The 46,569-nt window shown below is 72.5% G+C and carries 45 protein-coding genes and 1 pseudogene; 27 read left to right on the top strand and 19 right to left on the bottom strand.

Going from position 1 to position 46,569, the window contains the following annotated elements:
* Window positions 1-198: 198 nt before the first annotated feature.
* The 5 genes from ACWD3D_RS05015 to ACWD3D_RS04995 form a co-directional block, all read right to left on the bottom strand.
* On the bottom strand, window positions 199-1,695 hold the full coding sequence (locus tag ACWD3D_RS05015; RefSeq protein ID WP_451459525.1) for an amidase: 1,497 nt from the start codon (window positions 1,693-1,695) through the stop codon (window positions 199-201).
* A gap of 86 nt (window positions 1,696-1,781) precedes the next feature.
* Window positions 1,782-3,245 (bottom strand): purine-cytosine permease family protein, encoded by a 1,464-nt coding sequence (locus ACWD3D_RS05010; RefSeq protein ID WP_451459524.1) that lies wholly within the window; start codon window positions 3,243-3,245, stop codon window positions 1,782-1,784.
* 134 nt (window positions 3,246-3,379) lie between these two features.
* The gene (locus ACWD3D_RS05005) at window positions 3,380-3,931 is read right to left on the bottom strand and encodes a DUF1097 domain-containing protein (protein ID WP_451459523.1); all 552 of its coding nucleotides are present in this window, start codon (window positions 3,929-3,931) and stop codon (window positions 3,380-3,382) included.
* A 266-nt stretch (window positions 3,932-4,197) separates the two neighbouring features.
* Window positions 4,198-5,508 (bottom strand): amidohydrolase family protein, encoded by a 1,311-nt coding sequence (locus tag ACWD3D_RS05000; RefSeq protein ID WP_451459522.1) that lies wholly within the window; start codon window positions 5,506-5,508, stop codon window positions 4,198-4,200.
* Window positions 5,509-5,688: 180 nt separating this feature from the next.
* Complete coding sequence (locus ACWD3D_RS04995; protein ID WP_451459521.1) at window positions 5,689-6,273, bottom strand: GntR family transcriptional regulator; 585 nt, start codon at window positions 6,271-6,273, stop codon at window positions 5,689-5,691.
* A gap of 146 nt (window positions 6,274-6,419) precedes the next feature.
* Here ACWD3D_RS04995 and ACWD3D_RS04990 point away from each other — a divergent pair, with 146 nt between their 5' ends.
* The 3 genes from ACWD3D_RS04990 to ACWD3D_RS04980 all read left to right on the top strand — a co-directional run bounded on the left by ACWD3D_RS04990 (window position 6,420) and on the right by ACWD3D_RS04980 (window position 10,129).
* Window positions 6,420-7,547, top strand: a complete 1,128-nt coding sequence (locus ACWD3D_RS04990; RefSeq protein WP_451459520.1) for an acetamidase/formamidase family protein — start codon at window positions 6,420-6,422, stop codon at window positions 7,545-7,547.
* Window positions 7,544-8,758, top strand: a complete 1,215-nt coding sequence (locus ACWD3D_RS04985) for an amidase family protein (protein WP_451459519.1) — start codon at window positions 7,544-7,546, stop codon at window positions 8,756-8,758. The genes ACWD3D_RS04990 and ACWD3D_RS04985 overlap by 4 nt, the downstream gene beginning before the upstream one ends.
* 288 nt (window positions 8,759-9,046) lie before the next feature.
* Complete coding sequence (locus ACWD3D_RS04980; RefSeq protein WP_451459518.1) at window positions 9,047-10,129, top strand: beta family protein; 1,083 nt, start codon at window positions 9,047-9,049, stop codon at window positions 10,127-10,129.
* A 25-nt stretch (window positions 10,130-10,154) separates the two neighbouring features.
* On the opposite strand, the gene ACWD3D_RS04975 is transcribed toward ACWD3D_RS04980, so the two are convergent.
* A complete protein-coding gene (locus ACWD3D_RS04975; protein WP_451459517.1) occupies window positions 10,155-10,700 on the bottom strand; it encodes a MarR family winged helix-turn-helix transcriptional regulator in 546 nt (181 codons plus the stop codon).
* Window positions 10,701-10,746: 46 nt separating this feature from the next.
* Here ACWD3D_RS04975 and ACWD3D_RS04970 point away from each other — a divergent pair, with 46 nt between their 5' ends.
* Window positions 10,747-11,697, top strand: coding sequence for a DMT family transporter (locus tag ACWD3D_RS04970; protein WP_451459516.1), 951 nt, complete (start codon window positions 10,747-10,749; stop codon window positions 11,695-11,697).
* Here ACWD3D_RS04970 and ACWD3D_RS04965 read toward each other — a convergent pair.
* Window positions 11,676-12,614, bottom strand: coding sequence for a GlxA family transcriptional regulator (locus ACWD3D_RS04965; protein WP_451459515.1), 939 nt, complete (start codon window positions 12,612-12,614; stop codon window positions 11,676-11,678). The two genes, ACWD3D_RS04970 and ACWD3D_RS04965, sit on opposite strands and share 22 nt — an antisense overlap.
* 211 nt (window positions 12,615-12,825) lie before the next feature.
* Between ACWD3D_RS04965 and ACWD3D_RS04960 the strand changes: the two genes are divergently transcribed.
* The 4 genes from ACWD3D_RS04960 (at window position 12,826) to ACWD3D_RS04945 (ending at window position 14,938) form a co-directional block, all read left to right on the top strand.
* A complete protein-coding gene (locus ACWD3D_RS04960; RefSeq protein ID WP_451459514.1) occupies window positions 12,826-13,614 on the top strand; it encodes a DJ-1/PfpI family protein in 789 nt (262 codons plus the stop codon).
* A 72-nt stretch (window positions 13,615-13,686) separates the two neighbouring features.
* Window positions 13,687-14,016, top strand: a complete 330-nt coding sequence (locus ACWD3D_RS04955) for a hypothetical protein (RefSeq protein WP_451459513.1) — start codon at window positions 13,687-13,689, stop codon at window positions 14,014-14,016.
* Window positions 14,013-14,480, top strand: a complete 468-nt coding sequence (locus tag ACWD3D_RS04950; protein WP_451459512.1) for a hypothetical protein — start codon at window positions 14,013-14,015, stop codon at window positions 14,478-14,480. The genes ACWD3D_RS04955 and ACWD3D_RS04950 overlap by 4 nt, the downstream gene beginning before the upstream one ends.
* A complete protein-coding gene (locus ACWD3D_RS04945) occupies window positions 14,477-14,938 on the top strand; it encodes a hypothetical protein (protein WP_451459511.1) in 462 nt (153 codons plus the stop codon). Before ACWD3D_RS04950 ends, ACWD3D_RS04945 begins: the two co-directional genes overlap by 4 nt.
* On the opposite strand, the gene ACWD3D_RS04940 is transcribed toward ACWD3D_RS04945, so the two are convergent.
* From ACWD3D_RS04940 to ACWD3D_RS04890, 11 genes are read right to left on the bottom strand one after another with little or no spacing between them, the layout of a single operon-like run.
* Window positions 14,896-15,912 carry a Rieske 2Fe-2S domain-containing protein gene (locus ACWD3D_RS04940; RefSeq protein WP_451459510.1) on the bottom strand — a complete coding sequence of 339 codons (1,017 nt, stop codon included), beginning with the start codon at window positions 15,910-15,912 and terminating at the stop codon, window positions 14,896-14,898. The genes ACWD3D_RS04945 and ACWD3D_RS04940 overlap by 43 nt on opposite strands.
* 2 nt (window positions 15,913-15,914) lie before the next feature.
* Window positions 15,915-16,151, bottom strand: coding sequence for a recombinase-like helix-turn-helix domain-containing protein (locus tag ACWD3D_RS04935; protein WP_451459509.1), 237 nt, complete (start codon window positions 16,149-16,151; stop codon window positions 15,915-15,917).
* 29 nt (window positions 16,152-16,180) lie between these two features.
* A complete protein-coding gene (locus ACWD3D_RS04930; RefSeq protein ID WP_451459508.1) occupies window positions 16,181-17,116 on the bottom strand; it encodes a PDR/VanB family oxidoreductase in 936 nt (311 codons plus the stop codon).
* 53 nt (window positions 17,117-17,169) lie between these two features.
* Complete coding sequence (locus ACWD3D_RS04925) at window positions 17,170-18,795, bottom strand: thiamine pyrophosphate-binding protein (protein WP_451459507.1); 1,626 nt, start codon at window positions 18,793-18,795, stop codon at window positions 17,170-17,172.
* 9 nt (window positions 18,796-18,804) lie between these two features.
* The gene (locus tag ACWD3D_RS04920) at window positions 18,805-19,593 is read right to left on the bottom strand and encodes an SDR family oxidoreductase (RefSeq protein ID WP_451459506.1); all 789 of its coding nucleotides are present in this window, start codon (window positions 19,591-19,593) and stop codon (window positions 18,805-18,807) included.
* A gap of 19 nt (window positions 19,594-19,612) precedes the next feature.
* Window positions 19,613-20,368, bottom strand: coding sequence for an SDR family oxidoreductase (locus ACWD3D_RS04915; protein ID WP_451459505.1), 756 nt, complete (start codon window positions 20,366-20,368; stop codon window positions 19,613-19,615).
* Window positions 20,361-20,882 carry a cupin domain-containing protein gene (locus tag ACWD3D_RS04910; RefSeq protein ID WP_451459504.1) on the bottom strand — a complete coding sequence of 174 codons (522 nt, stop codon included), beginning with the start codon at window positions 20,880-20,882 and terminating at the stop codon, window positions 20,361-20,363. Before ACWD3D_RS04910 ends, ACWD3D_RS04915 begins: the two co-directional genes overlap by 8 nt.
* Window positions 20,883-20,893: 11 nt before the next feature.
* A complete protein-coding gene (locus tag ACWD3D_RS04905; protein WP_451459503.1) occupies window positions 20,894-21,715 on the bottom strand; it encodes an alpha/beta fold hydrolase in 822 nt (273 codons plus the stop codon).
* On the bottom strand, window positions 21,712-22,509 hold the full coding sequence (locus tag ACWD3D_RS04900; RefSeq protein WP_451459502.1) for an aspartate dehydrogenase domain-containing protein: 798 nt from the start codon (window positions 22,507-22,509) through the stop codon (window positions 21,712-21,714). Before ACWD3D_RS04900 ends, ACWD3D_RS04905 begins: the two co-directional genes overlap by 4 nt.
* Window positions 22,506-23,477 (bottom strand): VOC family protein, encoded by a 972-nt coding sequence (locus ACWD3D_RS04895; RefSeq protein WP_451459501.1) that lies wholly within the window; start codon window positions 23,475-23,477, stop codon window positions 22,506-22,508. Before ACWD3D_RS04895 ends, ACWD3D_RS04900 begins: the two co-directional genes overlap by 4 nt.
* Before the next feature lie 59 nt (window positions 23,478-23,536).
* Window positions 23,537-25,000 carry an aldehyde dehydrogenase family protein gene (locus ACWD3D_RS04890; RefSeq protein WP_451459526.1) on the bottom strand — a complete coding sequence of 488 codons (1,464 nt, stop codon included), beginning with the start codon at window positions 24,998-25,000 and terminating at the stop codon, window positions 23,537-23,539.
* A 347-nt stretch (window positions 25,001-25,347) separates the two neighbouring features.
* Between ACWD3D_RS04890 and ACWD3D_RS04885 the strand changes: the two genes are divergently transcribed.
* A complete protein-coding gene (locus ACWD3D_RS04885; protein ID WP_451459500.1) occupies window positions 25,348-26,712 on the top strand; it encodes an MFS transporter in 1,365 nt (454 codons plus the stop codon).
* A gap of 110 nt (window positions 26,713-26,822) precedes the next feature.
* On the opposite strand, the gene ACWD3D_RS04880 is transcribed toward ACWD3D_RS04885, so the two are convergent.
* Window positions 26,823-27,656 carry an alpha/beta fold hydrolase gene (locus ACWD3D_RS04880; protein WP_451459499.1) on the bottom strand — a complete coding sequence of 278 codons (834 nt, stop codon included), beginning with the start codon at window positions 27,654-27,656 and terminating at the stop codon, window positions 26,823-26,825.
* 37 nt (window positions 27,657-27,693) lie between these two features.
* Here ACWD3D_RS04880 and ACWD3D_RS04875 point away from each other — a divergent pair, with 37 nt between their 5' ends.
* The 18 genes and pseudogenes from ACWD3D_RS04875 to ACWD3D_RS04790 all read left to right on the top strand — a co-directional run.
* Complete coding sequence (locus tag ACWD3D_RS04875) at window positions 27,694-28,068, top strand: MerR family transcriptional regulator (protein ID WP_451459498.1); 375 nt, start codon at window positions 27,694-27,696, stop codon at window positions 28,066-28,068.
* Between the two features lie 198 nt (window positions 28,069-28,266).
* A complete protein-coding gene (locus ACWD3D_RS04870) occupies window positions 28,267-28,809 on the top strand; it encodes a MarR family winged helix-turn-helix transcriptional regulator (RefSeq protein WP_451459497.1) in 543 nt (180 codons plus the stop codon).
* Window positions 28,810-28,959: 150 nt separating this feature from the next.
* Complete coding sequence (locus ACWD3D_RS04865) at window positions 28,960-29,664, top strand: TetR/AcrR family transcriptional regulator (protein ID WP_451459496.1); 705 nt, start codon at window positions 28,960-28,962, stop codon at window positions 29,662-29,664.
* Window positions 29,665-29,720: 56 nt separating this feature from the next.
* Entirely contained in the window at window positions 29,721-30,491 is a 771-nt protein-coding gene (locus ACWD3D_RS04860; RefSeq protein WP_451459495.1) for an SDR family NAD(P)-dependent oxidoreductase, read from the top strand.
* A gap of 257 nt (window positions 30,492-30,748) precedes the next feature.
* Window positions 30,749-33,514 (top strand): cellulose binding domain-containing protein, encoded by a 2,766-nt coding sequence (locus ACWD3D_RS04855; RefSeq protein ID WP_451459494.1) that lies wholly within the window; start codon window positions 30,749-30,751, stop codon window positions 33,512-33,514.
* 175 nt (window positions 33,515-33,689) lie between these two features.
* Window positions 33,690-34,736, top strand: coding sequence for an iron-siderophore ABC transporter substrate-binding protein (locus tag ACWD3D_RS04850; protein ID WP_451459493.1), 1,047 nt, complete (start codon window positions 33,690-33,692; stop codon window positions 34,734-34,736).
* 24 nt (window positions 34,737-34,760) lie between these two features.
* The gene (locus ACWD3D_RS04845; RefSeq protein WP_451459492.1) at window positions 34,761-35,798 is read left to right on the top strand and encodes a FecCD family ABC transporter permease; all 1,038 of its coding nucleotides are present in this window, start codon (window positions 34,761-34,763) and stop codon (window positions 35,796-35,798) included.
* Window positions 35,795-36,865 (top strand): FecCD family ABC transporter permease, encoded by a 1,071-nt coding sequence (locus ACWD3D_RS04840; protein ID WP_451459491.1) that lies wholly within the window; start codon window positions 35,795-35,797, stop codon window positions 36,863-36,865. The genes ACWD3D_RS04845 and ACWD3D_RS04840 overlap by 4 nt, the downstream gene beginning before the upstream one ends.
* Window positions 36,866-36,923: 58 nt before the next feature.
* Window positions 36,924-37,535 carry a hypothetical protein gene (locus ACWD3D_RS04835; protein WP_451459490.1) on the top strand — a complete coding sequence of 204 codons (612 nt, stop codon included), beginning with the start codon at window positions 36,924-36,926 and terminating at the stop codon, window positions 37,533-37,535.
* Window positions 37,536-37,679: 144 nt separating this feature from the next.
* Window positions 37,680-38,693 carry an MBL fold metallo-hydrolase gene (locus tag ACWD3D_RS04830; RefSeq protein ID WP_451459489.1) on the top strand — a complete coding sequence of 338 codons (1,014 nt, stop codon included), beginning with the start codon at window positions 37,680-37,682 and terminating at the stop codon, window positions 38,691-38,693.
* Between the two features lie 911 nt (window positions 38,694-39,604).
* Complete coding sequence (locus tag ACWD3D_RS04825) at window positions 39,605-40,000, top strand: cell division protein SepF (RefSeq protein ID WP_328718856.1); 396 nt, start codon at window positions 39,605-39,607, stop codon at window positions 39,998-40,000.
* 55 nt (window positions 40,001-40,055) lie between these two features.
* Complete coding sequence (locus ACWD3D_RS04820; RefSeq protein ID WP_451459488.1) at window positions 40,056-41,249, top strand: ATP-binding protein; 1,194 nt, start codon at window positions 40,056-40,058, stop codon at window positions 41,247-41,249.
* On the top strand, window positions 41,246-41,605 hold the full coding sequence (locus ACWD3D_RS04815) for a nucleotide pyrophosphohydrolase (RefSeq protein ID WP_451459487.1): 360 nt from the start codon (window positions 41,246-41,248) through the stop codon (window positions 41,603-41,605). Before ACWD3D_RS04820 ends, ACWD3D_RS04815 begins: the two co-directional genes overlap by 4 nt.
* 123 nt (window positions 41,606-41,728) lie before the next feature.
* Window positions 41,729-42,238: a DUF6099 family protein gene (locus tag ACWD3D_RS04810; RefSeq protein ID WP_451459486.1), complete on the top strand. Its 510-nt coding sequence runs from the start codon at window positions 41,729-41,731 to the stop codon at window positions 42,236-42,238.
* Window positions 42,239-42,365: 127 nt separating this feature from the next.
* Complete coding sequence (locus ACWD3D_RS04805) at window positions 42,366-43,289, top strand: LLM class F420-dependent oxidoreductase (protein ID WP_451459485.1); 924 nt, start codon at window positions 42,366-42,368, stop codon at window positions 43,287-43,289.
* A gap of 28 nt (window positions 43,290-43,317) precedes the next feature.
* Window positions 43,318-44,226, top strand: a pseudogene (mmuM, locus tag ACWD3D_RS04800) (homocysteine S-methyltransferase); the annotation flags it as partial.
* A gap of 240 nt (window positions 44,227-44,466) precedes the next feature.
* Window positions 44,467-45,981 carry a 3' terminal RNA ribose 2'-O-methyltransferase Hen1 gene (locus ACWD3D_RS04795; protein ID WP_451459484.1) on the top strand — a complete coding sequence of 505 codons (1,515 nt, stop codon included), beginning with the start codon at window positions 44,467-44,469 and terminating at the stop codon, window positions 45,979-45,981.
* The coding region (locus ACWD3D_RS04790; RefSeq protein ID WP_451459483.1) for an AAA family ATPase at window positions 45,978-46,569 on the top strand (592 nt) is incomplete at its 3' end. The genes ACWD3D_RS04795 and ACWD3D_RS04790, both read left to right, overlap by 4 nt.

The raw sequence follows: 46,569 nt of genomic DNA, 5'->3' as shown, positions 1-46,569 counted from the left end.
GAAGCCGGTGAAGAAGACGTCGGGGAGGGCCAGCGCCTCGGCGACGGCGTACTGGAGTGGGCCGCCGCTCACGAAGGTGAGGTACTGCTTCGCGGGACGTGGGGCGCGCGGGTGGAACGGGACGTCGACGGGACCCCCGCCGTGCGGCGTCCGACGACGACTCCGCGCCGTAGCGCGGTACCGGGCGTACCGGCGCGTTCAGGTCACCGCGACGCCGGACCTCCGGGCGCCGTCGCCGCTTCCGAGGAGCCGAGGGCGGCGGTGGGCCCAGGGGCGCGCCCTCTCGTAGGCCGCCGCGGCCCGGAGGACGGTCCCGTCGGCGAGGTGGCGCCCGATGAGCTGGAGCCCCACGGGCAGATCGTCCGGAGTGCGACCGGCGGGGACGCTCACCGCGGGCGCACCGGTGAGTGAGGCCGGGTAATTGAAGCCGATCCAGGCGGTGTCGGCGACCGTGCGCCCCGCGATGGTCTCCGGCCCGTGCACACCGACGGCGAAGGGCGGTACGGCCGCCGTGGGGGTGATCAGGAGGTCGTAGTCCGCCATCAGCGCGGCCATCCGGTTGGTCAGCGCCTTGCGCGCGATGTTGGCGTCCGTCAGCTCCCGCGCGGTCCACTCCCGTGTCATCCAGGACACCAGGTGCGGGGACATCGCGGGACCGTGCTCGGCGACGAGGCGGCGCATCCCCGTCAGGTCGGTCTCAGCGGTGATGAGAGCCTGGAACGCCTGGGCGGGGTCGCTCCAGCCCGGATCGACCTCCTCCACGACGCAGCCGAGACCGCGGAAGACGGACACCGCCTCGTCGGTCACGGCACGCACAGCCGGGTCCACCGGCAGGTAGCCGAGATCCGCGCTGTAGGCGACCCGCAGCCCCGCGCACCCCTCCTGGGTGCCGTGGCTGACGGCGGACAGCCAGTCCACGTCGTGGCAGGGGATGGAGTGCCGGTCACGCGGGTCGGGGCCGGCGAGCACGGAAAGCATCAGAGCGGTGTCGGCGACGGTACGGGTCAGGACACCGAGGTGCTCGATGCTCTCCCAGCCCGAGGCGCCCGGCAGGAGTTCGTCGCGGCAGCCGGGCCAGACGGGTACCCGGCCCATCGACGGTTTGAAGCCCACGAGTTCGCTGAAGGCCGCCGGTACCCGCAGTGAGCAGCCGCCGTCGCTGCCGAAAGCCACCGGCCCGAGGCCGGCGGCCACCGCCGCCGCCGACCCGGCACTCGAACCGCCCGGGGTGAGCCCGGTGTTCCACGGATTGCGGCTGGGAGGAAAGATCGGGTTGTGGCCGGCCGGACTGTAGCCGAACTCCGTGGTGTTGGTCTTGCCCAGCACCACCGCTCCGGCACCGGTGGCACGTTCGACGACGATGTCGTCCTGATCCGGCACGTGGTCGCGGTAGAGCGGCGACCCGAAAGTGGTGAGCAGTCCCGCCGTGGAGATCAGATCCTTCACCCCCAGCGGCACCCCGGCCAGCGGGCCGGGCCGCTCACCGCGGACCAGCCGGTCCGCCAGCAGGGCCGCTGCCGCGCGGGCCCGCTCCGGGGCAGGGGTGCAGAACGCACCGACCAGCGGGTTGATCTCCGCCAGGCGGTCCAGCACGGCGTCCACCAGCTCGACGGGCGAGAGCCTGCGGGCGGCGACCGCCGACACGACCTCGGTGGCCGGAAGGAAACAGAGTTCGTCGCGCTCTTCGGGGGTCATGTCGGAGCCTGGGCCTTTCCGGTCCGGTCGGGGAGGTCGGGGAGGTCGGGAGCTGGGAGGTCGGGGGTGGTGGTCCGGTGGCGGTCTCAGACGTGCGCGGGGTCGACCGGCGCCGCCGCGACCTCCGGCTCACCGTGGACGGCTGCACGGTCCGGGGCGCCCGCGGCGGCCCCCGTGCGGCGTCCGGTCCACCCGAGGTGGCCCCCGTACACCAGCGCCGCGACCGTGAAGCCCAGCACGGCGTCCACGGACCCCGGGTACATCCGGTGCAGGACCCACGCGGCAGCCGCTCCGGCCGCCCAGGCGGCCAGGGCGGGCATGGCGAACCCGTTGGCGCGGACCCCGGCACAACCGCCGGCGACCGCGTCCGTGCCCGCCCGCCGCCGGGGCCGGTCCGCCGCCTGCCGCACGATCAGTACGGCGCCGATCGGCGGGACGAGAATCCCGAGGAGCTGGAGCCAGCTGACGATGGAGCTCCACACCCCGGCCAGCGCCACGACCGAACCGAGCGCGCCGAGTACTACCACGAGCGGGCGCATCCGCAGGGGCGTCGCGCCCGCCCAGCCCATCGCGGCGTTGTAGAGGCAGTGGGCCGCGACCGAGCCGAGGTTGGTGAGGGTGAAGAGGACGGCCAGGGCGGTGATCCAGGCGCCGTGCCCGGCGAGCAGCCCGAGGTAGGAGCCGCCGTCGGACTCGGGTGCGGCGGCGCTCCCTGTCGCGACGACCGCGCCGCCGACCAGGTAGGCGACGGTGTTGGTCAGAGGGAACGCCGAGGCGGTGGCCCACACGGCGGAACGGCCGTCCCTGCTCCAACGGGTGAAGTCGGCGGTCATGGTGCCGGAGTCGACGAAGCCCGCGACGACGATGCCCACGGCGGACCAGAAGGTGATCCCGTGGCCGTGGCCCTCGAAGGCGAGCGCCTGGGAGACGCTCGCGCCGTCCTGCGCCGCGTACCAGAAGGCGAGTGCCGCCGTGACGAGGAAGAGCGGGACGCCCAGCAGGCCCACGGCGGACAGGGCGCGGATACCCGCCGCTGTCAGTCCGACGTAGACAGCGGCCCCGAGGAGCGCGCCCCACACGGGAGCCCAGCCGAGCACCTGGTGCAGGGTCGTGCCGGTGAGACCCACCTGGTAGGAGAACCAGCCGATGACGACGGTGGCGAGGAAGCCGGAGACCACCGCCCGGCCGCGCGGGCCGAAGACCGCGGCGGCCTGCTGGGCGAAGCTGCGACCGGTCCTGCCCGCGTGGTGGCTCAGCGCGCCCACGTAGGCGAAGAGGAGGAGGTTCCCGGTGAGGATCGCCCAGAAGCCCTTCTGCAGACCGAGGTTGTAGACGATCAGGCCGCCGAACACGGCGTTGCCCAGGCACATGGGGAACCCGGCCCACACCCCGGCCACGGAGAGCAGGCCCTTCCTCGCGTGTGCCGGAACGGCGCCGTGCTCGTACTCCTCACCGCCGGTGTGGTGTTCACCGCCGGTGTGGTGTTCACGGCCGGTGTGGTGTTCACGGCCGGCCGGGGAAGCGGTGGTGACGGGTGCTCGGGTGGTCATGCGGTGTCCCTTCGGTGGTACGGGGAGAGGTGGCGGCACGTGGCGCGGTGGTGGGCCGGAGCCGGGGCGGTCAGCCCGTCGGGGGGCGGGTGTCGGACACGGAGAGACGCGGGCGGCGGCGGGATGCGCCGCGGTCAGTGGGCCTCGGCCGCCGGGGCGAGCGGTGCGGTGGCGACCGGGGCCGGGGTGCGCGAGAGGGTCGCCCGGTCCGCCAGGAACGCGTAGACGGGGCCGAGCGCGTTCATCGCGACGACGCTGATCCAGGCCGCCCAGACGTTGCCCCGGTCGTAGCCGAAGCCGCCGAAGTAGGTGGCGAAGAAGGAGGCGAAGCCGAGGAACATGCCGGGGACGAGCGAGACCGCACGAAGGCGTCCCGCGTACATCAGTGCGGTGTTGACCACCAGGATGATCGCGCCGAGCAGCGCGTTCTGTGCCGTCCGGCCTCCGCCGACGTGCGGGGCGAGGTGCTGGTCGCAGACGACGATGACCAGGGCGAAGGCGGAACCGACCGGCATGGTCGCCCAGAGGCGGGTGGCGTTGGCGAGGCTCGGTCCGCCCATCAGGTGCAGGCCCGCCCAGGAGATGAAGACGGCCCACGGCGGAAGGTTCAGGGCGGTCCCGCCGACGAAGGCGGTGGTCGCGGCGAGGACGGACGCGGTGATCTCGTGCGGTATGCGTTCACGCATGGCGTGCTCCTGACATGGGGGCGGTGGCATGGGGAGTGCGTGGCCACGTGCGCGGTGAGCGTGGCCACGTGCCCGGCGGAGACCCGCGACCGGATACGGCGGACGGGCCGCGCGGTCGTCGGGGACCGGTGCGGCGGGCGGGCCGCGCGGTCGTCGGGGACCGGTGCGGCGGTCGGGCGGTGGGGTGGCCGGCCGGAGAGAAGCGCGGGCGGACGGGTGTGCGGGGCGACCGGCATGCGGTCCGGTCGGTGTGGGGCGGGCGAGCCTCAGGCCACCTGGACCGTCCGGGAGAGGTCCCGTCCGGCGGGGGCGCCGGAGACGGGCGGGGCGTCGAGGAGCTCCGTCGTCCGGACGGTGCGGGCCACGATCCGGCCGCGCTTGATCACCCAGCGGCGGTCCGGCCGGTCGGTCAGCACGTCCGCGTGGCGCCGCGTGCCGAGGACCACCAGGTCGGCGCGGGCGCCGGGCCGGATTCCGTAACCGTCCAGGACCCCGGTGACGCGAGCGGCCTCCGTGGTCGCCATGCGCAGGATGCGCGCGGTGTCGGCCGCGCCGCCCATGTGGCAGGTCTGGGCGAGCAGCAGACCGATGTCGAGCATGTCGGCGTTCCCGAACGGGGTGAAGGCGTTGCGGACGTTGTTGGAGGAGTACGCGGTGACCACCCCGCCGTCGAGCAGCTCGCGCACCGGGGTCACCCCGCGTCGCACGGCACGGTCGTCGTGGCGCCCTCCCATGTGCAGATCGGTCGCGGGCAGCGCGACGACCGCGACGCCGGCGTCCGCGAGGAGCGCGACCACCTCGGCCCGCTCGGCGGGCGGGCACGAGGCCAGCGAGGTCACATGGCCGAGCGTCACCCGGCCGCCGAGGCCGTGCTGCCGGGTCGCCTCGGCGATCGCCCCGGCCAGCGCGAAGCGACCGTCGGACGTGTCGTCGGCGAAGTCGGCGTGCAGATCCGCCGGAACCCCGAACTCGACGGCGAGGCCGAGCACGGTGTCGATGTGACGACGGCAGGCGTCGATGTCGGCCTCGTTGTATGCACACCCGCCGATCACGTCCGCCCCGCGCTTCAGGGCTTCCCTCAGCAGGGCGTACGTGCCCGGTGCCCGCTCGATTCCCTCCTGCGGAAAGGCGACGACCTGGAGGTCGATCAAGTGGCTTTGACTCTCACGCAGTTCGAGCATCACATCGAGCCCGGTCAGACCTCCGATCGGATCGACGTCCGGATGGGCGCGGACCAGCGTGGTGCCGTGGGCCACGGCCCAGCGGAGCACCTGGAGCGCGCGGGAGCGGACCGACGCGTGCGTGAACCCGCGCTTCAGCCTGCCGGTGACCTCGATGGCACCCGCCAGCGTTCCCTCCGGATTGGAGCTCACGCTGTCCAACAGGGCTTTGTCCAGATGCATATGGGGTTCGATCAGCCCAGGTACGACCACGAGCCCGTCGCAGTCGACGCTCTCCCGGGACGGTGCCGCGGGCAGGGCCACGCCCACCGCGGCGATCGTGCCGCCGGAGACGGTGATGTCCACCGGTGGGCGTCCTTCGGTGATCAGTGCGCGGCGCAGTACGAGGTCGTACACGGGAGTCCCCTTCCGACGGCCCGGATATCCGGAGCGGAGCCGACGTCACGACGACGTCCAGAAGGTGTATACAGACGCGGGGTTACGGCCTTGGGCGTCGCGCGTGACGCCGCTGTTTCCGGCACCTCGCCGCCGGTGCGCCCGTCCGGGACGGTCCGGGGGTGCGCACCGGGGGGCGGCTCAGCGCTTCCCGCGCAGCCGGTACGCGGCCTGAGCCCGCCGGATGTGGTCAGCCACCCGCTCGCGGGCGGCCACCGGATCGCGCTCGCGCAACGCCTCGACGATGGACTCGTGCTCCGCCCAGGAATCCGGTGCCCGCCGCGGGAGTTCGACTGAATACACCCACGAGATCTTGTATCCGAGCTGGGCGACGAGCGCCGCCATGGTCGGGCTGCCCGACGCCTCCGCGAGGACCTGGTGGAAGCGGGTGTTGAGCACCGCGAGCCCGGCCGACGAACCCGCCTCCAGTATCTGCCGGGCCTCGGCCAGCAAGAGTTCGAGCGTGGCGAGATGCACCGCGGTGCGGCGGGTGGCGGCCCGTTCGGCACCGAACGGCTCGATGAGCAGGCGGATGCCCAGCAGGTCCTCGGCCTCCTCATCGCTCAACTCGGCCACGAACGTGCCCCCGTAGGGCCGTGAGTGCACGAACCCCTCGGATTCCAGGGTGCGCAGAGCCTCACGGACGGGGATGCGGGAGACCCGGTAGCGCGCCGCCAGCCGCTCCTCGGTGAGGCGGTCCCCGGGCGTGAACACCCGTGTGATCACGTCGTTCCGGAGGGCGTCGCACACCGCTTGCCCCGTGTCCCGCCTCCGCACCGCGCCGAGTTCGGCCATCGCTCCGCCTCTCAGGATTCGGCCGGCCCACAAGGGGGTTAACCGGCCTGTAACGGTTGTATGCAAAGGTCAGCGGCATGAGCGTACTTCAGCCCCACGACGGCGCGATCGAAGGTTCGGCCTACCTCGCGGCGGAACGCGGCACGACTGCCTGGGGGTTGCTCCCCAACGCCGCGTCGAGTCCCGTGCTCACCGTCGAATCCGGCACCACCGTGTGCCTCGACACGACGAGCCACGAGGGCATCCTGCCGGACCAGGGGCGCGACCCGGTGAAGTTCTTCGCCGAAGCGGGCATCCACGCACGGCACGTACTCCGCGACGCCGTCGAACTCGCCGCGTCCGAAGCTCCGTTCGACGCCGAGGCGCAGGGCCCCCACGTGGTCACCGGACCGGTCGCGATCAGCGGCGCGCTCCCCGGCGACGTACTGGAGGTCGAGGTCCTCCGCCTGCGGCGCCGCACCGACTACGGCGTGATCAGCAACCGGCACGGGCGAGGCGCGCTGCCCGGCGAGTACCCGGTCCCCGGCCCGGGCCACCCGGCGGACCTGCCGGTACCCTCCGTGTCCTTGGTCGCCCACGTCGACCGGGACGGCCGCGGCCGTCTCCCGGTCGGCGACGGGCGCGACATCCGCTTCCCGCTCGCCCCCTTCCTCGGAATCATGGGCGTCGCGCCCGCGACGGAGTCCCCCGTCCACTCGGTCCCGCCCGGCGCGCACGGCGGCAACCTGGACATACGTCTCCTGGGCGAAGGAGCACGCCTCTTCCTGCCGGTCCAGGTGCCCGGGGCGCTGTTCTACGCGGGCGACCCGCACTTCTCCCAGGGCGACGGGGAGGTCGCCCTCACCGCCTTCGAGGCCCCGCTGCGCGCCACCGTCCGGCTGACCCTGCACCGCGACGCCCCCGCCCGGCGGCTCGCGTCGAAGCTCGCCGGCCCGTACGCCGAAACCGCCGAACACTACCTGGTCACCGGCTTGGACGAGGATCTCGACGAGGCCGTGCGCAAGGCCACCAGGTCGGCCCTCACCTACCTCTCGGAACGCTGCGCCCTGCCCGGCGCGGTGGCGCTGGCCTACCTCAGCGCGGCGGTCGACCTCCGCATATCGCAGGTCGTCGACCAAGTGAAGGGCGCCCACGTCTGCCTGCCGAAGGCCGATCTCCACCCCCTGCTGACCGGTACCGCCCACGCGACCCGGAAGACCCGATGACCGCCGTCGGCGCAGTGCCCGCCGCGGGCCCCGCCCCGCTGCCGCTCATCTCCCCGTACGTGCCCTGGCTGCCCGTCCCCGACCTGCCCCGACCCGCCGCGGGCGAGGGCCTGTCCGGTGCCCGGATCGCCGTGAAGGACGTCATCGACCTCGCGGGCGCCCCCACCGGCAACGGACACCCCCTGCTGCTCGCCGAGGCCGCGCCCGCGCCCCGGCACGCCGACTGCCTCGCCCGGCTGGTCGGCGCCGGAGCCGTGGCGGCGGGCAAGGTCCACACCGACGAACTGGCCTACAGCCTCGGCGGCACCAACGCCCACTACGGCGCACCCGCCAACCCGGCCGCGCCGGGGCACCTGTGCGGAGGCTCCTCCAGCGGCTCTGCCGCAGCCGTCGCCGGCGGGCTCGCCGACATCGGACTCGGCACCGACACCGCCGGTTCCATCCGGGTTCCCGCCTCCTACTGCGGCCTGTACGGGCTGCGGCCCACGTACGCCCGCGCCGACCGCACCGGCATCAGCCCGCTCGCCCCCTCGTTCGACACCCCGGGCCTCCTCACCCGCACCCTGCCCCTGCTGCGTGACGCCGCCGCCGTGCTGCTGGCGGGCACCGAAGCCGACACCCGCGCCCCGCGCCGGGTGCTCGCACCGGCCGACCTCTGGTCCCTGGTGGACGCACCGGTCCGCGCGGCGCTGTCCCCCGCGCTGGGCCGCCTCGTCCGCGGACTGGACCTGCCGATCGACCGCGCCCCCCTCTTCGACGACCTCGCGCCGTGTTCCCACGCCGAGGCGAAGGAGGCCTTCACCACGGTGCAGGCCGCGGAGGTCTGGCGGGCACACGGCCCGTGGGTGGGCCGGGCCCGCCCGGAGTTCGGCCCGAACGTCACCGCCCGGCTGCGTCTCGCCAGGGACGTGGACGGCGACCGGGAGGAGGCCGCCCGCGCCCGCGTCGCCGCCGTCGCACAGTGGCTCGGCCACCGCCTGGACGGTGCCGTCCTCGCGCTTCCCGCCACGCCCACCCCCGCCCCGGCCCACGCCGCCACCTCCACGGCGAACCGCGACGCCCTCCTCGCGCTGACCTGCCTGGCGGGGCTGGGCGGCCTGCCCGCGCTCGCCGTCCCCGGCGCCCGCGTGGGCGGACTGCCCGTGGGCCTCTGCCTGCTGGCCGCCCCGGGAGGCGACGAACGCCTGCTCGCGGCGGCCGAGTCGGTCTGACGGCCGGTCCGGGGAGCCGACGGGAGAACCGCAGGCTCCCCGGACCGTGACGAGCCGTCCACGCACCGCACGGCCCGGTACACCCCGCACCGCGCTCCCGTATCTGTTCGATTCGGCCAGAGCGTCCGGTTCGGCCCCCTTTCGCTGCTCCCGGACCGCGAGGACTCTTCCCGCAGGGGAACCACACCGGCGGTGCCCGAGGACTGTCCCGCGGCCCCTCCCTGGCGGGTGCGCCAGGACGGCCGAGGCGTCCCGCCCCACTGTCGGCACGTCCACAGGGGAGCCGTCATGCCGAAGCTTCTGTACGTTCCCGTGCTGCCCGTGCGCAGCCACGCCGCCGCGGCCTACCGCGACCTGCGGGCCACGATCCAGGGGGAGGTCACGCCGCTGTGGAGTCTGCCGCCCAGACCCGGGGCGTCGGGGACGGTACTGGCCGCGGCCGTCCGCAGGGAGATCGCGGAGGTGAGCCGCGCCCAGTCCCGGGTGCCCGCGTGGCTCGACGCCCCGCACGCCGACGGCGCGCAGGTCCCCGTACTGGCCGAAGTGATCGCCGAATACGTCGGGTTCGGCGCGTTCCGGCCGGTGACGGGGCCGCTGCGGCCCGCCGCGCAGCAGTACGCGGCGCTGGCGGCGGCGGTGGAGTGCGGGCGGCCGCTCGGTATCCGGGTGCGGGTCCCCGGCGAGTGGGACCACGAGCTCACCGAGGCGGTCGGCCGGCTGGTGGCGCGGGTGCGCCGGGTCGCGGAGGCCGAGCTGCTGATCGACCTCGGAGCGGTCCTCGCCGACCGGCCCGGCGCCCACAAGGAGGCGCTGCACGCGCTCGACGCCCTGGTCCCGCTGGCCGACTGGCGCTCCGTCGTCACCATCGGCGGGGGATTCCCGCAGGTGACGGCCGAGATGCTGGACCGGGGCGTACGGGAGGAACCCCGCCGGGACTGGGAGGTCTGGCGCGAGATACGGCGGAACCTCGCCGGCCGGCTCCCCGCCCTCGGGTTCGGGGACTACGGAGTCCAGCGGGCCGCCGCCCTGGCCCGCCCGTACCGGCCGGACCAGCGGGGAGGGCCGGACTGGGGGTACCTGCGCTACACCACGGACCGCACCTTCGCGCTGGTGAAGGTGGTGCACAGCGGCCCGGACCGGGCGCGGACCAACCGCGAGGCCGCACGCGAACTCCTCCGGCTGCCCGGCTTCCGGGGCGCGCTGGCCAGTTCGGGGGAGCGTTGGCTGCGCGACTGCGCGCGCTCGCTGACCCACCCCGCAGTGCGCACCGGCTCGGACGGCCCGGGTACGGGCAACGCCGCCACCTGGCTGCGGGTCGGCAACGTCCAGCACATGACCCACGTGGTCCGGAGCCTGGCCCACCAGGAGTGAGGCGCCGCCCCACCCACCCGCTCCCTCAGCTCCGGCCGTCCCCGCGCGGGTCCTCCAGCGCGGCGAGCCACGCGGTCAGATGCCCTTCCAGCGCCTCGGCCCGCGCCGGGGGGAGCGCGGCGAGCAGGCGCCGCTCGTTGTGCATGTGGTCGGTGAAGGCCCGGTCGATGAGTTCACGCCCCGGCACGGTCAGCGCGACGACCCGGCCCCGGCCGTCCCCGTCCCCCCGGCGCCGGGTCACCAGGCCCGACCGCTCCAGCCGATCGATCCGCTTGGTCATCGCGCCGGTGGTCACCATGGTGTGCGCGGCCAGCTCCCCGGGGGCCCGCTCGTAGGGCGCACCGGCCCGGCGCAGCGCCGCGAGGACGTCGAACTCGCCCTCGCTCAGGCCGTACCGCTGGTACACGACGCACAGCTCCCGGGTGAGCAGGGCGGCGAGGCGGTGCAGACGGCCGATGACGGCCTGTGGCCCGACGTCGAGGTCGGGCCGCTCGCGGCGCCAAGCGGCCTGGATGCGGGCCACGTGGTCGGGTGGCGGGTCCTGGTGCTCGTGGGGCTGCGACTGCTGCATGACCCCACCCTAATGATTAGCTTCCCGGGAAGCTAATATGCCTTCCATGGAAGCCAATGTGCGATGGGTCGCCACCGCCGCGGTGGCACCGGTGGCCTGGGGCACCACCTACTACGTCACCCGTCACTACCTCCCCGCCGGAAACCCGCTCTGGGGAGCCGCGCTGCGCGCCCTGCCCGCCGGATGCCTGCTGATGCTCCTCGCCCGGACCCGCCCCCGGGGTTCCTGGTGGTGGCGGTCCGCCGTACTGGGGCTGCTGAACACCAGCGCCTTCTTCGTGCTCGTCTACATCGCCGCACAGCGGCTGGCCACCAGCACCGCGTCGATGGTGATGGCGCTCTCCCCGCTGGTCATGACCGTGGCCGCCTGGGCCCTGCTCGCCCAGCGCCCCCGCCCCGTCCATCTGGCGGCGGGCGCGACCGGGCTCGTCGGGGTGGTGCTGATGATGTGGGGCCGTACGGGCGGCAGCGGTACCGGCGGGCTGATCGCGTCCGTCGCCGCCATGCTGGTCTCCTCCCTCGGATACGTGCTCTCCCAGCGCTGGGACTCCGGCGCCGGAGTCCTCGCCACCACCGCCTGGCAGCTCTGCTTCGGCGGGGTGCTCCTGCTGGTGGCGGCGCTCGCGCACGAGGGGGCACCGCCGGCGCTGGACGCGGGCGCGCTCCTCGCGTTCGGGTACGTCACCGTCGTCGCCACCGCGCTGGCGTTCCTCGCCTGGTTCGCGGCCCTGCGCGCTCTGCCCGCCGCCACGGTCGGCCTCGTCGGCCTCCTCAACCCGGTCACCGGCGTCCTGCTCGGCACGGTCCTGGCGGCGGAGAGCCTCACCGGCCGGCGGCTCGCCGGGATGGCGCTGATCCTCGCCGGCGTCCTGCTCGGGCGGCCGGGGCGGGCGGCCGTCGGACCGGAAGCGCCGACCGCTTCCGGTCCTGCTCCGGGAAAGGGCCGCCCGCGGGCGCGGCTTCGAGGCGGGCCGCGTCAGCTGAAGGCGCGGCGGTAGGCCTGCGGGCTGACGCCGGTGGTCTTCTTGAACCGGTCGCGGAAAGCGGTGGGCGAGCCGAACCCGACCTGAACACCGATGCGTTCGACGGAATGGCGGGTGGTCTCCAGGAGATGCTGGGCCTGGCGGACACGTGCGCGGTGGATCCACTGGAGCGGGGTGGTGCCGGTCTGTTCGCGGAAGCGCCGTATCAGGGTCCGGGTGCTCGTTCCGGCCCTTGCGGCGATGTCGGCGAGGGTGAGATCGGAGCCCAGGTTCTCCCGCAACCAGTCGAGCAGCGGATCGAGCGTCGACCCCTGAGGGGCGGGCACGTGATCGTGGACGATGAACTGCGCCTGCCCGCCCTCGCGTTCCAGAGGCATGACGGACAGTCGGGCCGCGTCGGCGGCGACGGCCGAGCCGTAGTCACGGCGGATCATGTGCAGGCACAGGTCCAGGCCCGCGGCGGCGCCGGCGGAGGTGAGGATCTGACCGTTGTCGACGTACAGGACGTCCGGGTCCACCTCGATGTCCGGGTGGGCAGCGGCCAGGAGACCGGCCGCGGCCCAGTGGGTGGTGGCACGCAGGCCGTCGAGGAGTCCGGTGGCGGCCAGGGGGAACGTGCCCGAACAGATGGAGGCGATGCGCGTGCCGTTCGTGGCGGCCGCGCGCAGCGCGTCGCGGACGGCGGGAGCGAGCGGGGCCGAGAGGTCGGCGGTACCGGGAACGATGATCGTGTCCGCGGCCGCGAGACCTTCCAGCCCCCAGGGCGCGCGCACGGTGAAAGCGCCGGCATCGATCTCCGGCCGTTCGCCGCAGACGCGGATCTGGTAGCCGGGGCGTCCGTCCGGGAGTCGGGTGCGGGAGAAGACCTCGATCGGCGTGGACAGATCGAAGGGGATCACCTGGTCCAGGGCGAGGACGGCAATGACGTGCATGGCGAGAAGATACCTGCCCCTCGGTAGCCATCGCGCGGCCCCAGTGCCCCGAGTCCAGTGGTTTGGCCAGTTCAGGGCCTTACCCAGCGTCATGGCGCTATCCCGTTGAAAGGTGTCACTCACGCCACTGGGGCGCGGGTCGACGCCGGACTAGCGTCGGGAGCGACTCCGGCACTGGCCGGATTCCGACCGCCCGCGAAGGAACTTCTCCATGCATGCCCAGATCGTCCTGTACGACGGCTTCGATCCGCTCGATGTCGTCGCCCCCTACGAAGTGCTGTACGCCGGCGGCACCGCCTCCAACGGCGCGGTGAGCGTGGAACTGGTCTCCGCGGAAGGACCCCGGGACGTGGCCGGCGGCACCGGGGGCCTGGTGCTGCGCGCCACTGCCGCCCTGGATCCCGCACGCGCGGGCCTGATCCTGGTCCCCGGCGCCTCGGGCCGCGTGGGAGAGCCCGGCGAAGTGCCCGACCGCGAGGCTGCGGCCGGGGAAGGGCGGCAGGAACGCGCGACGGAGGCCGGGGAAGGGCGGCAGGAACGCGCGACGGAGGCCGGGGAAGGGCGGCAGGAACGCGCGACGGAGGCCGGGGAAGGGTGGCAGGACGAGTTCATCCCCGTACTGCTGGGCCGCGCCCTGACGACCGAACTGCCGGCACTGCTGAAGGCGGCCAGGGACAACCCCGAGGTGACGCTCGGCGCGGTGTGCGGCGGCTCGCTCGTCCTGGCCATGGCCGGCCTGCTGGAGGGCCGCTGCGCCACCACCCACCACCTGGGCCTGGACCTGCTCGACGCCACCGGCGTCCACGCGGTCGGCGCCCGCGTCGTCGACGACGGTGACCTCGTCACCGGGGCCGGCGTCACCTCGGGCCTCGACCTGGGCCTGTACCTGCTGGAGCGCACGGTGGGCCCCCGGATCGCCCACGCTGTCGAAGAGCTGTTCGCCTACGAGCGCCGCGGCACCGTCTGGCGCAACGAAGGCCTCGCGCCCGCCGGCCTCTGACCGCACGGGCCGTCCCGCACCTCAACCGCACCGCACGTCAACCGCACCGCACGCGTAAGGAAGAACAGCACCATGGCCGCAGAAGGCATCTGGGACCTGTCCGTCTCCACCCCCATCGGCAGGATCGAAGCCGTGGTCGAATTCGCCCGGCAGGAGGGTGTCCTGACCGGGGCAGCCCACGGAGCGGGCGAGATCGTCCCGCTCAGGGACATCACCCTCGAAGGTGACCGGATCACCTGGAAGCAGGCCATCACCAAGCCCCTGCGCCTGAACCTGGCCTTCGCGGTCACGGTGGACGGCGACACGCTGACCGGCACCTCCAGGGCCGGACGCCTTCCGTCCTCGAAGGTCACCGGCCGGCGCCGCCTTGCCGACCCCGCGACCGCGGAGCGTCGAGCATGACGAAACTTCTCCTCTCCCTGCACGTCCTGGCGGCGGTACTGGCCATAGGACCGGTCACGGTCGCCGCGAGCATGTTCCCCGGAGCGCTGCGTCGCGCTCACAGCGCGCCGGGCGACCGTGAGGCGCTCGTGGGCCTGCGCACCCTGCACCGCATCTGCCGCGTCTACGCCGGCGTCGGCATCGCGGTTCCCGTCTTCGGGCTCGCCACGGCCGGCAGCCTCGGCGTCCTCGGTGACGGATGGCTGATCACCTCGATCGTCCTGACCACCGCGGCGGCCGTCGTCCTGGGCCTGCTGATCCTGCCCGCCCAGGACCAGGCCCTGACCGCCACGCAGGCATCGGGACCCGGCCCCGCTCTGCCCCCGGCCGCCCGACTCGCCATGCTCACCGGCGTGTTCAACCTGCTGTGGGCAACCGTCACCGTGCTGATGATCGTCCGCCCCGGCTCCACCACGGGAGCGTGACCGTGCACCGTCGCCCCCTGCGCATCGCGGCGCACACCGAACTCATCTCGTTGATCGTGATGCTGGCCAACCTCGCCACCGCCCACCTCCGGCCCATCTCCTCCCTGATGGGCCCCGCCCATGGCTGTGCCTACCTGTTCGTCGTGATCGCCACCTGGCGGTCGGCGTCGGCCACGACCACCACCAAGGCCGTTGCCCTCATCCCAGGCGTCGGCGGCCTCCTCGCACTGCGCCAACTCCACCGTGCCGACGTCACCGGCCGGCCGAGGGCTCAGCCCCGTCCGAAGGGACCGCCTCCTTCACACCCGCACGGGAGAAGTGATACGCCGAGCGTACGAACGGACCGGGCGACGTCCGTATCCACCAGGGCTCCGGCCGGACCGGAGCCCTGTACCGGCTGCCGGCCGGACAGCCCTCAAGGCGTGGCCGTCGACTGCGCCGCCGCCCCCGCCCGGTAGAGCCGGCGCAGCCGCACCACGCCCAAGTCGTGCTGGTAGAGGTTCTCCCGCTGGTCCGCGTCGGCGGGCATCGCCTCCAGCATCACCCGGTCCTGCTCCAGCACCTCCCAGTGGCGCTTCTCGATCAGCGTCCGGTAGAGGAACCGCCAGGACGCCCGCTGCCAGTCCTCGACGCGCCGGTAGCGCCAGAAGAAGACACCGGAACGCCCCTCGTCGACCGGGCAGACCATGCCGACGATGCCGAACGGACCGCCGGGGCCCGCCGACGGCGGGTACGGGATCGACAGGTCGACCCAGTCCACACCGGTACGGCACAGCTCCACCCAGTCGAAGTTGACGCCCCGCTGGTCCGTCTTCTCGAAGAAGTAACCGCGATCGGTCTCGCGAATGCGGAACTTGGCCGTGGTGTCCCCGTCGAACATGGTGTGCGAGTCGTGGTGGAGGAACGCTCCGTGCATCGGGTCGAGCAGGTTCTCCACGGCGTACCGCCACGGCACGTCCCACTCCGCGTAGCAGAGGAAGGCCGACACCCCGTCGTCGGTGAGCGGCTCGGGCAGCGTCAGCTCCGGCAGCTCCGGGTGCTCCTCGTCGCCGAAGTACGCGAGGACCGCGCCCGCCACCTCCCGTACCGGCAGCGAGGCGACCAGCTTCTTCCCCTCCAGGCCGCACCCGGGCAGACCGGGGACGGACGCCACGGTGCCGTCGCCCGCCACCTCCACCCCGTGGTACCAGCAGGCGACCCGGTCGCCGAGGTGCTTGCCCAGGGACAGCGGTGCGCCCCGGTGCGGGCAGCGGTCGGCCAGCATCGACAGGAGGCCGTCCGAGCGGCGGAACAGCAGCCACTGCTCGCCGAGCGCGGTCACCCGGCGCATCGCGCCCGGGGCGACGAAGTGCGAGGGGACGACGGGGTGCCACTGGTTGCGCAGCCCCGTGGCGTAGATGTGGTCCGCAGTGGCGGAGGACGACAGCGTCATGGTCAGGCTCCCAGTCGGGTGATCTCGGCGCGGAAGGACTCCTCGGTCCACGGTGTGCCGTCGGCGGCATGCACCTGACGGGCATTCAGGCCGCGTATCACGTCGTCGATTTCGTGGCCCTCCTTGGTGAAGACCTCTTCGAGGGTCGCGGCGAGCTTGTACTCGTACGGGGTCGGTTCGTGGGTCCGGGACTGGTGGACGTCCAGGTACGGCCAGGTGTCGGTCGTGGTGTCGGGCACGGGTGCCTCCAGGATTCGCGGGGGGAGTGTCACAGGTCGAGGACGAGGCGGCCGGAGGAGCACCGGGAGACGCAGATCATCATCGTGGCGCTCGCGGCGTGTTCCGCCTCGCTGAGGAGGAAGTCGCGGTGGTCCGGGGTGCCTTCGAGGACGCGGGTCTCGCAGGAGCCGCAGATGCCGTCGCGGCAGGAGCTGTTCACCGACAGCCCGGCCTCCTCGGCGGCTTCGAGGACGGAGGTGCCCGCGCCGACGGTGAGGGTCACCCCCGACGTACGGCACTCCACCTCGAAGGAGGCGTCGTCACCGGTGCGTTCGACGACCGGTGCGGCGAACCGCTCCAGCCGAAGCTGCCCCTCGGGGCAGCGCGCCTCCACGGCGGCGAGCAGCGGCTCGGGCCCGCAGGAGTACACCAGGGCGTCCTCGGGCAGCCCGGCGAGCGCGGCGTCGAGGTCGATGTGGCCCCGCTCGTCCTGCGGGACGAGCGTCACGTCCCCGGCGAGCGCGTCCAGCTCCGAGGTGAACGCCATGGAGGCGCGGCTCCGGCCGCCGTGGACCAGCCGCCACGGCACCCCGCGCCGGGCCACCTCCCGGGCCATCGCCAGCAGCGGGGTGATGCCGATGCCGCCCGCGACGAACACGTAGGAGCCGGCCTCCTCCAGCGCGAAGTGGTTGCGCGGCTCGGAGACGGTGACCAGCTGCCCCGGGCGCAGCTGGGTGTGCACGTACCGCGAACCGCCCCGGGAAGAAGGCTCGTTGAGCACGCCGACCCGGTAGACGTCCGGGACGCCCGGGTCCCCGCACAGGCTGTACTGGCGCACCTGGCCGCCGACATGGACGTCGAGGTGCGCGCCCGGCGTCCAGGCGGGCAGGGGTTTGCCGTGCGGATCGGCGAGTTCGACGGACAGTACGCCCTCGGCCTCCCACGTCATACGGCGGACGATCAGCTCCAGCGACTTCTCGCTCATGGCCAGGTGCCTCCTTACCGGCGGTTTTGGCGGCGGGATCCAGCGGACACGGACTACTGCCCCGGAATCCGCACGGGCGGGGTGAACGGGTTCTTCATCGGGCCGAGGGCCGCCAGGTCGACCTCGACCAGCGTCGGGCCGCCCGAGGCGACGGCGTGGTCGAGCACCGGAGCGGCGTGCTCCTCGGCGGCGATCCGCGCGTACGGCAGCCCACAGGCCCGCGCCAGCAGCTCGAAGTCGGGGGTCACCAGGTCCACCCCGGAGCGCCGGTCGCCGTACCGGTCCTGCATGTTGCGGAGCACCCCGTATCCGCCGTCGTTGAAGACGATCAGGGTGAGGGGCGGGCGTTCCTGGGCGAGGGTGAGGAGTTCACCGAGGTGGACGGCGAGCCCGCCGTCGCCCGCGATCACGACGGTCGGCGCGTCCGGGCGGCCGAGCGCGGCGCCGATGCCCATGCCGAGCCCCTGGCCGATGCCGCCGCCGCGCGGGAAGACGTTGTCGCGCGGGTCGTACATCTCCAGCAGCCGGTTGCCCCAACTGCTCGACGCGATGGTGACATCACGGGCCACCACGGCCTCGCGGGGGAGCGCGGCGCGGATCGCGTCGCAGATCGCCGCCTGCGGGCCGATGGAATCGCGCAGGTTCGCCCGCACCTCGGTGCGGACGGCCGCCACGCGTTCCGTCCAGCCGTCCTCGGCCGGCCGGGCGTGCGCGAGCAGCGCGGTCAGCGCCGCCGAGGCGTCCGCGTGCAGGGCGTGGGCGGCGGGGTACACCCGGCCGTGCGCGGCGGCGTCCACATCGATCTGGACGTGGGACGCGGGCAGTTCCAGGGTGTAGTCGGCGGTCTCGTTCGACCGGAAGTGCGTACCGACGGTGACCAGCAGGTCCGCGTCGGCCAGCAGCGCCCGCACCGCCGGGGTGGTGGCGAAGTTGCCGATGACCTGCGCGTGGTCCTCGGGGACGGCGCCACGGCCGGAATTGGAGGTGAGCAGCCCGGCCCCGGTCGCCTCCAGCAGCCGCGCCAGCTCCTCCCGGGCGCCGTTCGCCCCGCCACCGGCCCAGATCAACGGGCGCCGGGCGGCGGACAGAAGGGCTCCGGCGGCGGCCACGTCGCTCGCCACCAGAGCGGGGAGAACGGGCGCGACCGGCTCGGGCGCCTCGTCGTTCTGCGCCGCGTACTGGAGGTCGATCGGCCACTCCACGCTCGCCGGGCCGCCCGGCGAGGCCAGCGCCGCACGCGCCGCCTCCCGCAGGATCAGGCCGGCCCGTTCGGTGTCCGGCACGCTCGCCGCGTACACCGAGACGGCGTCCAGCATGCCGAGCTGGTCCTTGGTCTCGTGGATGAACCCCCGGCCACTGCCCAGGAACTCGCTCTCCACCTGGCCGGTGACGTGCAGCACCGAACTGCCCGCGCTGAGCGACTCGATCAGCGAACCGGCCGCGTTGCCCGCACCGGTCCCGGTAGAGGTGAGGGCGCAGCCCAGCGAGCCCCGGGCCCGCCCGTAGGCGTCGGCCGCGTTGACGGCGGACGCCTCGTGCCGCACGGGCACGAACCGCAGTTCGCGGTCGACGGCCTCCACCAGCGGCAGATTGTGCACGCTGACGATGCCGAAGACGGTGTCGATACCGAGTTCCCGCAGGACGGTGACGAGGAGATCGCCTCCGTTGTCGTGACGCATGGTGTCTCCTCAGAGGATGGAACGGCCGACGCCGCCACAGACGTCGATGGCGGTGCCGGTGATGTAGGAAGCGCGCGGCGAGAGCAACGCGACCACGGCGTAGGCGACTTCCTCGGCCCGTCCGAGACGGCCGAGCGCCACACCCCGGTCGGCCGCCAGCTCCGCCTGCCAGTCCTCGTAGGACCGGCCGGTGCCGGACGCCGCGTGGCGGCGGGTCCACTGGCCGGTGTCGATGAGCCCGAGACACACGGAGTTGACCCGGATGCCGTCGGCGGCCAGCTCGACGGAGAGCGACTTGGAGAGGTTGAGAATGCCGGCGCGGGCGGCGCTCGTCGTGATCAGCCGGGTCTCCGGCTGCTTGGCGAGCACCGCGTTGATGTTGACGACGCTCGCCGCGTCCGAGGCGGCGAGGTAAGGCCGGGCGGCCCGCAGCGGATGCAGCACCCCGGCGAACTTCAGTTCCAGCTCGTCCCGCCAGTCCTCGGCCGTCGAGTCGTCCAGCCCCTTCATCCGGGACTGACCGGCGTTGTTGACCAGCCCGTCGATGCCGCCGAACTCCTCGGCGGCCCGCCGGACGAAGCCCCGGACCGCCTCGGCGTCCCGTACGTCGCACACGCCCGTCAGCAGTCGGCCGGGCCGGGTACCGAGACCGGCGGCGGCGGTGGCCAGCCGCTCGGCGTCACGGCCGCAGGCCGCCACGTCGGCGCCCTCGTCGAGCAGGGCGCGGACCGTGGCCAGGCCGACGCCCGAGCTGCCGCCGGTGACCAGACACGTGCGCCCCGCGAGACCCAGATCCATGAATCGTGCTCCCACTCGTTCAGTTCATGGTGAAGCCGCCGTTGACGGCGACCACCTGGCCGGTCAGATAGCGGGACTCCTCGGCGAGCAGGAAGGAGACGATCCCGGTGAGGTCGTCGGGCTGCTGCGGCCGGGAGATGGCCCGGTTCAGGCGGTAGAGGTCGTGGCGTTCGGCCGGTACCGTCTCGGTCGCCTCGCACTCGGTCAGCCCCGGGGCCACCGCGTTCACGGTGATGCCCCGCTCGCCCAGCTCCCGCGCCATGGCCCGGGTGAGCGCGATGACCGCGCCCTTGGAGGCGATGTAGTGGGCGAGCCGGGGCGAGCCGTAGAGGGCCGCGTCCGAGGCGAGGTTGACGATCCGGCCCACCGGACCGAAGAGCGGGTACAGCGCCTTGGACACCAGCCACGGGCTGCGGGCGTTGACGGTCATCAGCCGGTCCCACACCTCGACGTCGATGTCCCAGAACTCTCTTCCGCCCACCCCGTTGGCGAGCGCCGCGTTGTTCACCAGGCCGTACAGCGGCCCCAGTTCGCGCACCGCTTCGGCCAGGGATGCCACCGAGGCGGGGTCGGCGACGTCGCAGCGCACGAAGTGCGCGTCGGTCCCCTCCGACCGCAGAGCGGCGACCGCCCGCCCGCCCCGCTCCCCGTCCAGCTCGGCGACGACGACCCGGAAGCCGTCGGTGCCCGCCCGGCGGGCCATCGCCAGTCCCAGCCCACGGCCCGCACCGGTGACGACGACCGTGCGGACGCCGTCGGGGGAACGGTCAGTCACGGGTGACACCGTGCATCGGGGAGTACTCCGGGTACGACGGCACCTGCGGCTTCCGCGTGCCGATGACCACGCAGAACAGCGCGTCCGTGTCGCCCTCGTTCTTCAGCGAGCGGGTCACCCCGGCCGGTACGACGATCATGTCGCGGTAGCCGAGGGTGCGGTACTCCGCCTCGTCCGGACCCCGGTGGATGCCGACCTTGACCTCGCCCTCCAGGACGAAGAAGGCTTCCTCGACGTCGTGGTGGGTGTGGGCCGGGCCCTCGGCACCCGGCGGCAGCAGCATGTTGGAGAAGGTGAAGCCGCCGGACGGGAGGATGCGGCTGTCGCCCTCGTGGTTGCCGGTCGCGCCGGAGCCGACGTAACGGATCTGACCGCGCCGGTACTGCGGGCCGGCCTTCTCCTGGAAGGACAGCGTGTCGAAGTCGGCGACGCGCGACTCCTTCGAGGCGATGAGCGAGTCGGTGTACGCGGAGAGGTCGTCGCCGTTGTCGTACGCGGTGGTGGTGAGAGGCATGGTGAGAGCTCCTACTCGGGGATGGCTGCGGTGATCCGCAGGTGGGCGAGCACCCAGGCGTTGAAGCGCCCGGGCTGCTCCTGGTTGGCCAGGTGACCGGCGTCCTTGACGATCACGTAGGCGGTTCGGTGGACGGCCCCGGCGATGACCTGGCTCGCTTCGACGCCGGTGACGTGGTCCTGGTCGCCGCAGAGCACCAGCGTGGGCGCGGCGACGGAGGGGAGTCCGGCCCGCAGATCGGCCGAGGCCATCGACTCGGCGGCGTAGCCGTAGCCGGGCAACCGGACCGATGCGGCCATGGTGTCCACGACCCGCCGGACCAGCTCGTCCGGTGCGTCGGGGGAGACCAGGCGGGGGCCGCGGGCCTCGGCGAAGGCGCGCGGGCCCAGCTCCGCCAGATCGGCGGCCCTGGCGCGCATCCCTTCGGCCTTCGCCGGATCGGTGCCGGAACCGGCGCTCGAATCGGCGACGATCAGGGACGCCACGAGCTCCGGATGGCGGGTCGCGAGGCGCAGCGCGATCACCCCGCCCCAGGACACGCCGAGGACGTGGGCGCTGCCGCCCCGCTCCCGGACCAGCCCGGCCGCCGTGTCCGCGAAGTCGTCGAGGGTGAACGGCTCGTCGGGGTCGGGCGAAGCGGCGTACCCGGGCGCGTCCCAGGCCACCACCCGGGCGTGGGCGGAGAGTTCGGCGAGCTGCGGTGCGAAGGCCGCCGACGAGGAGCCGATGCCGTGCAGACAGAGCAGCAGCGGCCCCCGCTCCCCGGCCTCCTCCACGTGGACGGCGACGGGTGCGGTCGCGGAGCCCGTACGGCCGGTCACGGGCGCGGTCACAGGATCTGCCCGCTGCGGCCGGCCAGCGCGGCCAGGCCACGCAGCACGGCGTACGGCACGACCTGGCTGGTCGCCGGGTTGTCGGGGTCGGGCCGGTGCGCCACCTCGAAGCGGTACGAGCCGTGCGGGCCGGACGCCTCGATCAGGTGCCGGGTGCGGTGCGCCGCCGGATCGGCGACGACCTGGACCCGCACAGCGTCCAGGTCGCCGACGGCCAGCGCGACCGAGGCGGCCACGTTCGTCGACTTGGGGAATTTGACCGGGACCTCGCGCGCGGTGCCGGACATGACCTCGACCGGACCCGTCGCCGTCCGCATCCGGGTCAGCAACTCCTCGTCCATCCATGGCTGTTCGAGGGTGGAGGGCAGCTTGGTGGTGGTGAGGCGGACCTCGTCCAGCGGACCGAGCGAGCACGCGGCCTGGAGCAGGTCGAGTCCGCCGACCGCACCCCCGGTGAAGTACACGCGGCCGGGCCCGGTGTTCAGCAGCCGCTTCGCCAGGTCCTCGTCGGTCAGCGCCCCGCTGGAGGCGACCAGCAGGTCGGTGCCGGAGGCGAGGACGCGCTCGCCCCACTCGCGGACCACACCCTGTCCCGCCGCCTCCACGATCAGGTCGCACAGCTCCAGGGCCTCCTCCAGGGAGACCTGGCGGGCGGGCGCGACCTCGCCCAGCGGGCGGTTGTCGACCACGCACACCAACTCGGCTCCCGCCACCCGGCCTTCGGCGAGCGCGGTGCCGACCACGCGGCCGATGGCACCCCAGCCGACCAGGCCCACTCTGCGTACGGCACTCATGCGGCGTTCTCCTTCGATGCGGGTACGTCGGTCGTCGGCCGGGCGTCCACGGGGGCGAGCGGGCCGGGGTCGGGTGATCCGGCCATGTGGCAGCGGATCTCCTTCGAGGGCGCACCGGCCGTCCCCCAGAGGTCGGACAGCTCCGGGACCCGCCGCCACACCCGGGCGATCCACGCGTCCTCGACGATCTGGGCGACCTCGGAGGTGTATTCGCAGACCAGCCCGGAGGGGTCGGTGAAGTAGGAGAAGGTGTTGTCACCCGGGCCGTGGCGGCCGGGCCCCCACTGCGGCGTGATGCCGTGGTGGCGCAGCCGGCCGATGCCCCGCATGAAGTGGTCGACCGAACCCATCTCGTACGCCACGTGGTTGAGCGAGGTCCACTCGGCCTGGTTGAACGCGATGCAGTGGTGGTCCGCGTTGCAGCGCAGGAACGCCATCTGGTGCTCCGACCAGTCGGAGACCCGCAGCCCCAGCACGTCGACGTAGAACGCCACCGCCGCGTCGATGTCCGTTGTGTTGAGCACGGCGTGCGTCACCCCGACGGGTACGGCCTCCTCACGGCCGCGCGGGGTGACCGCGTGCACCTGAGCGCTGATCTCGATCAGCCGCCCCTCGGGATCGGTGAAGCGCAACCCGTAGCCGCCGCCCACCTGGTCCAGCGGACCGGGCCCGGACACCGGGACGACGGACCGCGCTTCGAGCCTGCGCGCCGCCTCGTCGACCTCGGCGGGGGTGGCCACCGCGAACGCGAGGCGGCCGAGGCCGACCCGGTCCCGCTCGGTCAGGTGGAGGACGTGGTGTTCGTCCCCCGTGCCGCGCAGCCAGCGCGCACCGGTGTCCGACTCCACGGTCGCCAGGCCCCAGACCTCCTCGTAGAAGTCGGCGGCCTCCGAGAAGGCGGGCGTGTGCAGTTCGACGTAGCGCAGGGAGCGGAGCCGGGCGACCGGTCCGGGAGGTGGCTGGTGCATGGGTGTCTCCATGGGGGGAGGTGGGGCGGGTGGCGCCGGGGCCTGCGCGTGGGCGGCCGTCAGAGGGCCCAGGGGAGGGGGAGCTCGGAGGTGCCCCAGTACAGGGACTTCTGGCGCTGGTACGCGCGGATCGCGTCGCGCCCCTTCTCCGTACCGAGGCCGCTGTCCTTCCAGCCGCTGAACGGGGTGGCGGCGCTGAACTGCTTGTACGTGTTGATCCAGACGGTGCCGGCCCGGACGCGCCGGGCGATCCGCGCGGCGGCGCGGTGGTCGCGGGTCCAGATCCCGCAGGCCAGCCCGTAGACCGAGTCGTTGGCCTGGCGGACCAGGTCGTCCTCGTCGTCGTAGGGCAGGGCGACGAGCACCGGGCCGAAGATCTCCTCCTGGCAGGTGCGCGAGGTGTTCGCCAGCCCGTCCAGCACGGTCGGGAGGTAGTAGGCACCCCCCGCGTACTCCTCGCCGTCGGGCGCCGAGCCGCCGCAGAGCACCCGGGCGCCCTCGGAACGGGCGAGGTCGACGTAGGCGGCGACGGAGTCGCGGTGCCGCCGGTGCACGAGCGGGCCGACCTGGGTGCGCGGGTCCGTTCCTGGGCCGACCCGCAACTTCTCGACCCGGGCGACCAGTTCGCCGAGGAAGGAGTCGTAGATCTCCCGGGCGACGAAGAGCCGCGAACCGGCGATGCAGGACTGTCCGCTGGACGAGAAGATCCCGAAGAGCACGCCCGCGAGGGCCTGTTCCACGTCGGCGTCCGCGCGGACCACGGTCGGCGACTTGCCGCCGAGTTCGAGGGAGACCGGGATCAGCTTCTCGGCCGCGGCCTTCGCGATGGACCGGCCGGTCTCCGTGCCTCCGGTGAACCCGATGCGGCCCACCAGGGGGTGCTTCACGACGGCGTCCCCGACCACCCGGCCGCTGCCGGGCAGCACCGAGAGGAGGGCGGTGGGAAGACCGGACTCCTCCAGCGCCCGGGTGATCAGGCGGCCGAGTGCGAGGGAGACCAGCGGGGTCCAGCCCGCGGGCTTGAGCAGTACCGCGTTGCCCGCGGCGAGCGCCGGGGCGATCTTCTGGGCGTCGCTGGCGATGGGGGAGTTCCACGGGTTGATCGCCGCCACGACACCGATCGGCTCGTGCGTGCTCACCGTGACGTACGCACCCCGGGACGGGGTGACCGCGTCCTCGGCGGTTTCCAGCACGGCGGCCAGATAGCGGAAGGTGCCGGCCGCGCTCAGGGCGAGGGCCCGCGTCTCGGCGAGGGTCTTACCGGTGTCGGCCGTCTGGATCGCGGACAGCTCGCCCGCGGCTTCCTCGGTCAACTCCGCGATGCGGTGCAGCAGTCGGGCCCGCTCGTGGGGGAGAAGGTCCCGCCAGGCGGGGTCCTCCACCGCCACCGCCGCGGCCTCGGCCGCCTCGGCCACATCGGCGGCGGACGCGGAGACGACGGTGGCGAGTACCTGTCCGGTCGCCGGGTCGACGGTGGCGACGGGCTCGCCCGTGCCGGGCCGCCAACTGCCCGCGACCAGGATGTCGGTGGAGAAGGGGGGCACGAAAGAGACCTCCGGTCGGCGGGGAATCGGGATGGGTACTCGCGGACACGATCCGGGTGCGAGGACCTGCGGCCGTTCTGCGCGGCCGTTCTGCGCGGTCGTTCACCTGGGATGTCGAAGTGGTGGAAATCTAAGCGCTTAAATTTATTCGCGCAAGACCCCACTTCCGGAACTTCTCGTTCCGACCGGCTTGAGCCCCCGTTCTGTCGCCATCCGAACGGGACGTCTGTCGCGTTACGTTGAGATTACTAAGGGCTTAATCATTGACCGCTTAGGTACATGACCCTAGGGTCGCGGGAACTCCTGTCATCCGCGGAAGGACCCCCATGACGACTGTGGCCGGCAAGCAGGCCTCTGGTTCCATCTCCGCCCGGCTCGAACGACTGCCGCACTCACGCTGGCACGTCAAGGTCCGGTGCCTGATCGGCGCCGTCACCTTCTTCGAGGCGTTCGACCAGCTGCTGGCCGCGTCCGCGCTGCCGGTCCTCACCAAGCAGTGGCATCTGAGCACCGGCCAGGCCACCTTCGCGGTGACCTCCGCCTCCATCGGCATGCTGCTCGGAGCGCTCGCGGCCGGCTGGCTCGGAGACCGGATCGGCCGGGTGCGCACCGTCGGCCTCGGCGTCGCCGTCACCGGTCTCGCCAGCCTCGCCGTCGCCCTCTCCGGCGGGATCGAGACCTTCTCCCTCTTCCGCTTCGTCCAGGGGCTCGGCATCGGGGGCGTGGTGCCCGTCGCGGCCACCTACATCAACGAGATCGCCCGCTCGGACAAGCGGGGCCGGTTCGTCCTGCTGTACGAGATGATCTTCCCCGCCGGCCTGGCCGCGGCGACCCTGATCGCGGTCTGGGTCGTACCGAACCTCGGCTGGCGCGCCATGTTCGTCGGTGGCGCGCTGCCGGTGGTCATCGCCGCCGTCCTGCCCCGCCAGGTCGAGGAATCACCGCGCTGGCTGCTGGCACGGGGACGTACCCAGGAAGCCGAGGCGGCCCTCGCGCGCATCGAGGCCGAAGTCGTCCGCTCCACCGCCGAACCGCTGCCCCGGGCCGACCCGAGCACCACCGAGGACGTCACCGAGGGCCGGCTGTCCGACCTGTTCCGCGGCAGGTACCTGCGCCGCACCGCCGTCCTCTCCGGCCTGTGGTTCGTCGCCTACTACGTCAACCACGGCATCTCCACCTGGCTGCCGTCCCTCTACACCAAGGAGTTCGGCCTCGACCTGACCACGGCCCTCGTCTACACCCTGGTCAGCAACATCACCGGCCTGCTCGGCACCTTCGTCGTCGCACTCCTCATCGACCGGGTCGGCCGCAGGCCCGCTCTGGTCGGCGCGCTCGTCGGCACGGTGCTCTCGCTCGCCGTCCTCGCCCTGGCCGGAGCGACCTCGGGCGGCCAGGTCGCCCTCTTCGCGTCCTGCACGACCTTCTTCCTCTACGCGATCAACGCGGCGCTCTACCTCTACTCGCCCGAGCTCTACCCCACCTCCAACCGGGCCAAGGGCGCCGCCTTCGGCGGACTGTGGAACCGCGTCGGAGTCATCCTCGGCCCCGTCACGGTCGGCGCGGTCCTCGGCTCCGGCGGCGGGCTCTCCCTCGTCTTCGCCCAACTCGCCGTGGTCGCGGCGGTGGGCGCGGTGATCGCGTGGTTCGCGGTGGAGACGAAGGGAAAGACGCTGGAGGAGCTCAATGCCTGAGGAGGCGGGGTGCCCGCGCGGAGTACGGGCGAAGCGGGCGGCGGACCCCGGCCCGCCGCCGTGACGTCGCAGCGGCGGGCAGGCCCCGGCACCCGGTGGCAGGAGGCCGCTCACCCCGTACGGGACGGCAGCGTGCGCAGGAACGCGCGGACGTGCTTCAGCCATGCCGCCCGGTCGGTCCCGTTCAGCACGTGTGCCGCGCCGGGCAGCTCGACGAGTTCGGACCCCGGTATGCCCGCCGCCAGGCGATGGGAGCTGTCGGGGAGGACCAGCCGGTCCCCGGTCGGCACCACCACGAGTACCGGGACGCCCAGGTGCGGGAGCTCCGCCCGGACGTCCACCCGGGACACCAGGTCGAAGTGGTCCACCGTCCCCGGTGGCATGCCGGCCAGTGTGCCGGCCACCAGGGCTTCGAGGGCGGCGGGCTCGATCTCCGCCAGATCCTTCGCGGACATGCAGGACAGGCAGGCGAGCCGGGCCACGTCACCCCACCGCCCGTCAGCGGCGAGGGACTTGATCAGCCGCGCCGCCAGGGCGAGGACCGGGTCCGCCACGGCGAATCCGGCGGTGAGGACGAGCGCCCCGACCCGTGCGGGGTGACGGGTGGCGATCCGGACGGCCACGGCGCTGCCCAGCGACTCGCCGAGCACGGTGAACGACTCCTGTCCTGCCGCGACCGCGGAGGCGACCAGTGCGTCGGCGAGTTCGTCCAGTTCGAGGGGCTTCTCGGCGACAGGGCTGCCGCCCGCGCCCGGGTAGTGCGGGCCGACGAGGGTGTGGTCGCGGGCGAGATCGTCGAGTACGAGTCCGAAGTTGCCGTGGATACCGCCTCCGGCACCGTGGGCGAGCAACAGCGCGGGACCGTTGCCCTTCACGACGACGTCGAGGCGGGGATCGGGAATTGTCTGTCCGGTGGTCATGTCGACGACGCTAGACTCCGACATCAGTGTCAGAGTCAAGTCGTGAACGGGGGCGGACCGCGTGCGCATGAAGGAGATGGTCCGGCGCACCGGAGTTCACGAGCGGCTGCTGCGTTACTACGAGCAGCAGGGGCTGTTGGCGCCCGACCGACTGCCGAGCGGCTACCGGATCTATGGCGAGACGGACGTGGAAACGGTCCGCCGCATCCGGTCCCTGCTCGCGGCCGGGCTCCCGACATCCCTGATCGCCGAGGTCCTGCCCTGCGTCAGGGCCGACGAGGACCGGCTGGTGCCCACCTGCCCGGACCTGGTCGCCCGGTTGCGGCAGGAGCACGACAGGATCAGCGGCACCATCGAGGAGTTGCGGGCCTCGCGCACGATGCTCGGAGCCGTCATCGCCGACTCACCGTTCCGGAACGACGGGAAGAGGCCGTGAAGGACCGGCCCGACCTGCGGACCGATGGCCGTGCGTGCGGTGCGCGTGCGACAGGGAAGGCTCCGGTCCGGGACCGCCGGACCGCGTGAGGGAGCGGCGGCGTGAGGGAGTCACGGCCGCCCGGTCCGGTGCATCGTCTCAGCAGTAAGATTCCAGGCACCGTGATAAATCGGCACGAGCCGTACAGAGGTGATGACGATGGCCGCAGCGAGGCCTGGTGACCGCGACGCCGTCGCGCTGGTGATCGAGGACTGGGCCCGCGAGCGGCCCGAACTGGACACTCGTCCGCTGGAAGTCCTCGCGCGCCTGCACCGTTCGTTCCTTCGTTACAGCACCCGTCTGACCGCTTCGATCGAGCGCCATGGTCTCTCCGTCGCCGGGTTCGACGTACTGACCGCACTGCGACGGGCGGGCGCCCCGTACCGCCTGACGGCGGGTCAGCTCGCCGACTCCGGGCTCGTCTCCTCCGCCGGGGTCACCCTGCGCATCGATCGCTTGGAGAAGGACGGGCTCATCGTGCGGGAGCGCGTCGCGGACGACCGCCGGGTGGTCTATTCGCGCCTCACGGAGAAGGGGCTCGCTACGGTCGACACGGTCTTCTCCGAGCACCTCGACAACGAGGACCGGATGCTCGCCGGGCTCTCCCCGGCGGAACGGCGTCGGCTGGCCGTGCTGCTCCGCAAGCTGGAGGTCTCGATCCTCGACTCCGACGAGGAGCCGACGGAGGAGCCCGCCCGGTAGGTACGTCCGGGAGTCCCGCCCGGTAGGTACGTCAGGGAGTCCCACCCGCGCGTGGGCGAGAAGGCGTGCGGTGGGGCGGTCGCCCACGACCCGCGCCGACCCCTCGCCCGACAAATGTCCCCTCGGGACATTTGGGTATACGCTGAGGTCATGCAGGCAAAGGAGCCCCGTCCCGCCACGGACGACGTCACCGAGGACCGCAGGCGTCACAGGACCCTGCGCACCCGCGAGGCGCTCGCCGGGGCCGCCGTCGACCTGCTCCTGGAGCAGGGGCTGGCGGCGCTGGGCGTCGACGCCATCGCCGAACGGGCGCAGGTCACCCGGCGCACCTTCAGCCGGCACTTCTCCGGCAAGGAGGAGGCGGCCCTCTGGTTCACCCGCGCCGACGGTCTGCGGATCAACGAACTGCTGCGCGTCCGGCCCCCGGCCGAGCCGCCGCTGGTCGCTTTCCGGGCGGCCGTGCTGGCCTGGCTGGAAGACCCCGCGCAGGCGGCCTGGCACAGCCGGCCGAAGGAGCGCGCGGTCTTCGCCCTGATCGACGGTGAGCCGGCGCTGTTCGCCGCGTACCAGCGGATCAGGATCGACGCGCAGGCCGACTCGGTGCGCGTCCTCGCCGAGCGGATGGGCCTCGACCCGGTGGCCGACCCGCTCCCCGGGGTCGTGGTCGCCGCGGGCGCCGGGGTGCTGGCCGGTGTGCTGCGCCGGTGGGCCGGGGACGCGGGCAGTGGGCCCGACGATCTGGACCGCAGGGTGCGCGAGGCCTTCGACCTGCTGATCGGTGAGGCGCTCCTCGCCCACCGGAACGGCGCCGACGACGGCGTCCATCCGGACGCGGGCGGCCCACCGCGGTCCTGACGCAAGACTTCCCGCGCCCCATTGCCGGGGCGCGGGGCGGAGAAAGAGGTACAGACATGACATTCCCCGTACTCGAAGGCAAGGTGGCCATCGTCACCGGCGCCGCCATGGGCATGGGCGCCGCCACCGCGATCCTGTTCGCCGAAGCGGGCGCCGAGGTGGTCGTGGCCGACATGAACGAGGAGGGCGGTCGTGCGGTCGTCGCGGAGATCGAGGCCGCCGGTGGCGCCGCCGTCTTCCACCGGGTGAACATTGCCGACAGTGCCCAGGTCAAGGGCATGGTCGAGGCCGCCGTGGCCGCGTACGGACGCCTCGACGTCGCGGTGAACAACGCCGCGCTGACCCCGGACGACAAGCTCACCGCGGAGTTCGACGAGGACTACTGGGACCGGCTGATGTCGGTCGACCTCAAGGGCACCGCGCTCTGCCTCAAGTACGAGCTCCAGCAGCTCATCGCGCAGGGCGGCGGCGGCTCGATCGTCAACATCTCCTCGGTCAGCGGGTTCCGCCCGCAGCCCGCCAACCCGGCGTACGTCGCCGCCAAGCACGGGGTGAACGGTCTGACCAAGACCGCCGCCATGGAGTACGGCGCGCAGAACATCCGCGTCAACGCGGTCGCGCCGGGCGCCATCGACACCCCGATGCTGCGCGGTGCCCTGGACCAGTTCGGCTTCACCGAGGAGGAGTACGCCCCGCAGCTCAGCCTGCTGAACCGCTTCGGCCAGCCCCGCGAGGTCGCCCAGGCCAGCCTGTGGCTCGCCTCCGACCAGGCTTCGTACGTCACCGGCTCGGTCATCCACGTGGACGCCGGCTACACCAGTCGCTGACCACCGGGGACGGCTGCGGCTCCCCGGTACGTCCGGGACCAAAATGCCCGGGAGCCGCGCCGCCAACCTGGCGAGTGACGTCGTGCGCGCGTCCAACTCCGCACGCGTCGCCATGAATTCATCCGATGACCTCCTGTCCCACCTCTTCTCCGTGATGCCGTGCGCCGCTACCATCGGGCTGCGTTTGGGAGCGCTCCCACCCCCCGCATCGGCCCACTGCCACCCGTGTGGCGGTCCAGCTCGGAGAGGACTTTTCCGTGCGCTTGAGAGCCAGACCCTTTGCCGCCCTGCTGGCGGCGTTCGCCTTGGCAGCAGGTTTGTCGGGCATAGCCACCCCGTCCGTGGCGCAGCCCAGCAGCGGCGCCACCACGGCGGAGGCATCCGATCTGTCGTCGGCCACCACCCTGGCGGCGGACTCGTACACCTGGAAGAACGTCCGTGTCGACGGCGGCGGTTTCGTCCCGGGCATCATCTTCAACCGGAGCGAGAAGAACCTCGCCTACGCGCGCACCGACATCGGCGGCGCCTACCGCTGGGACCAGTCGGGCAAGCAGTGGAAGCCGCTGCTCGACTCGGTGGACTGGGACCACTGGGGCTACACCGGTGTGGTGAGCCTCGCCTCCGACCCGGTCCAGCCGAACAACGTGTACGTCGCGGCCGGCACGTACACCAACAGCTGGGACCCCAACAACGGAGCGGTGCTGCGCTCCACGGACCGGGGCGCCACCTGGACGCCGTCGGTGCTGCCCTTCAAGCTCGGCGGCAACATGCCGGGGCGCGGGATGGGTGAGCGGCTCGCCGTCGACCCGCACAAGAACTCGGTGCTCTACCTCGGCGCCCCGAGCGGCAACGGTCTCTGGCGGTCCACCGACTCGGGCGTGACCTGGTCGAAGGTCGCCGCCTTCCCGAACGTGGGCAACTACTCCCAGGACCCGTCCGACACCAGCGGCTACGGCAACGACAACCAGGGCGTCACCTGGGTGACGTTCGACGGGCGCGGCGGCAGCTCCGGTACCGCCACCAAGAACATCTACGTCGGCGTGGCGGACAAGGCCAACACCGTCTACCGCTCCACCGACGCCGGTGTCACCTGGTCGCGGATCGCCGGTCAGCCGACCGGCTACCTGGCGCACAAGGGCGTCCTGGACGAGGGCACCGGCTACCTCTACCTCTCGCTGAGCGACACCGGCGGCCCGTACGACGGCGGCAAGGGCAGGATCGCCCGCTACGACACCGCCACCGGCACGTGGCTGGACGTCAGCCCCGTCGCCGAGGCCGACACCTACTACGGCTTCAGCGGGCTCACCGTGGACCGGCAGAAGCCCGGCACCCTGATGGCGACCGCCTACAGCTCCTGGTGGCCGGACACTCAGATCTTCCGGTCCACCGACAGCGGGGCGACCTGGACCACCGCCTGGGAGTACACGAGTTACCCCAACCGCTCCACCCGCTACACCCAGGACGTCTCCTCGGTGCCCTGGCTCACCTGGGGCGCCAACCCCTCGCCGCCCGAGACCAGTCCGAAGCTCGGCTGGATGACGGAGTCGCTGGAGATCGACCCGTTCGACTCCAACCGCATGATGTACGGCACCGGAGCGACCCTCTACGGCACCGAGAACCTCAAGAACTGGGACACCGGCACCCAGTTCAAGATCACGCCGATGGTGAAGGGGATCGAGGAGACGGCTGTCAACGACCTGGCGAGCCCGCCCTCCGGCGCCCCGCTGCTCAGCGCGATGCTCGACGTCGGCGGCTTCCGGCACACGAATCTCGACGCCGTGCCCGCGATGATGTACACCTCGCCCAACTTCACCTCCTCCACCAGCCTCGACTTCGCCGAGGCATCCCCCAACACCGTGGTGCGCGTGGGTGACGCGGACGCCGCCCCGCACGTCGCGTTCTCCACCGACAACGGCGCCAACTGGTTCGGCGGCACCGATCCCTCGGGCGTCACCGGCGGCGGCACCGTCGCGGCGGCGGCGGACGGCAGTTCGTTCGTCTGGAGCCCGGCGGGCACCGGGGTCTACCGCACCACCGGATTCGGCTCCTCGTGGACCGCGTCCACCGGCATCCCGGCGGGCGCGACCGTGGAGTCGGACCGCAAGAACCCGAAGAAGTTCTACGGCTACAAGTCCGGTGTCTTCTACGTCTCCACCGACTCCGGCGCCACCTTCACGGCAAAGCCCTCCACCGGCCTCCCCGCCGAGGGCAACGTCCGCTTCAAGGCCGTCCCCGGCATCGAGGGCGACGTCTGGCTGGCCGGCGGTGCGACCACGGGTGCGTACGGCCTGTGGCACTCCACCGACTCCGGCGCCACCTTCACCAAGCTGTCCAACGTGGCGCAGGCGGACTCCATCGGGTTCGGCAAGGCGGCCCAGGGCGCCTCGTACCAGACCCTGTTCACCAGCGCGAAGATCGGCGGGGTGCGCGGCATCTTCCGGTCCACCGACGCGGGCGCGAGCTGGACCCGGATCAACGACGACGCGCACCAGTGGGGCTGGACCGGTGGCGCGATCACCGGCGACCCGCGGATCTTCGGCCGGGTGTACGTCTCCACCAACGGGCGCGGCGTCCTGTACGGCGACTCCGCGGCCGGTGACACCGGCACCACCGACCCGGGCACCGACCCCGGTACGGACCCGGGCACCGACCCCGGCACCGATCCGGGTACGGACCCCGGGACCGACCCCGGCACCCCGGCAGGTGCCGCCTGCAAGGTGACGTACAAGATCACCAATCAGTGGTCCGGCGGCTTCCAGGGCGACGTCACCCTCACCAACACCGGCGACACGGCGATCGACGGCTGGAAACTCGCCTGGAGCTTCCCCAACGGGCAGCAGGTGTCCCAGGCTTGGAACGCCACCGTCCAGCAGTCCGGCGCGGCCGTGACGGCCACCGACGCCGGCTGGAACGGCAAGCTCGCGGTCGGCTCGTCGGCGACCTTCGGCTTCACCGGCAGCTGGACCGGCAGCAACGCAGCGCCGAGCGCCTTCACCCTGGGGGGCAAGAGCTGCTCCCTGTAGGACCGGCAGGTGCACATGAGCGTCGCTTCCGCGCCGGTGCCGCGCGGAAGCGACGCTTCCCCTTACACCATGCCGGGCGAGCGGGTCACAGGTACCCCCATCGAACATGAGTAATTTATTAGGTTAGGTTTACCTAACGTTTTACATCACTCGTTCACGATCATGGGGAAAGAACATGTTCGGCTCCATCCGCGCGCGCCGTCACGCACTCGCCGCCTCCGCCACCGTCGCCGCACTCGCGCTCTCCCTCGGGGCCTGCTCCTCGGACGGAGACGACAAGGAGCCGGCCAAGTCCGCGGCATCGAGCGACGCGGCGTTCCCCGTCTCGATCAAGAGCTCGCTCGGCACCGCGACCATCGACGAGAAGCCCGAACGCGTCGTCACCCTCGGCCAGGGCTCGGCGGAGACCGCCATCGCGCTCGGCACCACCCCGGTGGGCATCGAGAGCTACGAGTGGGGCAGCGACTCCTCCGGCTACCTGCCGTGGATCGACGAGGCCGTGAAGAAGAACGGCGACAAGCTCCCCACCCAGTTCACCGGTGGAGAGGAGATCGACTTCGAGGCCATCACCGAACTGGAACCCGACGTCATCCTCGCCCCCTGGTCGGGCATCACGCAGAAGCAGTACGACGTCCTCAAGGACATCGCCCCCACCGTCGCCTACCCGGACCAGGCATGGAGCACGGACTGGGACCAGCAGATCGACATCATCGGCAAGGCGCTCGGACAGAGCGGGGACGCCGACGGCCTGAAGACGACCATCGAGAAGGAACTCGCGGACGCCGCCGCGAGCCGCCCCCAGTACAAGGACGTGAAGTTCTCGTACATCTACACCTCGGGCCCCGGCACCCTCGGCATCTTCAAGCCCAGCGAGCAGCGCGTGGCCATGGTCTCCAAGCTCGGCCTGACCGTCGACCCGGTCGTCGACACCTTCAAGGAGACCGAGGGCACCGACTCCGCCCTCATCGGCCTGGAGAGCGCCGAGAAGCTGAACGACAGCGACCTGCTCTTCACCTTCTACACCGACGACAAGACCCGCAAGGAGATCGAGGCGCAGAAGCTGTACGCCGCGATGCCCGCCGTCAAGAAGGGCGCGATCGTCGCCTCGAACGACAACTCCTTCGTCACGGCCTCCTCGATCATCAACCCGCTGACCGTGCCGTGGGTGATCGACCGCTACCTGCCGCTCATCGACAAGGCCGTCGCCGCCGCCGGCAAGTAGCCGCGCGAGAGCGTCCACCCTTCCATGGCAACCACCACGGTCGCGCCGCCGAGCGGTGCCGGTACCTCGCGTACCGGCACCGCCCGTTCGGCGTTCCTCCTGCTCCTGGTGCTCGTCGCCCTCGGAGCCGCGCTCTCGGCGAGCGTCATGTTCGGCAGCCGCGGCACCTCTCCCGGTGAGGTCGTGGACGTCCTCACCGGCCACGCCGACCCCAACGTCACCGCCATCGTCGAGAGCCGCTACCCCCGCACGCTCCTCGGCGTGCTGGCGGGAGCCGGTCTCGCCGTCGCGGGCACCCTGATGCAGGGCGTCTCCCGCAACCCCCTGGCCGAACCCGGTCTGCTGGGCATCAACGCGGGCGCGTCCGCCACCATCGTCACCGCCACCGCCTGGTTCGGCGCCTCCGGCGCCACCGCCACCATGTGGTGGGCGCTGCCCGGAGCGCTGCTCGCCGGAGTGCTCGTCCACATCGTCGGCACCGCGGGAGCGGGTTCCGGCGTGGTGCGCCTGGTACTGGCGGGCGCGGTGCTCTCCGCGGTCCTGACGGCATACATCCAGGCCGTGACCCTCAGCAAACCGAAGGTCTTCGACAGCTACCGGTACTGGGTGGTGGGCGCGCTCGGCGGGCGGGACTTCGACGTGCTGTGGGCCGTACTGCCGTTCGCCGCAGTGGGCTTGGTGATCGCCCTCCTCCTCGGGCCCGGCCTCAACACCCTCGCGCTCGGCGACGCCACCGCGGTCGCGCTCGGCTCGCGCCCCGCGCGCACCCGCTCCGCCGGCCTGATCGCCGCCGTCCTGCTGAGCGCGGCGGCCACCGCGGCGGTCGGCCCCATCGCCTTCGTCGGCCTCGCCGTGCCCCACGTGGTCCGCGCGCTCGTCGGGGTCGACTTCCGGAAACAGATCGTGTTCTCCGCCCTCCTGGGTCCCACCCTGCTGCTCCTCGCGGACGTGGTGGGACGGGTCGTCATGCGGCCCACCGAACTGATGGTCGGCGTGGTGACCGCCTTCCTCGGCGCACCCGCGCTGCTCGTCGCCGTACGCAGGATGAAGGGGACCGCATGACCACCACCACGCGGCGCGCGCGACCGGGCCCCGGACGGGCCCGGGGATACCTGCGCATCGGCACGACTGTGGCGATACCCATGCGCCGGACGTCCGTCCTCGTGGCCGTCGCCCTGCTGGTCCTGCTGCTCGCCGCCGCCGTCGCGACACTCACCCTCGGGCGGCTCGGCATCGGACTGGCCGACCTGCCGGACGCGCTGACCGGCGGAGCCCGGGGCAAGGACCGCTTCGTCCTGGAACGCCTGCGCGGCCCACGCCTGGTGACCGCTCTCGGTACCGGCGCCGCGCTGGGCCTGTCCGGCGCCCTCTTCCAGTCCGTCACCCGGAACCCGCTCGGCAGCCCCGACGTCATCGGCCTCTCCTCGGGAGCGGGAGCGGGCGCGGCGGTCGTCGCCCTGTTCTTCCCGGGCGACGTCCCCGTGCCGGTCGGCGCCCTCGTCGGAGCCGTCGTCGCCATGGGCACGGTGTACGTCTCCACCGGCACCGGTTTCCGTAACCCCGCCCGGCTGGTGATCGCGGGCATCGGTGTCGCCGCGATCGGCAGCGCGATCACCCAGTACGTCGTCTACGCCGTCGAGCGGGACAAGGCCTCCGCGCTCACGTCCTACGTCAACGGCAGCCTGACAGCCCGTTCCTGGACGGACGCGGCCACCATCGGGGTGGTGCTCGCGCTGGCCGCCCCGGTCGCCGCGGTGCTCGCCCGGCGGCTGGTCGTCGGCGAGATGGGCGACGACATCGCCGAAGGGCTCGGCTCCGAACCGAAGAAGACCAAGAGCGTCGCGATCGTCCTCGCCATCGTCCTCTCGGCCGGCGCGGTCGCGGTGGCCGGCCCCATCGCCTTCGTCGCGCTGACCGCGCCGCAGATCGCCGGACGCCTCACCCGCCTCTCCGGACCGCACCTGCTGCTCTCGACGCTGACGGGTGCCCTGCTGCTGGTGGCGGCCGATCTCTGCGCACAGCAGGTGCCGCTCCTCGACGACCTGCCGGTGGGCATCTGCACCATGGCGATCGGGGGCCTGTACCTCGGCTGGCTGCTGATGCGGGAGTGGCGCAAGGGGGTGCTCTGAGCCGGGCGGGAGGGGTGCGACTGGTTCTCGTACAGGTTCGTGGACCATACTGCCCGCCGTGGAGCAGAGCATAGATTCAAACAAGAAGCCCGAGTTCGCCGCGGGAACGGACCCGGCGTACATTCCCGGCCTCACGGCCCCCGTTCCGGTGCGGACGGGGACGGAGGACGACGAGGCGCCCCCGGAGCCGGCGGACGCCACGGACAGCGTCGACGGGGCCGGCGACGCCGACATCCAGGACGCTGTTCCGGCGGAGGAGTCCGAGAACTCCGACGCCCCGGAGGACGCCGTCGGCGAGAAGTCCGGCGAAGAGCCCGAGGGGTCCGCCGACGCCGACGCCGACGCCGACGACGCCGATGCCGACGCCGACGCCGACGATGCCGACTCCGGTGCGCCGGTCTTCGAGATCAGCGACCGGCGCGGGTCCATCCGTGTGGACAGGTCGGGAATCCGGTTCACCCTCGACGACCAGCAGGCCGACTTCGACTGGTCCGAGGTCTCCGCGGTCGAGGTGAAGACGGCCCGTACGGCCCGCCGGTTCACCCTCACCGTCCACATCTCCTCGCGCCGCTGGTTCAACGGCGAGGTGGTCGCGGAGAGCCGGAAGCGGCTCAAGGAGTGGCCGGAGGAGCTCGACGTGGTCCTGGACTCCTACTTCGAGGAGTCCTGACACGGCACGGCGAGCGGAAACGTCCGATTCCACCATCAAGAGGGCCGCGGAGGCACGGACGCCACCCGGCCCTCCGTCACGCCGGGGTGTGGTTTCCCCCACGAGGGCACCCGCTGTGTCCGACGGGCGCGGCATACTCGCACCATGCCGATCACGGGTGGGGACATCGTCGACCTGGGCCAGGGACTGTACGTCTGGCTGCCGCCGCACAGGGGCTGGGGGCTGGCCAACTGCGGCCTGCTCGCCACCCCGGAGGGGGCGCTGTGGATCGACACCCCCTACGACCGGACGCTGGCCGGACAGTTCCTGGCGGCAAGTCAGGAACGGCTGCCCGACGGGGTGTCGATCGACCGGGTGATCGTCACCCACGCCAACGGTGACCACTTCTGGGGCGCGGGGGTCGTGCCGGACGCCGAGATCATCGTCACGCGCGGTGCCCGCGAGCACATCCACTTCGAGCCCACACCGCAGCAACAGCACTCCCTGATCGCCTCCGGCGACCCGGACACCACCCTCGGGGCCTATCTGTCCCGGCACTTCGGCCCGTTCGACTGGTCGGACACCGAACCCGTCGTGCCGACCACCTACTTCACCGGCGAACTCGAACTGACCCTGGACGGCCACCCGGTACGGATCGCGGCGCTACCGCCCGCCCACACCACCGGCGACCTGATCGTCCATCTCCCCGACCACGGAACCGTGTTCACCGGAGACGTGATCTTCGGCTCGACGCCCGAGCGGCCCGGTGACCACCCGTGCCACTGGGCCGGTCCGCTCGCCCAGGTGATCGAGGCGTGCGAAGCCGTCCTGGCCACCGGGGCGGAGACCGTCGTGCCGGGCCACGGCCCGCTGCTCGGCCCGTCCGGGGTCCGCGCCCACATCGACTACCTCGGTCATGTGCGTGAGCGCGCCCACACCTTCCACGCGACCGGAATCCCCGCACCGGAGGCGGCCCGCCGGATCGTCGCCGAGAACCGCCACCCCGATCTGGGCCTGCCCGAGCGACTGGCGGTGACGGTCGGCACCGAGTACCGGCATCTGAACGGCGCCGAGCAGCCGGGCGTGTTCGAGGTGATGTCCGAGGTCGCCTCGTTGGCGCGGGACATCGAGCAGGGACTGGTTCCCGACTTCGCCCCGGTGGCGACGGCCGGTCTGTAGGGGAGTTCCGCGGTCATCCGCCCCATCCGCCCCATCCGACCCTCGTCCTTCGGCCCGGGGCGGAGCGAGGCCGCTGTTCTCCCGCGATCTACCTCTGACGGGAGAGGAGACTCGTGCGCCGCCTGCGCTCGGGCGTGTTCCGGAAGTTCCGCCCGCCCGCCGACGCCCGGCACGCACGCTCGCCCTTGCGGCCGAAGCCGCGACGGTGAGCCTGCTGCTCGGCGGCTGCGGAGGAAGCCCGGCACCCGCGCCGACCGCCCACGCGACCGAGAACGGGGTCACCGTGACGGTCACTCTCGTCCCGGGCAGCGACTGCGGGCGACCTTCGCCCCACTGCGGCCCGGATTCCACGTCTACAGCATCGACCTGCCCGACAGGGGCGTCGGCGGTCCGAGTGTCCCGACCAGGCTCACCGTCGAGGGAGACCTCACCACCACGGGCGAAGCGACGGCGGGCCACGACGTCGTCCTCCTGCGGTCGGCGGGGCTCACCTCCGAACTCCCCGTGTACCCTGCCGGACCGGTGACCTTCACCCGGCCGGACCGGTGACCTTCACCCTGCCGGTCCGCCGTACCTCCTCCCGCGAAGCCGACGTGGTCGTCAGCTGCGGAGCCTGCGGTGAGAGTTGCTGCCTCGTCCCCGTGACGGACAAGAGGATTCACCCCGACCTCGGCTGAGCCGCCCGGCGCGCACCCGGGGCCGCGCGGGCAGGGCGACTGGATCGGCCGAGTCCTCTCGGGCTACGTTGATGCCGCGTCCAGAACCGACCCGGTACACGGCGGGCCGATCCGGAGGATCGTGTTCCCGGCCGTGTCGCTGGTGGGCCGAACGGGTGAGGGACGAGAGGATTGCCCGATGAACAGCGAGCGCAGCCGGCGCACCGTCGACCGGCACACGGACGAGGTGACCCTGTGAGCAGGTACGACAGGTACGACGCCACTGACGCACAGTGGGAGGGCCTGGCCCAGGTGGTACCGCTGCGGGGCCGCAACGAGTGGCCGTCCCGGGTCGACCACGGCACGGTCGGGCAGGACAGCGCCGAGGAGCAGCGGCGATTGGTGGTGCTGCGGGTCCAGGTCTTCTCCGACGCCCGCGAGGTGGCCGAGTACCTCGTCGCGCAGGTCCCGGTCCTGCTCGACCTGACGGCGGCCGAGACGGACGTCGCCAAGCGCGTCCTGGACTTCAGCAGCGGGGTCGTCTTCGGGCTCGGCAGCGGCATGCACCGGGTGGACCGGAACGTCTTCCTGCTCGCACCGGTCGGCATGGAGGTCGAAGGGGTGACCCCGGCGGGCATCCCTCAATCGTAGGAAGCTTGTCCGGGCAAAACGGTTCGCCCGCCGGAGCCGTGCGTACGGTCCGGTCATGACCACCACCGTCTCCCTCCCGGGTGCCACCCGTGTCTGTCCGCCCCGTACCGCACCCGGCACACCGGCCCACCCTGTCCGCCCCGTCGTCACGGAGCTGCGGCTGGCCGCCTTCGCCTCGCACTGGCGCAGAACTCTGCCGCTGGGGCCGCTGACCCTGCTCACCGGCCCCAGCGGCAGCGGCTCGTCCACCGCCCTGCGGGCCTACGAGGCGCTGGCCCGGCTCGGCGCGGGCGACGCGCTGGAGGAGGTGTTCCCCGATCCCGCCTCCTGCGTACCCGAGCGCGCGGCGGCCGACTCCGAGGGCAGGCGGGGGTTCCGTATCGGCTGCACCGTGGACGGGCCGGCCGGGCCGGTCCGCCTCGACGTGGCCGTCCAGGCCGAGCCGTCGCTGCGCATCGTGGGCGAGCGGCTCACGGCGGGCGGGCAGACCTTGCTCACCACCGCGCTGCGCGACCCGAGCCGCCCCACGGTGCAGGCCGCCTGGCACACGGCCGGTCAGGTGCCGGTGACCCGGGCTCCCCTTCCGGACGGCCGGCTCGCCACGGCACTGCTGCCGCTGCGGGTCGCCGGCGTCACCGAGGGCCAGTTACGCGTACTCGCCGCCGCCGAGCAGGTGGTGGTGGGCCTCCACTCCGCCTTCCCGTGCGATCCGCTGCCCCGGGGGATGCGCGGCCCGGTCCGCGCCGGGGAGGGGCGGTTGCGCCCCGGCTGCGACAACCTCGCCGCGGTGCTCGCGCGGACCCGTACGCAGTGCGCGCAGCGGCACGCCCGGCTGGTGGCCACGGCCGCCGCGGGGTGCGCGGGACCGGTGACCGCCCTCACCACGCGGGATCTTCCCGACGGCACGGTGGAGGCCCTGGTGGGGCGCGGCGCCGGGCGCAGCACGCCGGTCGGACGCCTCGGCGACGGCGAACTGCGTTATCTCGCCCTCGCGCTGGTGCTGCTGACGGGCCCCCATGTACTGGAGGTGAACACCCCGGACGAGATCCCCTGGGCCATGCGCGCCCTCACCGTCCTGACGGACGGGTTCGACCGGGCCCTCGACGGACGTCAGTCGGGGGAGTTGCTCCGGCTCGCCGCCGGGATCTGCTCCGACGGCCACCTGCGGGTGATCGGCACGGTGGGCGAGGCGGGCGCAGCCCTGGCCCGCCGGACCGAGGGCGCCACAGTGGTAGACCTGTCCGGGTGAACGAACTCGATGTGACACAACTCCAGCGACGACTCGTCGCGTTCGCCGAGTCCCGGCAGTGGGGCCAGTACCACACCCCCAAGAACCTGGCCGCGGCGCTGAGCGTCGAAGCCTCCGAACTGCTGGAGATCTTCCAGTGGATGACCCCGGAGCAGGCGGCGGCCGTGATGGCGGACCCGGGGACGGCGCACCGGGTGGAGGACGAGGTGGCCGACGTCCTCGCTTACTTGCTCCAGTTCTGTGAGGTGCTCGGAGTGGATGCGCTGGCGGCGCTGTCGGCGAAGATCGACCGGAACGAGACCCGTTTTCCGGTCCCGGAGCGGCCCGACGCCCCTGAGCATCACTCTTCGGAGTGATCGGCTTTTCCACAATCGTCTGCGTATCCACAGATTTCCGAATTCCTCTGTCCTTTCGGTACCGGTTACCTCACTGTGGGTAATGGACTAGGTGACCGGGTTTTCGTAGTGACGGGGGACCGCATGGAAGCGGAACGACTGGTCGAGATCGGACGGCGCGCGCTGGCGGAGAGCCGGGGCGCGGCGGACATCATGACCGAGGCATGGCAGGCCCAGGCGTTGGCACGGGCCATCGGCGACCGGCTGGCCACCGCCGGGCCCGCCGAGTTACGGGGCGACGCGCGGGGGCTCCGTGAGATCGGCGGAGGGGACTGGTCCGCACCGGACTCGCCGGTGTTCCTGACCGGACAGGCGCGTGCGGCCCGCCTCACGGAGGTGGCCGACGTGTCGCGCACCTTGGCGGGGCTGGCGCTGCTGCTCGGCGAGGCGGGCATGGCGCTCGTCGGGGTCGCCTGCGACACCGGCGAGGACACCTTGTACTGGAGTTGCATCGAGGCGATAGACGCCGCCGACGAATCCATGGACCGGGTGCGGGGCATGCTGGGCCGCCTCGCCGAACAGGCTCGGGAGCGGGCGAGGGAGCGGGCGAGGGAGCGGGACGGCCCGTACGGCGCGGTCCAGGGCAGAGGGTAGCGCCGCCACGGGGGCGCTCAAGGACGTCCGATGCGTCCGGGGACGGGTGACCGGTGGCCGGGCCGGTGCTCCGGCCGGCGGTGGGCCCGTGCGGAGGGAGTCGGGCGGGAAGAGGCAGGATGGAAGCATGGATCTGCGTATTTTCACCGAGCCCCAGCAAGGGGCGAGCTACGACACCCTGCTGACCGTCGCCAAGGCCACCGAGGACCTGGGCTTCGACGCCTTCTACCGCTCCGACCACTACGTCCGCATGGGGTCCGGTGACGGACTGCCGGGTCCGACCGACGCCTGGATCACGCTGGCCGGTCTGGCCCGCGAGACCAAGCGCATCCGCCTGGGCACGCTCATGACGGCGGGCACCTTCCGCCTTCCCGGGGTGCTCGCCATCCAGGTCGCCCAGGTCGACCAGATGTCCGGCGGACGGGTCGAGCTGGGGCTGGGCGCGGGCTGGTTCGAGGAGGAGCACAAGGCGTACGGCATCCCCTTCCCGAAGGAGAAGTTCGGGCGTCTGGAGGAGCAGCTGGCGATCGTCACCGGTCTGTGGGCCACCGAGGTCGGCAAGACCTTCACCTACGACGGCACTTACTACCAGCTCACCGACTCGCCCGCGCTGCCCAAGCCGGCCCAGGCCAAGGTGCCGGTCCTGGTCGGCGGCCACGGTGCGGTTCGTACCCCGCGGCTGGCCGCGCGGTACGCCGACGAGTTCAACATCCCGTTCGCCTCGCTGGAGGACACGGAGAAGCAGTTCGGCCGGGTGCGGGAGGCGGCGAAGGCGGCGGGTCGCGCACCCGACGACCTGGTGTACTCCAACGCCCTCGTGGTCTGTGTCGGCAAGGACGACGCGGAGGTGGCCCGCCGGGCCGCCGCCATCGGCCGGGACGTGGAGGAGCTGAAGGCCAACGGCCTGGCCGGTTCGCCGGACGAGGTGGTCGACAGGATCGGGCAGTTCGCGGCGGTCGGGTCCTCGCGGATCTACCTCCAGATCCTCGACCTCGACGACCTGGACCACCTGGAGCTGATCTCCTCGCAGGTCCAGTCCCAGCTGGCGTGAGCCAGTGAGGTAGAACGAAGGAGCACCCGTGCGCCCCGTCCGGAGATCCCTCGCCGACGCCCTCGCCGAGGGCCCGGTGCTGCTCGACGGAGGACTCTCCAACCAGTTGGAGGCCCAGGGATGCGAGCTGTCCGACGCGCTGTGGTCGGCGGGACTGCTGGCGGACGCGCCCGAGCAGATCGAGGCCGCGCACACGGCGTACGCGCGGGCGGGCGCACAGGTGCTCATCACGGCCGGCTACCAGGCGACGTTCGAAGGGTTCGCCCGACGGGGAATCGGACACCGCCGGACGGTGGGACTGCTGGCGCGGAGCGTGGAGCTGGCCCGCCGCGCGGGTGACCGCTCCGGCCGCGAGACCTGGGTCGCCGCCTCGGTCGGGCCGTACGGGGCGATGCTCGCGGACGGCAGTGAGTACCGGGGCGGCTACGGCCTCTCCGTCGCGGAGCTGGAGCGGTTCCACCGTCCCCGGGCGGAGGCGCTCGCCGCGGCCGGGCCGGACGTACTCGCGCTGGAGACGGTGCCGGACACGGACGAGGCGCGGGCACTGCTCCGGGCGGTCGCCGGTACCGGAATCCCGGTCTGGCTCTCTTACACCGTCGCGGGCGGGCTGACCCGGGCCGGGCAGCCGCTGCGGGCCGCCTTCGCGGAGGCAGCGGGGAACGACCAGGTGATCGCGGTCGGCGTCAATTGCTGCGATCCGGCCGACGTCGAGGACGCCGTCCGGTGCGCGGCGGAGGTCACCGGCAAGCCGGTCGTCGTCTACCCCAACAGCGGGGAGCGGTGGGACGCGCAGGGGCGCCGGTGGACGGGCGCGAGTACCTTCGGCGGCCCGGAGCGGGCAGCCGCCTGGATTCGGGACGGCGCACGGCTGGTCGGCGGATGCTGCCGGGTCGGCCCTTCGCGGATCGCGGCGCTCGGCCGCGCACTGGACGCCGCCACGAAGGCGGACACGGGCACGGAGGCGGGCGCGGGTACGAGTACGGGTACAGGCACGGAGGCGGGCGCGGGTACGAGTACAGGTACGGGCGCGGGCACGGAGGTGGGCGCGGGTACGAGTGCAGGTACGGGCACGGAGGCGGGCGCGGCCACGGACGCGGGCCCCGGTGGGCCGGCGGAGGCGGCCCGCGGCGACGAAAATGCCTGGTGACGAGGGAGCCACCCGCTCATACTCGGTCAGGTGTTCATGACGATCAGTACCACCGGAACCCCGGAACGCCCCGCGACCGACCTCGGTTACCTGTTGCACAAGCATCCCGACAAGGCGCAGACGTTCTCCACCTCGCACGGCACGGCGCACGTCTTCTACCCCGAGGCGTCCCCCGAGCGGTGCACCGCCGCGCTGCTGCTGGAGGTCGATCCGGTGGCGCTGGTCCGGCGCGGCAAGGGCAAGGGGCGGGGCGGAGCGCCGGACGCGGCGCTCGCGCAATACGTCAACGACCGCCCGTACGCCGCCTCCTCGCTGATGTCGGTGGCCATGACGACCGTCTTCAAGTCCGCGCTGCGCGGCGACTGCCGGACGATGCCCGAGCGGGCCGCCGCACCGCTGCCGCTGCGGATCGAGGTGCCCGCCCTGCCCGCGCGGGGCGGCGCCGAACTGGTGCGGAAGCTGTTCGCGCCGCTCGGCTGGGCGCGTGTGGACGCGGAGCCCGTGCCGCTGGACGAGCGGTTCCCCGAGTGGGGCGACTCCCGGTACGTGCGGCTCGTACTGGAGGGGGAGTTGAGGCTCTGTGACGCGCTGCGCCAGCTCTACGTCCTGCTGCCGGTGCTCGACGACGCCAAGCACTACTGGGTGGCGCCCGACGAGGTGGACAAACTGCTGCGGGCCGGTGAGGGCTGGCTCGCCACCCACCCGGAGCATCGGCTGATCACCAGCCGTTACCTCTCCCGCCGCTGGGGGCTGACCCGGCAGGCCGAGCAGGCGCTCGAACTCGTGCGCCTCGCCGAGTCGGACGACCTCGACGTCGAGAGCGTGGACAACGCGGTGGACGAGGCGACCGACACCCCGGAGCGCCCGGTGCCGCTCGCACAGCAGCGGCGCGACGCGATCCTGTCGGCGCTGCACGACGCCGGGGCGGCACGAGTGCTCGACCTGGGCTGCGGGCAGGGACAGTTGGTCCAGGCGCTGCTCAAGGACGCGCGGTTCGTCGAGATCGTCGGTGTCGACGTGTCGATGCGTGCGCTCACCATCGCCGCGCGCCGGCTCAAGCTGGACCGGATGGGCGAACGCCAGGCCCGCCGCGTCGAGTTGCGGCAGGGTGCGCTCACGTACACGGACAAGGGGCTGCGCGGATACGACGCGGCCGTGCTCAGCGAGGTCGTCGAGCACCTGGACCTGCCGAGGCTGCCCGCCCTGGAGTACGCGGTGTTCGGCGCGGCGAGGCCCCGGACGGTGCTCGTCACCACGCCGAACGTCGAGTACAACGTGCGCTGGGAGACCCTGCCGGCCGGCCACGTCCGCCACGGCGACCACCGGTTCGAGTGGACCCGGGCCGAGTTCGGCGACTGGGCGGGCGAGGTGGCCGACCGCCACGGCTACACGGTCGCGTTCACCCCCGTCGGGCCGGACGACCCCGAGGTCGGACCGCCCACCCAGATGGCGGTTTTCACCCTGGCCGAGAGCGACGGCGCGACCGGTGGCAAGAACGCGAACCCGAACGCGAACGAGAGGGAGAAGGAGGCGAAGGCGGCATGAACACCCCCAGCACCGGCGACAGCAGCACCGGAAGCACCGGCGACGACAACCCGAGCACTACCGACACCACCCCGGACAACACCACGGACACCGACAACAGCACCAGCACCCCCGACTTCGGCGTCACCGAACGGCCGACCCTCAGGCCCCGGACCCTGCCCGTGCCCGACCTCTCCCTCGTCGTGCTGATCGGGGCCAGCGGCTCCGGCAAGTCGACGTTCGCGCACCGCCACTTCAAGCCCACCGAGGTCGTTTCCTCGGACTTCTGCCGCGGCCTGGTCGCCGACGACGAGAACGACCAGAGCGCGAGCCGCGACGCCTTCGAGGTCCTCCACTACATCGTCGGCAAGCGCCTCGAAGCGGGCCGGCTGACCGTCGTGGACGCCACCAACGTGCAGTCGGAGTCCCGTCGCAAGCTCGTCCAGCTGGCCCGGGAGTACGACGTGCTGCCGGTGGCCGTCGTGCTCGACCTGCCCGAGGAGGTCTGCCTGGCGCGCAACGCGAAGCGGCCCGACCGGTCGGACATGCCGCGCCACGTCGTCCAGCGCCACCGGCGCGAGCTGCGCCGTTCGCTGCGCGGGCTGGAGC

This window comes from Streptomyces sp. NPDC002690 (assembly GCF_053592415.1).
Note: the sequence above shows the minus strand (reverse complement) of the source record. Positions and strands in the feature narration are given on the sequence as shown.

Excerpts from the sequence above, each read along its gene's own strand:
- ACWD3D_RS05015 (WP_451459525.1), bottom strand. The coding sequence starts at position 1,695 with ATGACCCCCGAAGAGCGCGACGAACTCTGTTTCCTTCCGGCCACCGAG.
- ACWD3D_RS05010 (WP_451459524.1), bottom strand. The coding sequence starts at position 3,245 with ATGACCACCCGAGCACCCGTCACCACCGCTTCCCCGGCCGGCCGTGAA.
- ACWD3D_RS05005 (WP_451459523.1), bottom strand. The coding sequence starts at position 3,931 with ATGCGTGAACGCATACCGCACGAGATCACCGCGTCCGTCCTCGCCGCG.
- ACWD3D_RS04990 (WP_451459520.1), top strand. The coding sequence starts at position 6,420 with ATGAGCGTACTTCAGCCCCACGACGGCGCGATCGAAGGTTCGGCCTAC.
- ACWD3D_RS04985 (WP_451459519.1), top strand. The coding sequence starts at position 7,544 with ATGACCGCCGTCGGCGCAGTGCCCGCCGCGGGCCCCGCCCCGCTGCCG.
- ACWD3D_RS04980 (WP_451459518.1), top strand. The coding sequence starts at position 9,047 with ATGCCGAAGCTTCTGTACGTTCCCGTGCTGCCCGTGCGCAGCCACGCC.
- ACWD3D_RS04975 (WP_451459517.1), bottom strand. The coding sequence starts at position 10,700 with ATGCAGCAGTCGCAGCCCCACGAGCACCAGGACCCGCCACCCGACCAC.
- ACWD3D_RS04970 (WP_451459516.1), top strand. The coding sequence starts at position 10,747 with ATGGAAGCCAATGTGCGATGGGTCGCCACCGCCGCGGTGGCACCGGTG.
- ACWD3D_RS04965 (WP_451459515.1), bottom strand. The coding sequence starts at position 12,614 with ATGCACGTCATTGCCGTCCTCGCCCTGGACCAGGTGATCCCCTTCGAT.
- ACWD3D_RS04960 (WP_451459514.1), top strand. The coding sequence starts at position 12,826 with ATGCATGCCCAGATCGTCCTGTACGACGGCTTCGATCCGCTCGATGTC.
- ACWD3D_RS04955 (WP_451459513.1), top strand. The coding sequence starts at position 13,687 with ATGGCCGCAGAAGGCATCTGGGACCTGTCCGTCTCCACCCCCATCGGC.
- ACWD3D_RS04950 (WP_451459512.1), top strand. The coding sequence starts at position 14,013 with ATGACGAAACTTCTCCTCTCCCTGCACGTCCTGGCGGCGGTACTGGCC.
- ACWD3D_RS04940 (WP_451459510.1), bottom strand. The coding sequence starts at position 15,912 with ATGACGCTGTCGTCCTCCGCCACTGCGGACCACATCTACGCCACGGGG.
- ACWD3D_RS04930 (WP_451459508.1), bottom strand. The coding sequence starts at position 17,116 with ATGAGCGAGAAGTCGCTGGAGCTGATCGTCCGCCGTATGACGTGGGAG.
- ACWD3D_RS04925 (WP_451459507.1), bottom strand. The coding sequence starts at position 18,795 with ATGCGTCACGACAACGGAGGCGATCTCCTCGTCACCGTCCTGCGGGAA.
- ACWD3D_RS04920 (WP_451459506.1), bottom strand. The coding sequence starts at position 19,593 with ATGGATCTGGGTCTCGCGGGGCGCACGTGTCTGGTCACCGGCGGCAGC.
- ACWD3D_RS04910 (WP_451459504.1), bottom strand. The coding sequence starts at position 20,882 with ATGCCTCTCACCACCACCGCGTACGACAACGGCGACGACCTCTCCGCG.
- ACWD3D_RS04900 (WP_451459502.1), bottom strand. The coding sequence starts at position 22,509 with ATGAGTGCCGTACGCAGAGTGGGCCTGGTCGGCTGGGGTGCCATCGGC.
- ACWD3D_RS04895 (WP_451459501.1), bottom strand. The coding sequence starts at position 23,477 with ATGCACCAGCCACCTCCCGGACCGGTCGCCCGGCTCCGCTCCCTGCGC.
- ACWD3D_RS04885 (WP_451459500.1), top strand. The coding sequence starts at position 25,348 with ATGACGACTGTGGCCGGCAAGCAGGCCTCTGGTTCCATCTCCGCCCGG.
- ACWD3D_RS04880 (WP_451459499.1), bottom strand. The coding sequence starts at position 27,656 with ATGTCGGAGTCTAGCGTCGTCGACATGACCACCGGACAGACAATTCCC.
- ACWD3D_RS04870 (WP_451459497.1), top strand. The coding sequence starts at position 28,267 with ATGGCCGCAGCGAGGCCTGGTGACCGCGACGCCGTCGCGCTGGTGATC.
- ACWD3D_RS04865 (WP_451459496.1), top strand. The coding sequence starts at position 28,960 with ATGCAGGCAAAGGAGCCCCGTCCCGCCACGGACGACGTCACCGAGGAC.
- ACWD3D_RS04860 (WP_451459495.1), top strand. The coding sequence starts at position 29,721 with ATGACATTCCCCGTACTCGAAGGCAAGGTGGCCATCGTCACCGGCGCC.
- ACWD3D_RS04850 (WP_451459493.1), top strand. The coding sequence starts at position 33,690 with ATGTTCGGCTCCATCCGCGCGCGCCGTCACGCACTCGCCGCCTCCGCC.
- ACWD3D_RS04845 (WP_451459492.1), top strand. The coding sequence starts at position 34,761 with ATGGCAACCACCACGGTCGCGCCGCCGAGCGGTGCCGGTACCTCGCGT.
- ACWD3D_RS04840 (WP_451459491.1), top strand. The coding sequence starts at position 35,795 with ATGACCACCACCACGCGGCGCGCGCGACCGGGCCCCGGACGGGCCCGG.
- ACWD3D_RS04830 (WP_451459489.1), top strand. The coding sequence starts at position 37,680 with ATGCCGATCACGGGTGGGGACATCGTCGACCTGGGCCAGGGACTGTAC.
- ACWD3D_RS04820 (WP_451459488.1), top strand. The coding sequence starts at position 40,056 with ATGACCACCACCGTCTCCCTCCCGGGTGCCACCCGTGTCTGTCCGCCC.
- ACWD3D_RS04810 (WP_451459486.1), top strand. The coding sequence starts at position 41,729 with ATGGAAGCGGAACGACTGGTCGAGATCGGACGGCGCGCGCTGGCGGAG.
- ACWD3D_RS04805 (WP_451459485.1), top strand. The coding sequence starts at position 42,366 with ATGGATCTGCGTATTTTCACCGAGCCCCAGCAAGGGGCGAGCTACGAC.